This window comes from Candidatus Paceibacterota bacterium, assembly GCA_035452965.1.
GTDB lineage: Bacteria > Verrucomicrobiota > Verrucomicrobiia > Limisphaerales > UBA8199 > UBA8199.
This window is the reverse complement of the sequence record DAOTCE010000031.1, coordinates 1-55,807: the sequence shown is the minus strand read 5'-3', so window position 1 is coordinate 55,807 and position 55,807 is coordinate 1. Positions and strand designations below refer to the sequence as shown.

Annotated in this window: 55 protein-coding genes, 2 tRNA genes and 2 pseudogenes (1 of these 59 cut by a window edge); 35 read left to right on the top strand and 24 right to left on the bottom strand. The window is 59.7% G+C overall.

Features of this window, described 5'->3' with window-relative positions; genetic code table 11:
• Both P5205_18175 and P5205_18170 read right to left on the bottom strand, forming a co-directional pair.
• A protein-coding gene (locus P5205_18175) for a trypsin-like serine protease (GenBank protein ID HSA12289.1) crosses the window boundary here: on the bottom strand, positions 1-197 show its start. Its footprint begins 739 nt before the window's first position; only the first 197 of its 936 coding nucleotides appear in the window; the start codon lies at positions 195-197; the stop codon falls past the left edge of the window.
• 263 nt (positions 198-460) lie between these two features.
• Positions 461-1,726: a tagaturonate epimerase family protein gene (locus P5205_18170; protein HSA12288.1), complete on the bottom strand. Its 1,266-nt coding sequence runs from the start codon at positions 1,724-1,726 to the stop codon at positions 461-463.
• Between the two features lie 274 nt (positions 1,727-2,000).
• Here P5205_18170 and P5205_18165 point away from each other — a divergent pair.
• The 5 genes and pseudogenes from P5205_18165 to P5205_18145 all read left to right on the top strand — a co-directional run bounded on the left by P5205_18165 (position 2,001) and on the right by P5205_18145 (position 7,137).
• Positions 2,001-2,876 (top strand): annotated as a pseudogene (locus P5205_18165) (neutral zinc metallopeptidase).
• 100 nt (positions 2,877-2,976) lie between these two features.
• Positions 2,977-3,819: a sugar phosphate isomerase/epimerase family protein gene (locus tag P5205_18160; GenBank protein ID HSA12287.1), complete on the top strand. Its 843-nt coding sequence runs from the start codon at positions 2,977-2,979 to the stop codon at positions 3,817-3,819.
• 137 nt (positions 3,820-3,956) lie between these two features.
• The gene (locus tag P5205_18155) at positions 3,957-4,733 is read left to right on the top strand and encodes a sugar phosphate isomerase/epimerase (protein HSA12286.1); all 777 of its coding nucleotides are present in this window, start codon (positions 3,957-3,959) and stop codon (positions 4,731-4,733) included.
• 15 nt (positions 4,734-4,748) lie between these two features.
• A complete protein-coding gene (locus P5205_18150) occupies positions 4,749-6,041 on the top strand; it encodes a Gfo/Idh/MocA family oxidoreductase (GenBank protein HSA12285.1) in 1,293 nt (430 codons plus the stop codon).
• 34 nt (positions 6,042-6,075) lie between these two features.
• Positions 6,076-7,137: a Gfo/Idh/MocA family oxidoreductase gene (locus P5205_18145; GenBank protein ID HSA12284.1), complete on the top strand. Its 1,062-nt coding sequence runs from the start codon at positions 6,076-6,078 to the stop codon at positions 7,135-7,137.
• 141 nt (positions 7,138-7,278) lie between these two features.
• Here P5205_18145 and P5205_18140 read toward each other — a convergent pair.
• A tRNA-Leu gene (locus P5205_18140) sits at positions 7,279-7,365 on the bottom strand.
• A 52-nt stretch (positions 7,366-7,417) separates the two neighbouring features.
• Here P5205_18140 and zwf point away from each other — a divergent pair.
• The 3 genes from zwf to P5205_18125 all read left to right on the top strand — a co-directional run bounded on the left by zwf (position 7,418) and on the right by P5205_18125 (position 13,290).
• Positions 7,418-9,016 (top strand): glucose-6-phosphate dehydrogenase, encoded by a 1,599-nt coding sequence (zwf, locus tag P5205_18135; GenBank protein HSA12283.1) that lies wholly within the window; start codon positions 7,418-7,420, stop codon positions 9,014-9,016.
• A 920-nt stretch (positions 9,017-9,936) separates the two neighbouring features.
• On the top strand, positions 9,937-11,997 hold the full coding sequence (locus tag P5205_18130; GenBank protein HSA12282.1) for a DUF6345 domain-containing protein: 2,061 nt from the start codon (positions 9,937-9,939) through the stop codon (positions 11,995-11,997).
• A 294-nt stretch (positions 11,998-12,291) separates the two neighbouring features.
• Entirely contained in the window at positions 12,292-13,290 is a 999-nt protein-coding gene (locus P5205_18125; GenBank protein HSA12281.1) for a hypothetical protein, read from the top strand.
• Between the two features lie 41 nt (positions 13,291-13,331).
• Here the strand turns inward: P5205_18125 and P5205_18120 are convergent, their stop codons facing one another.
• On the bottom strand, positions 13,332-14,312 hold the full coding sequence (locus P5205_18120) for a site-specific DNA-methyltransferase (GenBank protein ID HSA12280.1): 981 nt from the start codon (positions 14,310-14,312) through the stop codon (positions 13,332-13,334).
• An 86-nt stretch (positions 14,313-14,398) separates the two neighbouring features.
• On the opposite strand from P5205_18120, the gene P5205_18115 reads away from it, so the two are divergent.
• Positions 14,399-15,091, top strand: coding sequence for a hypothetical protein (locus tag P5205_18115; protein HSA12279.1), 693 nt, complete (start codon positions 14,399-14,401; stop codon positions 15,089-15,091).
• A gap of 294 nt (positions 15,092-15,385) precedes the next feature.
• Here the strand turns inward: P5205_18115 and P5205_18110 are convergent, their stop codons facing one another.
• From P5205_18110 to P5205_18100, 3 genes are read right to left on the bottom strand one after another with little or no spacing between them, the layout of a single operon-like run.
• A complete protein-coding gene (locus P5205_18110; GenBank protein ID HSA12278.1) occupies positions 15,386-15,682 on the bottom strand; it encodes a hypothetical protein in 297 nt (98 codons plus the stop codon).
• 11 nt (positions 15,683-15,693) lie between these two features.
• Positions 15,694-15,879 (bottom strand): hypothetical protein, encoded by a 186-nt coding sequence (locus P5205_18105; protein ID HSA12277.1) that lies wholly within the window; start codon positions 15,877-15,879, stop codon positions 15,694-15,696.
• Positions 15,876-16,469 carry a recombinase family protein gene (locus tag P5205_18100; GenBank protein HSA12276.1) on the bottom strand — a complete coding sequence of 198 codons (594 nt, stop codon included), beginning with the start codon at positions 16,467-16,469 and terminating at the stop codon, positions 15,876-15,878. Before P5205_18100 ends, P5205_18105 begins: the two co-directional genes overlap by 4 nt.
• Before the next feature lie 1,102 nt (positions 16,470-17,571).
• Between P5205_18100 and P5205_18095 the strand changes: the two genes are divergently transcribed.
• The 7 genes from P5205_18095 to P5205_18065 all read left to right on the top strand — a co-directional run bounded on the left by P5205_18095 (position 17,572) and on the right by P5205_18065 (position 23,468).
• Positions 17,572-17,895 carry a hypothetical protein gene (locus P5205_18095; protein HSA12275.1) on the top strand — a complete coding sequence of 108 codons (324 nt, stop codon included), beginning with the start codon at positions 17,572-17,574 and terminating at the stop codon, positions 17,893-17,895.
• 26 nt (positions 17,896-17,921) lie between these two features.
• Positions 17,922-18,548 carry a hypothetical protein gene (locus P5205_18090; protein HSA12274.1) on the top strand — a complete coding sequence of 209 codons (627 nt, stop codon included), beginning with the start codon at positions 17,922-17,924 and terminating at the stop codon, positions 18,546-18,548.
• Positions 18,545-19,390, top strand: coding sequence for a hypothetical protein (locus P5205_18085; GenBank protein HSA12273.1), 846 nt, complete (start codon positions 18,545-18,547; stop codon positions 19,388-19,390). Before P5205_18090 ends, P5205_18085 begins: the two co-directional genes overlap by 4 nt.
• A gap of 91 nt (positions 19,391-19,481) precedes the next feature.
• On the top strand, positions 19,482-20,708 hold the full coding sequence (locus tag P5205_18080) for a site-specific DNA-methyltransferase (GenBank protein ID HSA12272.1): 1,227 nt from the start codon (positions 19,482-19,484) through the stop codon (positions 20,706-20,708).
• Positions 20,709-20,900: 192 nt separating this feature from the next.
• Positions 20,901-22,052: a hypothetical protein gene (locus tag P5205_18075; protein HSA12271.1), complete on the top strand. Its 1,152-nt coding sequence runs from the start codon at positions 20,901-20,903 to the stop codon at positions 22,050-22,052.
• A gap of 68 nt (positions 22,053-22,120) precedes the next feature.
• Positions 22,121-22,525 (top strand): hypothetical protein, encoded by a 405-nt coding sequence (locus tag P5205_18070; protein ID HSA12270.1) that lies wholly within the window; start codon positions 22,121-22,123, stop codon positions 22,523-22,525.
• A 175-nt stretch (positions 22,526-22,700) separates the two neighbouring features.
• Positions 22,701-23,468, top strand: a complete 768-nt coding sequence (locus P5205_18065; protein ID HSA12269.1) for a hypothetical protein — start codon at positions 22,701-22,703, stop codon at positions 23,466-23,468.
• Between the two features lie 35 nt (positions 23,469-23,503).
• On the opposite strand, the gene P5205_18060 is transcribed toward P5205_18065, so the two are convergent.
• Positions 23,504-24,640 (bottom strand): site-specific integrase, encoded by a 1,137-nt coding sequence (locus P5205_18060; protein HSA12268.1) that lies wholly within the window; start codon positions 24,638-24,640, stop codon positions 23,504-23,506.
• Positions 24,641-24,757: 117 nt separating this feature from the next.
• Between P5205_18060 and P5205_18055 the strand changes: the two genes are divergently transcribed.
• Both P5205_18055 and P5205_18050 read left to right on the top strand, forming a co-directional pair.
• A tRNA-Arg gene (locus tag P5205_18055) sits at positions 24,758-24,834 on the top strand.
• Positions 24,835-25,005: 171 nt separating this feature from the next.
• Positions 25,006-26,679, top strand: coding sequence for a hypothetical protein (locus P5205_18050; protein ID HSA12267.1), 1,674 nt, complete (start codon positions 25,006-25,008; stop codon positions 26,677-26,679).
• A gap of 1,035 nt (positions 26,680-27,714) precedes the next feature.
• Here the strand turns inward: P5205_18050 and P5205_18045 are convergent.
• The 11 genes from P5205_18045 to P5205_17995 form a co-directional block, all read right to left on the bottom strand.
• A complete protein-coding gene (locus tag P5205_18045) occupies positions 27,715-27,951 on the bottom strand; it encodes a hypothetical protein (protein ID HSA12266.1) in 237 nt (78 codons plus the stop codon).
• Positions 27,952-27,993: 42 nt separating this feature from the next.
• Complete coding sequence (locus P5205_18040; GenBank protein ID HSA12265.1) at positions 27,994-28,293, bottom strand: hypothetical protein; 300 nt, start codon at positions 28,291-28,293, stop codon at positions 27,994-27,996.
• Positions 28,294-28,298: 5 nt separating this feature from the next.
• Entirely contained in the window at positions 28,299-28,859 is a 561-nt protein-coding gene (locus tag P5205_18035; GenBank protein ID HSA12264.1) for a hypothetical protein, read from the bottom strand.
• Positions 28,860-28,881: 22 nt separating this feature from the next.
• Positions 28,882-29,166 (bottom strand): hypothetical protein, encoded by a 285-nt coding sequence (locus P5205_18030; protein HSA12263.1) that lies wholly within the window; start codon positions 29,164-29,166, stop codon positions 28,882-28,884.
• Positions 29,167-29,183: 17 nt separating this feature from the next.
• Positions 29,184-29,402 carry a DUF4177 domain-containing protein gene (locus P5205_18025; protein ID HSA12262.1) on the bottom strand — a complete coding sequence of 73 codons (219 nt, stop codon included), beginning with the start codon at positions 29,400-29,402 and terminating at the stop codon, positions 29,184-29,186.
• A gap of 121 nt (positions 29,403-29,523) precedes the next feature.
• The gene (locus P5205_18020; protein ID HSA12261.1) at positions 29,524-30,978 is read right to left on the bottom strand and encodes a hypothetical protein; all 1,455 of its coding nucleotides are present in this window, start codon (positions 30,976-30,978) and stop codon (positions 29,524-29,526) included.
• Between the two features lie 821 nt (positions 30,979-31,799).
• Complete coding sequence (locus P5205_18015; protein HSA12260.1) at positions 31,800-32,468, bottom strand: hypothetical protein; 669 nt, start codon at positions 32,466-32,468, stop codon at positions 31,800-31,802.
• A gap of 152 nt (positions 32,469-32,620) precedes the next feature.
• Positions 32,621-32,854 (bottom strand): hypothetical protein, encoded by a 234-nt coding sequence (locus P5205_18010; GenBank protein ID HSA12259.1) that lies wholly within the window; start codon positions 32,852-32,854, stop codon positions 32,621-32,623.
• A gap of 39 nt (positions 32,855-32,893) precedes the next feature.
• Positions 32,894-33,157, bottom strand: coding sequence for a hypothetical protein (locus tag P5205_18005; protein HSA12258.1), 264 nt, complete (start codon positions 33,155-33,157; stop codon positions 32,894-32,896).
• A 32-nt stretch (positions 33,158-33,189) separates the two neighbouring features.
• Positions 33,190-36,498, bottom strand: a complete 3,309-nt coding sequence (locus tag P5205_18000; protein ID HSA12257.1) for a sigma-70 family RNA polymerase sigma factor — start codon at positions 36,496-36,498, stop codon at positions 33,190-33,192.
• A 424-nt stretch (positions 36,499-36,922) separates the two neighbouring features.
• Positions 36,923-37,966 (bottom strand): hypothetical protein, encoded by a 1,044-nt coding sequence (locus tag P5205_17995; protein HSA12256.1) that lies wholly within the window; start codon positions 37,964-37,966, stop codon positions 36,923-36,925.
• 116 nt (positions 37,967-38,082) lie between these two features.
• On the opposite strand from P5205_17995, the gene P5205_17990 reads away from it, so the two are divergent.
• Positions 38,083-38,214, top strand: coding sequence for a hypothetical protein (locus tag P5205_17990; protein HSA12255.1), 132 nt, complete (start codon positions 38,083-38,085; stop codon positions 38,212-38,214).
• A 46-nt stretch (positions 38,215-38,260) separates the two neighbouring features.
• Here the strand turns inward: P5205_17990 and P5205_17985 are convergent, their stop codons facing one another.
• The 5 genes from P5205_17985 to P5205_17965 all read right to left on the bottom strand — a co-directional run bounded on the left by P5205_17985 (position 38,261) and on the right by P5205_17965 (position 42,287).
• Entirely contained in the window at positions 38,261-39,016 is a 756-nt protein-coding gene (locus P5205_17985; protein HSA12254.1) for a phage Gp37/Gp68 family protein, read from the bottom strand.
• Positions 39,017-39,030: 14 nt separating this feature from the next.
• Positions 39,031-39,972 carry a three-Cys-motif partner protein TcmP gene (tcmP, locus tag P5205_17980; GenBank protein HSA12253.1) on the bottom strand — a complete coding sequence of 314 codons (942 nt, stop codon included), beginning with the start codon at positions 39,970-39,972 and terminating at the stop codon, positions 39,031-39,033.
• 217 nt (positions 39,973-40,189) lie between these two features.
• Positions 40,190-41,071, bottom strand: a complete 882-nt coding sequence (locus tag P5205_17975; GenBank protein ID HSA12252.1) for a nucleotidyl transferase AbiEii/AbiGii toxin family protein — start codon at positions 41,069-41,071, stop codon at positions 40,190-40,192.
• Positions 41,058-41,858: a hypothetical protein gene (locus tag P5205_17970; protein HSA12251.1), complete on the bottom strand. Its 801-nt coding sequence runs from the start codon at positions 41,856-41,858 to the stop codon at positions 41,058-41,060. The genes P5205_17975 and P5205_17970 overlap by 14 nt, the downstream gene beginning before the upstream one ends.
• Positions 41,859-42,080: 222 nt before the next feature.
• Positions 42,081-42,287 (bottom strand): hypothetical protein, encoded by a 207-nt coding sequence (locus P5205_17965; GenBank protein ID HSA12250.1) that lies wholly within the window; start codon positions 42,285-42,287, stop codon positions 42,081-42,083.
• Positions 42,288-42,781: 494 nt separating this feature from the next.
• Between P5205_17965 and P5205_17960 the strand changes: the two genes are divergently transcribed.
• The 16 genes and pseudogenes from P5205_17960 to P5205_17885 all read left to right on the top strand — a co-directional run bounded on the left by P5205_17960 (position 42,782) and on the right by P5205_17885 (position 55,460).
• Positions 42,782-43,969, top strand: coding sequence for a hypothetical protein (locus P5205_17960; GenBank protein HSA12249.1), 1,188 nt, complete (start codon positions 42,782-42,784; stop codon positions 43,967-43,969).
• The gene (locus tag P5205_17955; GenBank protein HSA12248.1) at positions 43,941-45,170 is read left to right on the top strand and encodes a hypothetical protein; all 1,230 of its coding nucleotides are present in this window, start codon (positions 43,941-43,943) and stop codon (positions 45,168-45,170) included. Before P5205_17960 ends, P5205_17955 begins: the two co-directional genes overlap by 29 nt.
• 146 nt (positions 45,171-45,316) lie before the next feature.
• Positions 45,317-45,511: a helix-turn-helix transcriptional regulator gene (locus P5205_17950; protein ID HSA12247.1), complete on the top strand. Its 195-nt coding sequence runs from the start codon at positions 45,317-45,319 to the stop codon at positions 45,509-45,511.
• Positions 45,512-45,519: 8 nt separating this feature from the next.
• A complete protein-coding gene (locus tag P5205_17945; GenBank protein HSA12246.1) occupies positions 45,520-45,915 on the top strand; it encodes a helix-turn-helix domain-containing protein in 396 nt (131 codons plus the stop codon).
• Positions 45,912-46,214, top strand: coding sequence for a hypothetical protein (locus tag P5205_17940; GenBank protein HSA12245.1), 303 nt, complete (start codon positions 45,912-45,914; stop codon positions 46,212-46,214). Before P5205_17945 ends, P5205_17940 begins: the two co-directional genes overlap by 4 nt.
• The gene (locus P5205_17935; GenBank protein HSA12244.1) at positions 46,211-46,714 is read left to right on the top strand and encodes a hypothetical protein; all 504 of its coding nucleotides are present in this window, start codon (positions 46,211-46,213) and stop codon (positions 46,712-46,714) included. The genes P5205_17940 and P5205_17935 overlap by 4 nt, the downstream gene beginning before the upstream one ends.
• 53 nt (positions 46,715-46,767) lie before the next feature.
• Positions 46,768-47,469 carry a hypothetical protein gene (locus P5205_17930; GenBank protein HSA12243.1) on the top strand — a complete coding sequence of 234 codons (702 nt, stop codon included), beginning with the start codon at positions 46,768-46,770 and terminating at the stop codon, positions 47,467-47,469.
• Between the two features lie 228 nt (positions 47,470-47,697).
• The gene (locus tag P5205_17925) at positions 47,698-48,381 is read left to right on the top strand and encodes a ribonuclease H-like domain-containing protein (protein ID HSA12242.1); all 684 of its coding nucleotides are present in this window, start codon (positions 47,698-47,700) and stop codon (positions 48,379-48,381) included.
• 76 nt (positions 48,382-48,457) lie between these two features.
• A pseudogene (locus P5205_17920) lies at positions 48,458-48,673 on the top strand (LuxR C-terminal-related transcriptional regulator).
• Positions 48,674-48,679: 6 nt separating this feature from the next.
• Entirely contained in the window at positions 48,680-50,026 is a 1,347-nt protein-coding gene (locus P5205_17915; GenBank protein ID HSA12241.1) for a DEAD/DEAH box helicase, read from the top strand.
• Positions 50,027-50,041: 15 nt separating this feature from the next.
• Positions 50,042-50,398: a hypothetical protein gene (locus P5205_17910; GenBank protein ID HSA12240.1), complete on the top strand. Its 357-nt coding sequence runs from the start codon at positions 50,042-50,044 to the stop codon at positions 50,396-50,398.
• Positions 50,399-50,414: 16 nt separating this feature from the next.
• Positions 50,415-50,774, top strand: a complete 360-nt coding sequence (locus tag P5205_17905; GenBank protein ID HSA12239.1) for a hypothetical protein — start codon at positions 50,415-50,417, stop codon at positions 50,772-50,774.
• A 7-nt stretch (positions 50,775-50,781) separates the two neighbouring features.
• A complete protein-coding gene (locus P5205_17900) occupies positions 50,782-52,728 on the top strand; it encodes a bifunctional DNA primase/polymerase (protein ID HSA12238.1) in 1,947 nt (648 codons plus the stop codon).
• Positions 52,725-53,426 (top strand): hypothetical protein, encoded by a 702-nt coding sequence (locus P5205_17895; protein ID HSA12237.1) that lies wholly within the window; start codon positions 52,725-52,727, stop codon positions 53,424-53,426. Before P5205_17900 ends, P5205_17895 begins: the two co-directional genes overlap by 4 nt.
• Entirely contained in the window at positions 53,410-54,066 is a 657-nt protein-coding gene (locus P5205_17890; protein HSA12236.1) for a hypothetical protein, read from the top strand. The genes P5205_17895 and P5205_17890 overlap by 17 nt, the downstream gene beginning before the upstream one ends.
• Positions 54,063-55,460, top strand: coding sequence for a terminase family protein (locus P5205_17885; protein ID HSA12235.1), 1,398 nt, complete (start codon positions 54,063-54,065; stop codon positions 55,458-55,460). The genes P5205_17890 and P5205_17885 overlap by 4 nt, the downstream gene beginning before the upstream one ends.
• The last annotated feature ends 347 nt before the right edge of the window (positions 55,461-55,807 follow it).

Here is a 55,807-nt window from a genome sequence, read left to right as displayed (position 1 = left end):
GCAAGGTCCAGGTAGCTTTGGTCCGGTTGGTCATCCCGCCTGGTGACGCCCCAAGCCGAAGTTGCACCCGGGATGGCAAAGGCAGTGATCAGGCAGAATAACGCGGCGAGGCGCCAACGGATGACCAGGCTCGGCGTATGAACCGCCGCACGGACGAGAGAAGAGCGGCTTCCGGTGGAGGCTGGGGTTCTATTCATAGACTTGAGACCAGGTTGTTCCAATGATCGAAGGCAGCGGCACACTGGGGTCTTGGGCCGAATTCCCCAATCCAACCTTTCAAGCGGGCCGACGCCGTTCTGAACTATGCGCGTGTGACGAAGGATTGCAAGGCTCATCCCGACCGCGCCCAGGGATGAAAGCGCGTATGCATGAAGCTGCCGGAGGAGCGCGGACATCTTGCCCGCTTGTCGGATTGCGGGCCAGACAAGCGGGCAAGATGCTCGCGCGCCTGTCCTGCCCATCAATCGCTGTCCAGAAACAGCGGCTTCAGGTGCCGCGCATACAGGTTCTCCGTGACATTCCGCGAGACGTGCGCCTCGCACTCGCCGAGCGCCTCCAGGTAGCGCGCCCCCATTTGCGCCGCCATCTTGTAGCCCACGTGCAGCAGTTGACGCAGATGCGGATTGAACGCTGGATTCTTCGGTTCGTGCCGCAGCGCTCCGACAAACTGCTCCCCGCTCCACCCCGCCACCGCCCTCGCTGTCGGGAGCTTCGCCTCATCAATATCAATCACCGTTGCATACGGCGCGCACAGCTCCCGCACGTGCTCCAGCGCCCCGGTGTAAATCTCTTTCGCCAGCGCCAGACCTTTGCCCCCAGCCTCCGCCAGGCCGATCACCTCCTCCAGCCACGTCGTCCCCGCCGTCTTCACATGCACCCCCGCCTGGAACCGCCCCAGCACCCGCCGGATCGGCCCATACAGCGAGAACTTGTCGCTCCCCGAATGCACGCTCAGCTTCAGCGTCCCCGGCAACCCGTAACTGTTTGCCGCAAATGCCGCCACCGCCACGTCCTCCGCAAACTCCTGTTCGAACTGCCCGGCCTCGCCCACGTAATCCACTCCCTTGTTGAACCGCCCCGTGAACTTCGGTGCGATTGTTTGCACGGGTATCCCCTCGTCGGCCAGCGCCGCCAGAATCACCAGCAACTCCGCCGGCGTCTGGGCGCTGTCGGTTTCGTCCATTGACACCTCGGTGATGAACTTCCCCTCGCCCTTCAGCCCCACCACGTGCTGATACACCCGCCCCGCCTCCTGCGCCGCCAGCAAGTACTTCCCCGCCACTCGCTCCAGGTCTGCCGGCCCCAGCTCGAGTTGTCGCTCCAGGCCCGGAATCTCGACCCGTCCCGCCAGCTCCCCGTGCCGCCGCGCGAACGCTGCAATCGCCTCCTTCTCCGCTGGCTTCCCGATCCAGTTCGCGACGTCAATCGTGTAGAAGTCCGCATGCGGCACAAACCGGTCCACCGTCTTCAACCCGATGTGGTCAGCGTCCACATAGTAAGCCCCTTTCCACCCCAACGCCTTCACCGCCGCGTCCGCTGCCGACCGCGTGCTCCCCGGCTCGGACCCGATGATCAGGTGTTCCCGGTTCGACTTGTTCCACACCGGGATCACCTCGACCCCCTGCTGCGCCGCCTTCAGACAGGCCCGCAACTGCGCGGCCGCCTGCCGCGCAAACCGGTCGCCCACCCCCAGTGAGTACTTGCCGATTGTTAGCTCCTCGCTCATAGAGTCATCCCGTTCAGTTCGTCCCTTTAGACAAACATCATACCTGCCCCCTGTCATCCTCAAACCTCGGCACCCTATCCGGTCACACTTGCCGAGAGATGCGCGTTATCCAGCAAGAGCACGGTTGTTGGCGGATTTACGGGTGAGTCGGGTGGAGATTCGCCCTCGCGGGCTTTCGCGCACTTAACCACCTCAAGTTATCTTTGCGCTGCTGCCAGTATCTCCGGGGTGTCCGGGCTTGACACGGACGGGCGACTTGTCATAAGACGGCGCTATGCGTTGGAAAGGTCGAGAACAGAGTGCAAACGTTGAGGACCGTCGGAGCTCAGGCGGCGCGAAAGTGGCGGCGGGGGGCGGCGTCGGAGTCCTGCTGGTCGTAGGTCTGGTTTGGCTGCTGGGCGGCAATCCTACCGAAGTTCTCAATTCGCTTCAGTCCACTGGCGGCGTTGCACCTGCCGACTCCCGGGTGATCGAGGCGGAAGCGGAGTTGAAGCAGTTCGCCTCGGTAGTCTTGAAGGACACGGAAGACGTCTGGCAGGCTCTGTTTCGCCAGAGTGGCAAGACCTACCGGGAACCAAAGCTCGTGCTCTTCAGCGGTTCCGTTGATTCGGCCTGCGGCTACTCTTCGTCTGCGACCGGTCCGTTCTACTGTCCGGGAGATGACCGGGTCTATATTGACCTGTCTTTTCTCCAAGCGTTGCAGCAAAGGCTGGGAGCTGGCGGCGATTTTGCGATGGCATATATCATTGCCCATGAAGTGGGACACCATGTGCAGAATCAATGCGGCCTCTCAGCGCAATTGCAGAGCCTGCGCGGGAGGGTTAGTGAAGCCGAGTATAATCGCCACCTGGTGCAGCTGGAGCTGCAAGCGGACTTTCTCGCCGGCATCTGGGCCCACTATGCGCAGAAGACCAAGGGGATCCTGGAAGAAGGGGATGTGGAAGAGGCCGTGAACGCCGCCGCCGCTGTCGGCGATGACCGGATCTAGATGAAATCGCAGGGCTATGTGGTGCCCGACGCATTCACCCACGGCACCTCCGAACAGCGCAAGGGCTCGTTCCTCAGGGGATTCAGAACTGGCGATCTGGGCCAGGGAGGAATCACGCTCAGCATGGTTAAACCTCAAGTAAGCATGAACACGCAGCGCTGACACTAACCACAACGCTGAACGAATGGGGACTACGAGCAACATATCAACTACCATGAAGACGCGGCTGGTTTGCGGAACTGTATCCTACAGGCAACAATCATTGGAACGTGCGTTGGAGGGCATCGCCAAGTCGGGCTTCCGGACGATCGAAGTAGCCTGCATTTCGTGTTACTGCGACCACATTTTCCCCGAATACATGAGTGCGGGGGACATGAATCGGCTCGGCCAGCAAGCGGAGAGCTTTGGCCTCAAAATCGCCAGCATCGCCGGTCATGTGGATCTCGGCTGGCCTCTGATGGGCAAACGGGCCGACGTGGCGCAATTCCCGCAATTGGCCAAAGACGTTGATGTTGCCCATGAAGGCTTCGTCCGGTTGCGAAGCCGCATTGATCTGGCGAACTATCTCGGCGTTCCCATCGTCAACACGGGCATCGGCATAACCTCGGATTTGAAAGAAGTGGACAGGTTCTACAAGGAGTTCGACGCCCTTGTCGGTTACGCCGAAAGACTCAAGGTGCAGATCGGGCTGGAAAGCCATGCCGGCCTGACGGAAACCGCGGCCGCAACCCTGGCCTTGTGCAACAAGATCGGCCGCCCGAATCTCGGGCTCAATTACGATGCCGCCAACGTGCGCTTCTATACCGGTTTGGATCCAGTCGCCGATCTGGAATCCTGCGAAAAGGACCTGCGTGGCCGCATTGTCCACGTTCACATAAAGGACCATCGTGGCGGCAAGGGCAACTGGGACTTCCCGCCGCTGGGCGAGGGCGAGGTCAATTTCAAGAAGCTCGCTCAGGTTTTCAAACGCGTCGGTTATACCGGTCCGTATAGCCTGGAAATTCAATTCCTCGGGCCTGGCACGACCGATCCAACGCCGGAGTTTATTGACCAAGGCATTGCCGCGTCCTATCGCTTCATGGACAGCCTGGGATTGGAGAGCTAGTCATGCGCGCCAATGGTCTGAGACGGGCGCGTGCGTTTGCTGGTTTGGCCGCCCTCACCCTGGTTGCCCAAAGCGCCATTCATTGTTCATCGGCAGCCGAGGCCGCGCCGGAGGTTCTGCGAAACGCCTTTTTCGCCATGAACTTCGAGCACATTGATCCGAAGGTCTCCGGTTCGCGGGATGCCCAGGCCAAACTGCTCAAGGACCTCGGCTATCCAGGCTCGATGTACCTCGGCGGGCTCAGCGGAATGAAAGAGGCCTTTCGCGCCCTGCATTCGCAGGGCCTCGAGATGTTCGCCGCCGCAGTGCAGCCGTACGATATTTTTGTGGATCCGGGCGAGACTTACCCCGCCAGTCTCAAGGAAGCCATCAAGGAATTGAAGGGTCGCAACGCGCTGCTACTGATCCAGTTTCAGAGCAAAGCTCTGCCGCGGTCTTCCCCGGCCGGGGATGCGCGCGCGGTGGAACTGGCGCGTGAACTGGCTGGCGTCGCCCTGGAATACGGGGTCCGTGTTGCCATTTACCCCCATCGAAATATCTGGTGCGAGCGGATTGACCACGCGGTTAGAATCGCACGCGACGCGCGGTGCAGGAATTTAGGAGTCTGTTTTAACCTCGCTCATTGGCTCTGGACTGATCCCAAGGGCAATCTTGATGCCCTGGTGAAAGATGCCATGCCGCACCTGTTCCTGGTCACCATCAACGGAACCTCTCCCGAGGGCACGTATGAGAACCTGGGCAGCGGTTCTTATGATGTGGGGAATTTCCTAAGACCATTCATCGCCGCGGGCTACCGCGGCCCCATAGGACTGCAATGTGTGAGCATTCCCGGCGATGCGCGCGATAATCTCACGCGGTCTATGGCTGCCTGGAAAGGACTTTCAGCGCGCCTCGCCGCGCGGCAAACAAAGTAACCAATCACCAATTCCATGAAACGACGCGCCTTTCTTAAATCCGTCACTGCCGGGCTCGCGATGCCCTGCATTGTTCCCCGTTCGGTGTTTGGCGCGGCGGCGAAGCCCGCGCCCAACGATCGCATCGCGGTCGGGGTCATTGGCTGCGGTGGAAGAGTCAGCGCCTTGCTTTACGAGGCGCCACCCCAATTGCAGGTGGTGGCCCTGGCTGATTGCGATCTGCGGCAAATGAGCGCGGAGTCGGTTTTCGGCAAGGCGGTGAAGAGCATGCCTAAGTACTCCCAGCAGTTCGCAACCTGGAAGCGCTATCAGGATTACAGCGAGATGCTGGAAAAGGAGAAGTTGGACGCCGTGTTCGTAACTACCACGACGCATGCCCGCGCGCTCGCCTGCATCCACGCGGTCCAGGCAAAGAAGGACGTTTATGCGGAGAAGCCTCTCACGTTGACCATCGAAGAGGGGCAAGTCCTCGTCAAAGCCGTCCGCAAACACGGGCGCGTATTGCAGGTGGGCACCCAATGCCGCACCTTGCCCCTTTACGGCTGGGTCAACAACCTGGTCCGCACCGGCGGGCTCGGCAGGATTGAGAAGGTGATCGCTCACAATTTTGAGCCGCCGGTCCGGCGCGAATCAAAACCCGGCCAGCCAGTGCCAAAGGAGCTGAACTGGGACATGTGGTGCAACCAAACGCCACTGGTGCCGTACGATCCCACGGAGCTTCATCCGAGCTGCCCGCTCTGGGGCAAGTGGTGGGAGTACGACGGCGGCGGACTCCCGTGGGGCATGACCGGCTGGGGCACACATTCGCTGGACATGATCCAAGCCGCCCTCGGAACGGATTACACCGGGCCGGTTGAAGTTTGGCCGGACAAACCGGGCGATGCGCTTAGTCCCATCTTCATGCGCTACGCCGATGGGCGGCGGCTCGAAATGACCCTCCCGAAAGGACACGGCGATTTCTGGGGCGCTATTTACCACGGTGAAAAAGGAAGAATCGAGTTCTTCCTCAACAAGGTGCAAAGTGATCCGCCCGAGTTGGTTGCCGGCCACCCGGAAGGCACGGGTTATCCTGCGCTGGGCCACATGCACAACTGGATTGATTGCATGCGCACCCGCAAGCGGCCAAATGCCGATGTCGAAATAGCCCACCGGTCTTCCACGTTATGCCACCTCGCCAACATTGCGCGCGAATTGGGCCGGCGCTTGCGATGGAACCCGGACAAGGAGGAGTTCGTGGGCGACGCCGAGGCCAACGCTCTTAAGTCTCGTCCGCGCCGCAAAGGTTACGAATTGCCAAAGATAGCCTGATCACCACGCGACATCGCCGCCTCGGTAAAATGGTATGAGCGCGCGTCCTATAGGTCTTGGCGTCATCGGTATCAGCCCGCACAACATGGGCAGCACGATGACTCTGCTGGCCGATGTGCCCGGGCTCCGTTTCCGGCTCGTGGCCGCCTGCGACACGAAATGGGATGTGCTCGATCCGTATGCCAGGAAAATGGGGATTCCTTTCGCCACACCTGACTGCCGGGGATTGGTCTCCCGCCCGGAGGTGGAAGTGGTGGCTGTTTTCTCGCCCGATCCGCTCCACGCAGAGCACTGTATTGCCGCGCTCGATGCCGGCAAGCACGTGATTTGCACGAAACCCATGGTCACCAGCCTCGACCAGGCCCGTGCTGTGGTGGACGCCGTGCGCCGGAATAAACGTAAGTTCATGGTGGGGCAGACCATGCGGTTTGACCGGCAATTCACCACTCTGCGCAATCACTACGCAACGGGTGATCTGGGAGAGATTATGGCCGCCGAGGCCTTCTACATCCACGACATCCGGCCTGTATATGGCTTTACGCCCTGGCGGCTCATGATGCCGCAGGACTATATGTACGGAGGGGTCACGCATCCGGTTGATATTCTGCGAAGCTTCCTTGGCGATGTCGCCGAAGTGCATTGCTATGCGGCCAAGGGCAAACTCACGCCTGCCTACCCGCTCCGCAACCTGTTCTTTCTGAACCTGAAGTTCGCCAATGGCGTTATTGCCCAGGTCAAAGGCCTCTATGATGTCGTTGAGCCGCCGCTGCCAATGATGCAGGTGGCGCTCTACGGCACTCGGGGAACGGCGGTCGCCGAGTTCACGGACAACAAACCTGGAAGACTGCAGTTTGTTTCCGATACTGAGGGCGCAAAAGAGCCCGTCACCACCAGGTTCGAACCCGAGCAGGACACGAGCGCCTACGGGCATGGCGCAACGGTCATTCGCTACATGCGTCATTTCCAGGAATGCCTCGATCACGACTGCGAACCCAGCCCGGGCGTTCTGGACGGGGCCCGGGCCTGCGCCGTTGCTGCCGCCGCCTGGAAATCCGCTGATTCAGGAAAGGCCGAGGCCGTGTTCAACGATTTCTGACCTCCACGAGCGGCAATCCGGAGGGCCAGATCTTGGTTCATCACGGATTTCCGGGAAGTGCCAACGGTGGTTTTCACCAGCACAACCCGGAAAGCCGAGGCACAGGGAATACGAGGTCATCATTGCTCCCCGGATTCGAGGTGGTGCCGATGGAGGGGGTCGAACCCACACACTCTCACGAGTACCAGATTTTGAGTCTAGCGCGTCTGCCAATTCCGCCACATCGGCTGTCTAGTGCGGGGAGAATATAGAGCGATGCAGTTCCAAGTAAAGCAGAACTATGTTTGAAATGGGGCTGCGCTTCGGCGATGGTCTGCCTATGGACCAATCCGCGCAACTTGACGAGCTGCTGACCTGTCGGCTGGATGGCGGGCGCAAGGTGGTGGAACCATGCTCGATTGTCATCTTTGGCGCGAGCGGGGACCTGGCGGCGCGCAAGCTCGTTCCCGCTCTGTACCACCTTTGCAGGCAGAAGCAGATGCCGCCCGACTTCCGCGTCTTCGGCGTTGCCCGGCGGGATAAGACGGATGCCTCCTGGCGGGCGGAACTGCGATCGGCACTGGGCCAGTTTACCCGTACCCAACCGGTGGACGACCGCGTGTGGCAGGAGTTTTCGGAGCACCTATGTTACTGCCAGGGCGATCTTACCGCCGCGGCGACCTACGAGGCGCTGGAGCGACGGCTTGCTTCCTTTGGCGGTGGGCCGTTGCGGCACAACCTGCTCTTCTATCTGGCGGTCTCACCCAGCCAGTTCAGCGCGGTGGTCGAGCAGATCCATCATGCCGGACTTCTGCGCAAGGACGGCGCGGAGGGCTGGCAACGGGTGGTGGTGGAGAAGCCGTTTGGCCATGATTTGCACTCGGCGCGACAGTTGAACCGTGAGCTGACGCGTTTCACCCATGAGCAGCAGGTTTTCCGCATTGATCATTACCTGGGCAAGGAGACAGTGCAGAACATCATGATGTTCCGGTTCTCGAACGCCATTTTCGAACGGCTCTGGAACCGTGAATCCGTTGACCACTTCCAGATCACCGTCAGCGAAAAGCCCGGCGTGGGCGGGCGCGGCGGTTATTATGAGGAGGCGGGCGCATTGCGGGACATGGTGCAGAACCACTTGCTGCAAGTGCTGTCGCTGGTGGCGATGGAGCCGCCGGTATCCCTCCAGGCCGAGTCCATCCGCGACGAGAAAGTCAAGCTGCTCAAGTCTATCCGACCCATGAGTCCGGAGGCCGTGGCCCGGCAGGTGGTGCGGGGACAGTATGCCGCCGGCATGGTGGACGGGCAGGCTCGACCGGGGTATCGCCAGGAGCCCAAGGTCAACCCGGACTCGAACGTCGAGACCTATGTGGCGCTGAGGCTGCTGATAGACAACTGGCGCTGGTCGGGCGTGCCGTTTTACCTGCGCACCGGCAAGAACCTGCCCCTGAGCACTAGCGAGGTGCGAGTTCAGTTCCGGCCGACGCCCAACGTGTTGTTCGCGGCGCAGTGCGGGCCGAGGCTGGATCCCAACGCCCTGACTTTGCGGCTTCAGCCCAACGAGGGCATCTCGCTCCGGTTCAACGGCAAAGTGCCCGGCACCAGCACGGCGGTGCGACCGGTGCGGATGCATTTCAGCTACGATGCCGAGTTTGGTGCCTACACGCCCGAGGCATATGAACGATTGCTGCTCGAAGCGATGGCGGGCGACGCCACCCTCTTCATTCGCCGCGACGAGGTGGAGGCGGCGTGGGAGATTGTGGACGGCATTCGCCAAGGTTGGGAGGGGAAGCCGTTATCCGGCCGAGAGTTTTACGCGGCGGGCACGTGGGGGCCGGCGGCGGCGGAGGATTTGCTCGCGCAGAATGGTCATCTTTGGCGCGAGCCGCTGGTCGTGCCGTGAAGCAACGCGGCGGCGGGCTTTACGATAGGCCGCAGCACAAACCCGAGGGAGGACCGCCAGCATGCTGGCGCGAGCTTCCGGCTTTACCGCCGCGCCATTCGTGGGTAGGGTCCCGCATCATAGTACTGCGTCCGTAGCTCAATTGGATAGAGCTTCTGACTTCGGATAGTAGGGAGTAGGCACTTTTCCTTGGATTCTGATTTACGTATAGTTATCTGCACCACAGATACTTATACAAATTGATTTCCGCAAATCCTTGAGAATAAGAGCATTGTATTTAGGGCAGATTTCCGGGCCAAATGTAGGCAAAAAAGTAGGCAAACGGGTTTTTAGGTGGCGAGCGTCGATCAAGAAGTCAGAAGGATTCAGCACCACCGACGCTGCCGGTTGCCACAGGAAGGGGCGGGACCTTGCGAGGTAGTTCGACCCGTCTCTTCGATTCAGGACGCTCCTGCGGTCACCGGTGAGGTTGGACGGGATTTGTGAACGCCTCGGCACCATCCGAATGGACACAAGCGAAATCCCGAACAATAGACCTTTATAATGCGCATAGATGCATAGCGAAGATTCATCCCCTTCTGGAGAATCGCCCTGCTCGAAATTGACCTTCTTTGCCAGCCATCAGGCGGGAATTGGCGATAAGTGTTGCCACGCCGAGATTGGGGCTTCGTTCCTTACGTTCCAAATGTTCCGCCCATCTCGCCAAGGGTCGGCTAATGCGCTTCGCTCTCCTTACCCGGTTGAAATCATCGGACAAAGCTGATTGGCGTGTGAGCCATCCAAGACTGAAAAAATGCATACATGACCTTCGGCATAAAACATTTAGGCAGCCAATTTCCTTGCATTCTGACATCGAGAAGCAAAAGATCGCAATAGTGCTGGGCTCAGCGAAAGGCTCGGCACCCCAACAGAACCGAGTTATGAAAACGATGACACGAGGAATGCTCATTCTCGTGATTGTAGGAGCCCTGCAATCAGGATTTTCTCAAAATAACAGCCAGCCCGTCCTCAAGGTCGTTAAGGTCAGGGCAGACCAGCCTGCTGTTCTTGAGTGGACCAGCCGAACGAATGAAATCTACCGGGTGGATTACGCTCCCGATCTCGCAACCAACTTTACAACGGCAGCGGAGTACATTGCGAATCAAGGAACGAACACGCTCTGGGCCGATATAGGCACGGAGTCGGTATCATATCCCCGTACATCATCCGCAGATGAGAATGTGTCCTACCGCTTTTATCGCATCGCAGTTCAGGGCTACGCATCAAACTCTTTTCCAGCCACAATCACCATCAGCAACGCATTCAGCACCCTTTCGGGGTTGACAAACATCTTGGCGAGCGTCACCAGCCCTTCAAACGTCGTTTCAGGGAGTTTGCTGGTGGATGGCAACGAAGTTTCTTTGAGCCCCGGTAAGGACTACGCATTCCCTCTCGAAACCAGATTCTTTCCAAACGGCACGCATCGCTTGACAGTTTCGGTTCAGAACGACGGCGACACCGGAACAACTGGGGGCGATGATGCTGTGCCTGATCCGGCATTAGACGGAGAAGCCTCATTTGCGGCCCAAAATGCTACGGTCTCGTTCAACAATCCTCTTTCAGACGTACGCCTGAAGTATGCCGGGTATCGCCCAGATTTGGGGGAAACACAACAGGTTCATGCAGTTTGGACATCTCCCCGAAGTTGGCAGGTGGACATCACATACGCCGACGATACCAACACGATCTACCGCTCATTCACGGGCAACGGAACAACAGTGTCAGTGATCTGGGATGGGCTGGATTCCAGTGGTCAGGAGTTGAGTCCTCAACGCATTGCATACGTGATTTATGATTTAGGAGAATTTCAGCAAATGAGTGCATCCGCTGGAAGCGATTTCTCCACAATCTTCGACGCCATGGAATTGTGGGCAGTGCCAGCAGATGGGGCGGGAGCTATCGTTCCTCTTGCTATTTATCCTCCCGGAGCCGACACAAACGGTTTAGTGATCTTTGAAGCGTCCGCAAGCGAGATTTACCCGAAACGCACGCCCCCGACTACTCAAACCGCAAATAGCGTTGAGGTTGGCGGCATCTTCGGGCCGATGGACGCTGGCGGAACCTCTGAGCCCTTCATCGTTTACTCTACCTATAAAACTTTTGGTAGTTTCGGAATGTTGTATCAAGGGCATCATCCTTTATTCGGCAGCTATCCACGTCCGCCCCGTGGTGCCCCATTCGGGCAAGTGACATTTGCCACGGGTACTGGCTTTCCGTGGGGGAAACTCAAGGCACCAAAGAAAATTGCAACTTACCTGTCTCAAGCAGTTCGGGTCATGGGCTATTCTGTGCCCTTCATTTACGGTGATGATAATTTCGCAGCACCGGCCCTTCAAAAATCCTCACTTGGCGGTTCAAACATTTTCAACACTGTTAATCTGGGTCTGTTCGTTGGCCACAGTGCCGCAGGCAAAGAGAACATCGTGGCATTAGGACATCCTCAGACCTACATCCCGGTTTACCGCAAGACGAGTGATAGCTTCACTTGGATTGGAATGAACGACATGGACTTGGGAAGCAGCAATCTTAAATGGGCGGCGTTTTATAGCTGCAATTTGTTCCGAGATTCGTCTTACCGCTCGTTCGGGTGCTACACCCAAATGAAGAACAATGAACATCTGGCGATGAACACGGACCTTCACGTTATGCAAGCGTATGCCACAGAAGTATCGGTTCTTCCAGACATGGGCAAGTATTGGGTAGTCGCCTTAATCGGCGGCACTGGCGTATCCTCTGACAGTACGGTACTGGGGGCGTGGAAATACGTTTGCCGAAACACGCAACCGAAAGAGTCCTCCGCCAACGCAAATGTTAGTCGTTCCATCTATTGGCCTGAATGTGCCAACGATCACATTTACGGATACGGATCACAAACCGACCCTGACCCATTCTACATCCAAGCCGAACTGCTCGAAGATGACCAGACCGCACCAACCCTTTGACCATCTTCCAATGAGCAAGAGAACCAAACCGATGGTAAGCCGCCTGCTTATTCTGGCGTGCGGCACGCTGGGTCTGCTCATGTTTTACATCGCCACGATAGGACTTGTGCCTGCCTTGGCTCGCCATGCTCAAGACGGTAGTCTCCAGAGGTTGAAATCCATCCCTGCGGTGTTTAAGGTCATGCAAGCGTACGAGTGGCCAGCGTCCTTTCTTGCCAGAGTGCCAGTTGCTCGCTCGCTGTTTGAGCTATCGGCGGACTTTTGGTGTGCCGTCACCAGCGCCCCTGAGACGACATGAAGCACCGTCTCATAGCAGGGTTGCTCGCCTGCATCGTTTGCAACGTGGCTGTAAGCGGGCAGCCATGTCCTGTAAATGGCACTGAATTGAGGGCACTGATGGGCGATGAATTGCCGTATCCGATCAAGTCTGTGCTATGGAAAGCTGGTGAACCGCCTCAGACCAACCTGCTGATTTATTCACTGCAACCTCGTATCTATTCCCCAGATCGCTTCAAGTCCCTTGCTACATTTCTTGGTTTCCGTAGTGAACCGCAGAAGTTGCCCGCTACAATTCTCTATGCTCCGGGGTACTGGATCAAGGAGTCGAATCCAACGAACAAAGAAACTTGGAGGGCTCTGATTTTTTCTGAGCTTTCGGGAATGGTGAGATACGATAGCGGCGAAGATAATCACAAGTGGGATTTGAAAAGCAAAAGACCCGCAGCCCATGGGGTGCCCAATGAAGGCGAAGCACTGAATCGGACATTGGCACTGCTCCCAGTGTTAGGAATAACGACAAACGACCTAGAGCACTTGCCTAATGGTCAGTTGAGATACGCTTGGAATACTGACGGCACTTGGTACAACGACCGTTATGATAATTGGCAGCGGAAGCGATACATTCGGCAGGTCAACGTCGAGTTTTGGCAACGGATACAAGCCGGGGCTTCTGTGTTGTCCATCGGCGGGGGTGGTATGCTGCGAGCAGGTTACATCAGCGAAGGCAACCTTGCTGAAATAGAAATGACGTTCCGCAACTTCAACCCCTTGGGCACTGCTTTGCCAAAATCGAGTGCGGAATTGGTTCGGATGCTCCGGCGGGGAGAAGCCAGAAGTTTTCGGGCAAGCATTCCGGAGCGAATAACAGTGACGCAATGCTCGTTGGTTTATCCGCAGGCCAACTCATCATCCAAGCAAAATTTTCTTTGGCCTTGTTACTCACTTAAAGCCGATTTCCTTGACGCAGGCGAGACGAATTCTCTCTACATATACGTGCCACTTGTGATGAAGTGATTTCTCGTGAAAGCGGCACTTGCGAGTGCTGGCGTGAGAATCTACTGCTCGAAACGAAATCGGCTTCCTTTCAAGTAATCCTCCACGTTGTCGAAAGCAATCCATCTACGTTCCAGTCTTTCTGCAACTGCACCAGTCGTGTTAGATCCAGCGAAGGTGTCCATTACTAAGTCCCTCGGCTCAGTCAGCATCCTTATGAAGAACTCTGGCAGTGCGGCGGGAAACCGAGCGGGATGAATTTTGATGCCAGCCGCCTTACACTTTAGGGTGTACTTGTCGTTGGCGGCGTTGTTGCCTACACGGATGACACTTTCCGGAATTTCGTCCGGCGTTTCAATCAAGTTCTGCTCAAGGAAGTTCGAGGGAATTGCCCCCTTGGTTTTCATTTCTGCCCAAGACGAGTTGATTTTGTAGCCTCCGGGTCTCGTAGTCTCTCGTAATCCTCGCTTGTTGAGCCGATGCATGTCGGCACTGAATGATTGTTTTAAGACGGTCTGATTTGTGGCCTTAGGATGCGGGGTCTTTGATAGCCACCACAGGTATTCAACGGAGTCCTTAATGCGAATTTTTCGCACCGTCACCCATTCCGCTGGCATAGGCATTTTTGCGGGATTGTACCAGAAGCATTCTTGGGCAAGGTGGAATCCCACGTTTTCGACCAAAGCAATTAAGAGCTTGAAATGGTAAAGCGAGCGTGTTGGGGTGCCTTTGTTGTAGCTGCCGCCGATATTCAAGACGAAACTGCCATCGGGCTTTAGAACTCGGAACATCTCGACGGCGAACCGCAAGAACCATTTCACGTACTCGTCTTTGTCAACATTCCCGTAAGCTTTCTTGAAATGGAGTGCATATGGCGGCGACGTAAAAATCAGATTAACGCTTTCGGTTTTGGTTGCCCTGAGACCGTCAAGAGTATCCGTCAAGTAGGCGGCTCCGAGCGGAGTTGAGTAGAATGGGGCCAACCCTTCCACAGAAGGATTATCGCCGTTTTTACCTGACAAGTGTGCAGCTTCAGCCATCATAACGAACAGGTTGCGGCGGGACTGCCGGTCCGCATCCGCCCTGAAAGGCAACAGGATGCCATTGTCAATTGCATCCGGCAACGGAAATGGATTTTAAGCAGTACCTTGAAAGTTTGGCGGATTTTTCCCCCGAACAGAAGAAGCGGATTTTTGAGGCAATCCGTAAGGACATCACCATCCACCCGTATGAGAAGGAAATTGGGGCACCAGCCGAAGTCATTCTCGAAGCTATCAGCCGATCTCCAGACCTGACTCAACGGGGTGTGCGAGGCATCGTGGCCGAGGCGATTTTTTGCCTTGAGGTTCTTCCGACCGTTAGCGGCTGGAGCGGGAAGCCTGTTGCCAATGACTCCTTTGATGCCTTGCTTGAGAAGAACGAAAAATTGGTTCGAATCCAAGTGAAGACCCAACGAAGGAAAGACGGGGTGCCAATGCTGGCTAACCGAAAGTTCCCGGGTCATTTCGTTGTGGAGGTCCAAAGGACGAGGGGCGGGACCGACGATCAAGGGGCAGCCACAAGACCTTACCGCTTTGGAGAATTCGATTTGTTGGCAGTATGCATGTGGGCGAGCACTGGCAACTGGAGGAATTTCATGTTTGCTCCGGCACAATCGCTTATTCCGGACCCACGGGACAAAAACATCATCCTTAAAATGCAACCAATTCCGAAATCGCCGGCAGGGATCTGGACAGACAATCTTCAAGTTTGCTTGGATACGTATTTCGGGAGAGGGGCTAAACCCATTCCTGTGGGCGGTGCCGCTGATCTGCTCCTTTGAAAAGCGGGCGAGCAGACAATGCCACCGGGCTAGTGGCTTCCGTCGTGATGAATATCGAACGCTCATTCGTCACTTTTCGAAAGCAGCGATGTCCGAATGTCGCCGCTGCTACTGACCGCCCGACCAGAGCGGTCATGGGTTTTGCCAGTTGTAGAATTAAACCATCCACGGTTCGAACCCGAGGCGTCAGTGACCGTCTGCCTATACTCGTTCGAATCATCCGTAAATCCGATTGTCCTCCCGCTGGTGTCTTTGATTTGCTCTCTCATGATGCTTCCTGCCTTTTGTATGCTTTTACCAGAGTCCTTCGGACTTGAAAAACTCTTCGATTTCGTCCTCGGTCAGTCCATTGCCGAGGGTTTGCAACCGTACCCCAATGCTTTCCAAATCGGCGTGCTCTACCGGGAAACTGGACACGTTGACCGACTCGAATACCCGCTCGGGCACGTTCTCCGTGGCAATGGCAATTTGGTGGCTCCGGCTATCGTCGGGACTTTTTATAAAGAGCAGACTCAACCCCTCCCGTTCCGCAAGGATGATGGCCCAGACCAGACGGGTTGTGCCCGGGAGGCGGAATGGGACTTTTCGCACGATGCACGGTTTCACTTCGCCGCCTCCGACATACGCTTCAGCTGCCAGTGCTTCTTGGTTGCCTCTTCCAGAAGAGAATAGATGGCGATTTCAGCAAACAAATCCTTTGCGTCAATGGCGTCCGTGTGTGCCTTTCGCAACGCCATTTCAAATTCGCTGTACAGTTCAAACGCCCGCACCATGTTTTGGCTCTTCATGCTGCCTCCTTCATCAACTTGAACACGCTGGCCACGGGCATTCCAATTTCCCGAGCGATGCCACGCACCCCCAGCCCCTTTGCCTTCAATTCCAGAACCTCGTCCCGTCGTTTGTTCAACGTGCTTGGACGCCCGAGGCGAACGCCACGATTCCGGGCGGCAGAAAGACCCGCCAGCACCCTCTCTTTGATGATTGCCCGTTCAAATTCAGCCACGGCCATCAAAACCCCCAACTGGAATTTGCCGATTGGGCTGTCGCTGTCCGTGTTAATTCCTTGGCTCGTACAAACAAGGGGGATTTGAAGGTGAGTCATTTCGTCAATGACGAGGGCGAGATGGGTCAGCGAACGCCCGAGCCGGTCCAGTTTCCAGCACACCACCCGTGCCAACACACCCATCCGCATCGCCTTCATCATGCGGTCAAGTGCGGGACGGGATGCCTTTCCACCCGATACGTGGTCCTCGAATACCTCGGTTTCAGTCCATCCCCGCATTTCGCAGTATTTTTTAATCTCCTGCAATTGGGAGTCAGTCGTTTGACTGCCGTTATTAGTACTGATGCGAAGGTAAATTGCGGTTTTGGGGTTCATCGTGTTTACAAAAGAATTGTTTGTGCGACTGAAAAACGCCTCTCGATTTCCCTATGTTTTTGCCACTTTTGCCGACCGACTTTCGGGGGAGTATTCCTGAACGGGATTTTGCGCCTTTGGGAAGGTCACTGATTCGATTTTGGTGGTCATAGGCATCACTGATTTATTGTCGTACACTATATTGCATTTCTGGCCTGTTTCAAGTAATATTCGTCGTACAGTTAATTTTTTCTGCACCGATGCCAACTAAACGCAAACGGGGTAGGCCAGCCCTGCCGAAAGGGACAGCCCGGACGGCTCGGTTAATCTGTCGGATGCTCGAATCCGATATGCGGGAGTTGGAGACCGCCGCAGAAGCTGCCGACCAGTCCTTATCGGATTGGGTTCGGGAGACGCTACTGGCGGGTGCAAGGAAGAAGAACAAGGAGTAGGAAGGCAACCGCCGCCCTGGCGGCGGTTGAGACACATCCTTTCAGGACAGCCCCGGGTTGGTCAGGGGAGATTTTGACGGCGGCCCCGTGCCGCCCATGTCCCCTGCCAAAGAAAAGGTGGGGAGGGGAGGTTAAGCGGGAGTGCTTCTTTGGGGTGTAGCGGTCAAACTGACCAGTGCGGGGGTGAAGTGGCGTTCATTTTACCCGTATGGAAGGGTATTTCAGGGTGAATTGCGTTCGTCGTGCTAGGTTGAAGTCCGCCTTCGCCGTCTGCCCACAATACCTCGCTCTCGCAGATACTCCCTGAAATCTTCGCCTTGAAGGGGGCCGGAAGGAAGGGATACCGTTGGCTTCTTTGCCCGAACCGCCCTCAATTCCGCTTCCGCCTTCGCTTTCCACTTGGCTGCGAGCTGGGCCTTTCGGCCCTTTGAAATTTTCTTCTTAACAGCGTCCGACATTGGTGGCCGCTGCCTGAATTTCAATTCCCCATCTTCTGTCCAAACGCCGTATCTCTTGTCCTGACTCGGATGCTTCATACCGAGGAATGATGGAGAGTAGCACGGAAAAAATACAGTACTTGCTTTGGCGTCTCGGACTTCACCCCAGCACATGGAACAGTGGAGCAAGCAAAAGGCAAATTCCTGCCGATGCCAAAACAGAAAGAAAATAGAATGAAAAAGACAATGCTCAAAACCTCAAAGTTCAACACCCAAACCAACTGGGATCGACTGAAAAAGTTCATGCTCAAATTCGAAGGCGACATCGTGCTGAACGGGCAACACAGGATCGTGTGGCACGGATTAAGCGAAGAGCATGGACTCCTGCTCAACTTGGACCAGACCTCTTCCAATGCTGACGGTAAAGAGCAAATAACCATCTGCCCCGGCTGCATCAATACGGGGGTCATCCAAGGAAATTTAATCATGTTATCCGACCATTCCGGCCAAGAGAGCACCTTGGAATTTTATGAACTAGTCGAAGCCCCCATCGAATAGCAGCACGGTAAAAGCAAAGGAACAATATGACTGAAAAACCACTATTCAACTTGGGAGAAGTGATGCCCGACGGCATCCTTAATACAGAGCACGTCCCAGACCTCAGCGGAAAGACAAAGGTCGTTGGCCATACGAGCAAGCACACCTTGGTTGGACCGACCAAGGTCACCCAAGCACACAAAGTTGTGTTCTTGCTGGCAAAATGCGGTGCCTCTCTCCATCGAGAGGAAGTCGCCCATCGAGCGGAAATACCGATTGCTTCAATCGGGTACGTCCTAGCGAAGTTGACGCAAGAGCGGGTGCTCATTTGCCCCGAGTGGGGGTACTATGCTCTGTCCAAGGATTTCCTTCGGCAGTTTCAATATGCTTTTGGAACGCCGAAGACTGAAACACTGTTCAAGATGCTGGAAGAGGGCGGCGTTGACGTAGCAAGGTTTGAATTCCCTCTTAACGAGAAATCCTCTGCTACCGCCAAACCCTCGATGTTGGGTGCCATTAAAACCTACGTTGAAGGCCAACGGGAACGGATCGTCGCAATCGGATTGGAAATCCAGCGATTGACCGAGGAAAAGACTGCTGTCGAAGGCGAGTTGGCGAGCATCGGACAAATGACCGCCTCGAAACCCGAAAACCCAGTGCAGGAGGCAGCATGAGCAGTCCAAATGTAATAGACCAGATTCGACAGTATCACGGCGTCGTGCTCAACGCATACAAGACCATTGCCGACACCGGGCGGCAGCAAATCGAGGCAGCGTACAAATGCGGCCAACTGCTGGTTAAGGAAAAGGCACACGTCAGATCGGGGCACTGGGGACGATTCTGCGAAAGCTGCGGCATCAGCGAGGACACGGCGGGGCGGTACATTAAACTATGCAAATCCGCAGACCTGCGGGATTTAATACAGAACTACAGCACCCTGAACTCGGCCTACCAAGGCGAGGGGATTACGTCCCCACAGCGGCAGCGAATCAGGGTAATCACACCTGCCCCGGCCACTACGAATACGGCAGTTAGTTCTCCGGTTGCAGAGGTTAGGAACGGCAGGCGTACCAAGCAAACGATTAAGGCCGATTCGGCACCCGTCACTGGCAGTGGGGCCGATGGCATTAACTTGAAGACGAAAGTTAAAGGCATTGGAACCCTTGGCGATCTATTGGGAATTGTGCCTCCTGCCATGCGTGCCGACATTGAATCCCAGTTGCGCCTGGCCGCCAACGGCGGCACGGCGCAAAAATCCGATGAGAGCACCATCCCCCCTGTTGAGAACTCCCGCACCAAAACCGACCCTCGGCTAATTGACCCCTCTGAACTTGGCGTGGACGAAATCGCCGGGGCGTTCCGACCAACGCTGCTGATAGATGCGCTGCTCCTGCAATTAAAGCGGTGCGGAGAGACGGAGAACCCTGCCGAGATCGACGCCTGCCTGTCATCGTTAAGACCCGTCATCAACTGGTACGAAGAATACGCAACCAAGGCAGAAGCACTTGTGGCGTGAAAGGAAACTAAAGATGAAGCGAAACATAATACTACAAGGTGACGCTCTCTCGGCTCTTCGGACCCTGCCTGACGAAAGCGTGGACATGTGCATGACCTCGCCACCTTACTGGGCGTTGAGGGATTACGGGACGGCCCCGCTGATATGGGATGGAGACCCGCAGTGCCAGCACGAGTGGAAGGGTACCCATGCCAAGATGCACTGTGGGCGTGGGGACTGCCAGAAAGGAGCGTTTTACTCCGATCAACAGACAATTCCTGACCGGCGCATTGAGTATGCGTTGTGCGCCAACTGTGGGGCGTGGAAGGGGTCATTGGGTTTGGAACCGACACCGGAGTTGTACATCAAACACCTTTGCGACATTTTCGATCAGGTAAAACGAGTTCTGGTCCCTTATGGGAGTTGTTGGGTCAATCTGGGAGATTGCTATGGCGGTCACTTCGGCGAACCCAATGGCCCGAAACTGTCTCAAGGTCGCAATGCAGAATATGCGGCGGCGGCTCGTGTGAAGGAGCGGTTGTCCGCAAAATCTCTCGTGCAGATTCCTGCTCGCTTCCAAATCGAGATGGGGAACCGTGGCTGGATACTCCGAAACGAAATTATCTGGCACAAACCCAATTGCATGCCGTCCTCGGCCAAGGACCGCTTCACCATTGATTTTGAGAAGGTCTTCTTTTTTACCAAGTCACGACGATATTACTTCAACACCCAGTACGAACCGCTGGCCGAGGCGAGTTGGACTAGGAAGGAATACGGCGTCAGAAGCAATCGCTATCAATATCGAACCCAAGGCGGTCTTTACTTGGAAAGAATGGACGGACGTTTCTACAATGCAGAAAGGGGAAGAATAAAACGCTCCGTGTGGCGAGTGCCGCCACGCCCATTTTCGGAGGCCCATTTCGCTACCTACCCGGAGGAACTATGTGAGACCCCGATTGATGCGGGTTGCCCCAAAGATGTTTGCACCGAATGTGGCAAGGCACGGGAGATCATCTGGGCGAAGACCCTCGGCATCCAACAGTCCGACAGGGTTGCGTACAAAGAAACCAAGAAGGCGGGAAAGATTCTCGCCGAAGTGAACACCGCCCCGAGAGCAGACCAAATAGAGAAGTTTCGAGAAGCGGGATTCACGGACTGCGGATGTAACGCTGGCTTCCGTCCCGGTGTAGTGCTCGATCCGTTTTTTGGGGCTGGCACCACAGGGCTTGTTGCTTTGAAGCAGGACAAGGATTTTGTCGGCATAGAACTGAACCCCGAATACGTCGAAATGGCGGTGCGTCGTCTCGACCCGTTCATGCCGGTGCTACTTGTGGAATGAGGCGATGGGTATGCGAATCTCAATCCACAAATTCACTGTGCACGAACGTTTGCGCCGCTCATCCGATATGTATTCACCGGCGAGGTTTGTTAATACCCATTTCGGGATCGCCCCTCGGGAAGTCGGCCTCGCCCAGTCCGTCTCAAAAACAGATTTCCGAGGGGCATCCCATTATTTGAAAGGGCGAGGATTATGACGTTTTCTGAGCGTCAGATACAAATGCGTGGCTGGTTAAAGGTGGACTACTTTGCCGTCACGAACTCTCTGCGGGAGATTCTTGCGGAACAAGCATTGTCATCGGAAGACCGGGCACGTTTGGCCTTCATTCAAAACGAGGTCTTGAATAGTGCCGAAGACAACCAATGGGCACGCATCTATCGAGATCGCTGGACGGGCAGGTGCGGTGCGAACTACAGGCGGTACATGGACATGCTCGAAGATTGGGGCCAACTCGGTTCGATTCGGAACTACAAAGCAACCCATGATGCTGAGGCGTTTCCTATGCCGTACTGGATTCCTCAGCGTGCCTTGAGCAGCGGTCTTTGTGCTTTGGGATGCCACCGCAAGCGTCTCCATCCTCCCGTTCCCAAGAACACCCCCACGGATGACGCCTCTCGCTACGCCCTTAATTGTCTGTCCGCTTTACAACTTGCCACGGACACTGATTTTTGGGTGCCCGATGACCCTATACGCCGCTATCTGGTCAAAGACCATTGCGAGCATATTTTCTTCAAAGACTTTAACCTCCGATACGGAAAGGACTCCAAGCGACTGTATCATCGTGCCGTGATGATGCCGTCCGAAGGACGTCGGAACTTGAGGCATCCGTTTTTCCCACTAATTGAGTACGACTTGAAAACCTGCCACCCCTATCTGCTTCAAACACTTTTTACCGATGACTCGGAATTGGTACGATACCAAGACCTACTCACCGCCGACATCTACACCGAAATCGGCAGGGCGACGGGTGGTTATTTGCGGGAGCAGGTCAAGACAGACTTTCTGCGGGTTGTGAACCCGAAAGAGAAGAACCAAACTTGGTTGGGGCAGCATTATCTTTTTCGCTTCTTCAAGGAGCGGTTCCCCGCCTTTACAGAGTCCGTGCTGTCCGTCCGCACTGACTTGGCACTTGCCATGCAGAATTTTGAAGCGGACTTGATGGTACAGCGTTTGGGGGCGGTATGCCAAGGTCATGGACTCTTTTGGGTGCCCCAGCATGATGGCTGGATTTCCACCGTGAACGATGGCCCAACAATTGAAAATTACGCACAGGAAATCGTTTCTGGTGCAGTGGGTTTTCCAGCCCGATTTACTCGTGAACTCCTGATGGCCAATGGTACATGAAGCATTCCTGAGATTGTCTCTATTATGTGTACGATAAGGCACCTTTTTATAACCACATCTGCAAACCTATGAATACGTCCGAAAACCTTGACCGTAGGGTCAAAGCAACTAACCAGCAGCTTACAGTGAAAGAGAACACGCCACCGAAATTCTTAGCCCCTTATCCCAAGGGTGGTCTAAAGGGCTTGATTAAGAAGATCCTTCGGATTCACGGTGCGACGTGGCGGGGAGACGTTGGACTTCCTGCGAACCGTGATGAAGCAATCAAGTCGTCTCTGTTCACTGAGCAGATTGTTTTTTATTCGAAGGGGGAATTCACAGGGGGCACGCCCCGCTATCCTGAACAGAGTGTCAAAAATGCATTGGTGGAGATGGCGAAGGACGACGTTGTCGGTAAAATCGAGTTGAACAACGCCGAAGATTTTGATCGGGATTGCGACAAGCCTCGGTTCAAATGGTATTTGAAGGAATAGACAGCTGATACGGGCATGCGTGAATAAGTACTTTTTCCTTATAAAAAGTGCGGTTCCGTATCAAACGACCCAGAGACCATCAACTAGGGGGCGTTATAAAAACTACCAGACACACCCAGACCCCCGGGTGTATCGGGCCTTGCCACCGATACAGCGTGGGGGTAGAACCGGCTCGATGGATCGAAAGGCATACACAACTCGATTGCTCTGGCCGCTTCTAATTCTGCTGACGGGTGCCACGGGGTTGGGAGCCATCACGAACGAGTGGATTGCTGCCGATTATTCACCCTCCCTGAACGGCAGATCGTGGCCACGCTTCCCAGTAGTCGCCTACGTGGAACGGGCCTCCAACGTCTGGGTTCACCCATCCGAACCGCAGCGGTTCCCCACCGTTACCGAAACGCACGACCCAGACTCCGATTTCACAACCGTCGTGATTAAGCTGTCAGATGGGAGGCGATTCAAGACCTACAACGATTTTGTCCTCGGGCCGTACCTTTCAGCCGTTTACAGCGGCGACCTCAACAATGACGGGCAGCTTGATTTCGTGGCGGTCAAACCCGGCTCTGGGTGCGGCCTCGCCGCCGAGTACTGCACGGGGGTCTTCGCATTCTCCGATGATAACGACTACCGCTTCACCCGAATCAGCACGATGGGACTGGGGCCGCATCACTTGGTAATCGATCCCAAGACGAACACGTTTCGGCTGATACACGCTGCATTCAGGCAGGGCGAGAGCACCGACGGGAGAACCCACAGCTATTGGGTGCATCGTTTTTATAAATGGGACAACCTTCGGTTTGAGCGGGATGAGAATCTGCCGCCGATTTGGATTCAGTACCTCAATCGGCCCAACCATGAACCCACGAACCTGCTGACGCCACGGCGCAAAGCAAAAGCGTGGGCGGGAGATTCCGATGCCGACGCCAAAATTGATTGGTAGGTGGTTCTACCTTCTGACCGGCAATCAGATGGTCGTCACAGGTTCGTCACCTTCTCCGCTTGCTTCTGCTGAAACGCATTATCGAGATGCCCGTAGGTCTTTGCGATAAGCTTGCCGCCATCTGCGTGCCCCAACCAGCCGACAAGAGTGAACCGGTCAACCCCCGCCATCACGCACTGGCTTGCAAAGTAATGCCGTAGGTAGTGCTCGCTCAGGTACACACCCGCCTGCTCCCGGGCCTTTTCCAATGTGCGGCGGAAATTGGTAATGCGTCCGCCTTGCAAGTTGGGGCGTGGCGAGGGAAACAGCCACTCGTTTTCTTGTTTCCGTCTGGCCTGCATGTCCTTCAAATGGGCCGCAAGTTTCGGATTGAAGTCCAGCCACCGCTCTTTCCCAAACTTGGTATTCCGATGGAAGTGGACCTGTCGCTTCTCGAAATTGATGTCTCCCCATTGAAGCGACAACGCTTCGGTCTCCCTCGCACCCGTGTACATCAGCAACCGCAGATAATCTGCAAACTGCTTCCCGCTCTTTGGACATTGGTCAATCGCCGCCGTGACGCACTTTTCAATTTCCTCAACGGGCGGAACCTGCTTCTTCTCAGCCTCATGCTTCAGCTTCTTGATGCCTTCGAACGGCAAGCGGACTATTTTCCGCTCCTCCTTTGCCATGCGGAGCATGGAACGAAGTGCGTACACCCGGACGTTTAGGGAGTGATTGGAAAGCGGGCGGCCCGTTCGCTCGCTGATTCTGTTGGCCTCTCGCCGCAGAAACTGGCGGATGCTTGCCTCGGAGATTTTGTCCAACCGCATGTCGGACCCGAAGTAACCCTCCCACGCATTCAGAAAGCTGGTCTCGTTATCCATCGTGTGCTTGTCCTTCTGTGCGTGCGTGAGGTAATACTTCTTGTACTCCCCAAAGGTCGGCACACCCGTTCGCCCTCGCAATTCCCCCCGCCTCTCTTTGGCTCGCATCTCCGCCAGAGCCTGTAACGCCTGCGGGATTGTCGTAACCGTTTTCTCCAGTGCCAGCTTCTGGGGGCGGCGTTTGCCCGTGGTAGGATTCGTAACCCGGAGCTGGGCGTAGAAAACCTCGCCCCGTTGCCACAAGCCACGAATACGCTTGCCTCGTTTGTCTTTGACCTTTTCAAACTCGACTTTCGGGTGGCCCATACTTAAGCTGTCGTTGTTGCTAGAAGTATGCCATACATCTCGACCAATTGTAGGCAAAAAAGTAGATTAAGATACAGAAGTCTATTTTGCTTCTACGTAAATTGTTGATTTTCAAGTGCGTCCGTAGCTCAATTGGATAGAGCTTCTGACTTCGGATCAGAAAGTTGCAGGTTCAAGTCCTGCCGGACGCGCCATATTTCTGCGAGTTTATTGAGGTTTTAGCGCAACGGAGGGGTTTCCTGAAGGGGTTCCGTTGGGCACTTTGTTGGCTTTTTTTCTTGCACGGTGCAGGGTGTTTCGATAGTCTCCGGGAGGTTGCAGTAGTTGTAGCAAAGACCCGGAACTCTCACAGGAAGAAATATCTTATGCACCTGGAAATGCGATTCGAAGCCAACGGAGACCCGCGGCCAATCTGGTACGGCCGGTTCATGGCCCATGGAAAACGGCATTGCGTGAATCTCGGGATCAAGCTGTTCGGGGTCCCTCCCGCCTCGCGCCGGCTGCGTGACCAGGGTGACGCCGAGTTCGAGCGGTCGCGCGGCATGGCCGAGGTGAAGCTGGCAGAGGTGGCGGAGGAGGCTCGCAGCGCCCGGGACTCGGCCAGGCTGGTGGAGCGGCTCTACGCGATCAAGACGGGCGCCAAGGTGCGCACGGTGAAGCTGGCGGAGCTGGAGTCGGAATGGGCGAGCCTGCCGCGCAAGCGGGAGGTCGCCGGGCGCTATGCTGCGGAGGGCCAGAAAATCCTGGGGCGGTTCGTGGAGTTCGTGCGGTCGAAGAACCGGAAGGCGGAGGAGTTGGCCTACGTGAGCCCGGACGTGGCGGCGGCATTCATGCGCGAGGAGAAGGAGCGCGGGGTGAGCGGGCGGACCTGGAACGCGACTTTGAAGCTGCTGCGGTCGGCGTTCCGGCGACTGCTGCCAAGCGGGGGGCCGAATCCGTTCGACCGGTTGGTGTCGCGGGAGGAGGCGACTGTGTTTCGGCAGCCTTTCTCGGCGGCAGAGTTGCACGCAATCCTGGAGGCGGCAAAGTCGGACGGTTTCATCGCGCCCATTATTATCACGGGGATGTGCACTGCCATGCGCCGAGGCGATTGTTGCATGCTGCAATGGAAGGACGTGGACCTGCGGGGTGGGTTCGTGACGGTGAAGACGGCCAAGACGGGCGGGACGGTGAGTATTCCGATCTTCGGGCTGTTGCGCGATGAACTGATGAAGCAGGCCGAGCGCAGAAAGCGGGATGGTGACGGCGCGGCGTTTGTGTTCCCGAAGCAGGCGGCAATGTATGGGGTGAATCCCGACGGCATCACGCGGCGGGTGAAGAGGGTCCTCTGGGCAGCGCTCGCGGGGGATGCAGAAGGAGGAATGAAGAATGCAGATCCGAAATTGCCGGAGTTGCCGGCGGCGGAGGTGCGGGAGCGAGGCGAGGCATATTTGGCGAAGTTGGGGGCCGGGGAGCGTCGCGAGCGAATGGCGCGGGTGTTTCGGCTCTACCTGGACGGCAAGAGCGTCGGGGCGGTGGCCAGCGGCGCGGGCGTGAGCAAGGGGTCGGTGTCGGAGTATCTGAACGAGATCGAGACGGCGGTAAAGTGCAAGCTGCTGCGGTGGCGAGCCGGGGGCGGAGTGGCCAAAGCGGTGAAGGAGGATGACTCGGTATTGCGCGTGGAGCGGACGCACGGGGTCAGGCGGGCCAGCGTGCGGGACTTTCACAGCCTGCGGGTGACGTGGGTCACGCTGGCGCTGACGGCCGGGGTGCCGCTGGAGCTGGTGCAGCGCGTGACCGGGCACAAGACTACCGATGTGGTGTTGAAGCACTACTTCCGACCCGGGCAAGAAGATTTCCGCCTGGCGCTGGAGGGCGCTATGCCGAAGCTGCTCACCGTTGGCAGTGAAAAGCTGAAATCGGAAAAACTGAAAGCTGAAATCGAGATTGGCGGCCAGCCGGTGGGGCGAACGGCTAAAGAGGAGATGCGGGAGCTGATCGCGACGGTCAGGCCGGTAGCGCTGCGGGAGCGAATGTTCAAGGTTTGGGCGAAGCTGTAGGGGCGGACTGCCACAGAAGGGCGCAAAGATCGCGAAGGGCGGGACTCGGACACGTCTGGCCGGTGGGACGGAATGGGACTGATGGGGCTGATGGAAGAAATGACAGCAGGAGCCTTGCGCGGTGGGCCGGCCCGCAGGTGGTTGATGATGGTTAGTTGAAGGTTGAGAGCGGGGGCGGGAGCACCTCGCCCAACCTTCTCCGTCCGCGCCGGAGCGGCCTTCAAGCGGAGCGGGTGCGCTGCCCGCGCTGAGGGCTAGAGGCTTGCCGGCATTCGCAGCGGGGACGCGGAGAACGCGGGGGGATTTCGGCAGGCGCACCAACGGCAGGCGGGAGGGATTTTTACTCTCAAGGCAACTGGTTGCCTCGCGGGTGGGGTGACAGGGCTTTGGTTATGCGTCCGGCCAAGAACCCCGGCGGGCGGGGCGGGTCCTTGGGGCAAGGCCACTTGCGGGGTGGTCAGTCTCCAATGGGGCGAGTGCCCAGTGTGCTCGCTCCTAAGCGGATCGAGCCAGCGGACCGGAAACACGCGCCTAGCTAGCGCTCGGTACCAGGAGTGCCGCCATAGCCCAAGGTTCGACGACAGCCGCATCCATCTCAAGTGTAATGGTTCAGGCACATACTTGATGCCGAGGCGGCAGGCGTCGGTGGCGAATGGCAGGAGAATCAGGACCTCTTTCGTGGCGTGCCCGGTCAGATCGCCAACGTTGCAGGGGCTCTTCACCTCAACCCAGCGGTTTGTAATTCTGGCTTCGACCTTGACCCATTCCCGGGCGACAGTGAGCACCCAGGCGGAGCGATTGCTGAGGCTCAGAGTCACGAACCATGGCTCCGTTCCGTCATCGTCCATCGTGCCGCTGGGTGCCATGCCGGCCAACCTCAGATCAACTGGGCAGCGCAAGGGCCAGCCTACGGTTATCAGCAACCCAACGAGGCCAACAGCGGCGGCCCCAACCGCAATGAGCTTACGCGAGCGCATAACGCACAGGCCAACGAGGGGACGCAGCCGTCGCTGACGTCGCCAAGTTTAGAAGCCATCACTTGTGTCTCTTGAACAGAAGGACGACCTCGATAGAATCAGGGGCTCTGGAGATCGCCGACATCGAAACGAACTTCCAGCCTTCCTGACCGAGGCGGGTGACCTGGGCTCCCACGTCGTTTGGATATGCTGTAGCCGATTTGTATTCCCAAACGGCAGGACCGGAACGCGACGTTGCGCAACCAGACGCAAGTATGGCCGCGCTGCATAGAACGACCAGCAGTGTCTTTTTCATAAGAGTGTCTTAAACCAGGGTCTTACAGTGTTGTTTTATCTTTCAAATGGCGACTGCAACGATAAGCGCAGCCAGAACGGATAAGAAGAACAGAAAACAGATTGTCCAGTAGCGGCGAAGGGAGTCGGCGCGCCGGGTCAAGGCGGCGTCACCCAACCCGAGGTACTGTCGTTTCCAGAGGTATCGCTGAAACGCCATGATACCGTCGCTGCTTTCGTCCAGGTGCTGCAACGCATTGGAGTGCTCAGTGGTGAGCCGGGAATAGAGCCTGTGCTGCAGAACCAGACCAACGGCGATGCCGGCAAGCAGGACAATAATCAAGATGACAAACAGAGGGTGCATAGAATTCAACGGCCAGGCTCGGCGACCGTTCCCGGCGATGGCTTCTGAGTCCACTCTGCCAGAATCGGCCTGATCTCGTCGAGGGTGAGGTCCTTGCGGTCGGCGATGCGGCTGTCTGGTCCGGTGTAGTCAACGCACAGCTTGCCAGGCGGTCGCCCTGTAAGCCTCTCGGTTTCGTAGCTGATGAGGATCCACTCATGGGCGGTGTGGCCGCTCTGGGTGAAGGTGTTCGGGCCGGGGTGAGTCTCCTGCTCCAGAATCCACTTGTAGCCAGTCGCCGTTTTGCGGAACCCGATGGTGCGATGAACGCCAGCGTTAAGCGCCGGGGTGTCGAAAACGTTGAGCATCGCGTCGTAGCCGGCAACCGGGCGATTAACCAAGAGTGCTACCGCATTGGTGGGGATGGGAGTGAAGCCGAGCGCGGCTCTGTCAACCGCTGCAATCGCCTGGAGCATCGGGGCAAGCCGTGGGTCAGAAAGGGAAAGCTTCGGTGTTCGGGCATCGCAGCCTGAGAGGAGTCCGACGGTGAAGCTGCCGAGGAGAATGAATAGCCGTGATTTATTCATAGTTGTTTCAGGTGCCCGAGGGTCATCGGACGGGGGTGTTTCGCGGGTCCGGCTGATTTAGCGGCGCTGGCCCTTTGCTGGCGATGAATGTCCCGCCGGAGTGGGGATAGGTGTAGAACGTGCGGGTCAATCGCGAGGTTTGGATGGCAGGCCGCCCCGCAACTGCCGCTGGCGTTGGGGGAGCGTGAGTCTGCTCGGTGGCGAGCCAGGCCCGCCGCTCCTGTTGGATGCCGTCATGATGCCCAAGGTAGTAACCAAGCCACAGTGCGAGCCCGACCACTGCAGCGGCTGCTGCGGTCTTCTTCATATTCAGGTGCCAACCAGTCATTTCACCCGCCGCTTGAAGTAGAAGACTCTTCCGTCACTCTGGCTGACCAGCACCCAGCCTTCTTTGCCGTAGCGGTTCAGAAACTGCTGCGTGCCCTCCGGGTAGCGTAATTCCAGGCCGCCTGGGCTCGCCACTTTATATTCCCACTTGCCGGCACGTGGGGTGGTGCAACAGCCGGCCAGCAACAGGGTGCTGGCCGCGAATATGACTGCCATACATTTTCTCATAATAGTTCATCCGAGGTTTAGCTGCCCGTCCATCGTTCCGCCTGAGCTCCGCGTCCACAAGCGGCTGCTAAGACAGAAGGCGCAACCCGCGCCGGCGCGAGGCGGCTGTTCAGCGAGGCCATTCGTCGCTCGTTGTAGTCTTGGGAGCGACACCCGCGGAGGCGCGCGTGTCACTGATTGTGGTTAGGCCAGGGAGTTTCGGGATAAAGGAAATCCTGGGGAAACCCTTGCGCCACTCGGTCAGGGTGAGCCGGTAACGGGTGTAAGGCCGCAGCTCGGGTTTGCCCGGGAGCGCCGGACGGTAGGTGTCCAACTGCGCGGAGGACGGCACTTGGATGCCGTCGAACTCGCGGGTTCCGGTAACGCGGAAGACGATGTTGGTAAAGCCGGCGTTAAACGGAGTCTCTCTTTTGGCATTCTGGAAAGGGGGCGCCGTTTTCGTCTCACCGCCATCGCGGCAGGTTACCTCAAGCGGCAGGAACGGGAATGCCTGCTGTAGTGTCCAGCGGGCGGGGATGGTGAAGGGTCGCGGGAAATAGTCATCGTTCTCGAAGAGGCCGAGGGTGAGCGGGGGCTGGATCAGCCCGTTGGTGACGCTCCGGAGGTAATGGCCGGAGGCGAGCATCAGCCAGATCGGGCCCATTTGGTGGGCAAAGAGGCTGTAAACCACTTGCTGGTGGCCGTATATCCACGCCGTGGCTACATTCGGCTTGCCGCGGAGGCGGGGGTCGTTCTGTAGATCTGCGGTGTTCATGTGGCTGAGGAAGTAAAGCGTGTGCCCGTCGAAGGCGGCCTCATGATAATGGATGGGGTCTGGTTTTGTGGGCGTGAGACGAAGGTCGTAACAGGAGTTGCTGACCGCGATAGTGAAAAACATCGTGTTGCTGCCCTGTGACTTGAAGCCGAACTCTTTCGCAGCAGCAGTGATCTCTGGGTCCTTGGCCCAGAGGTTCTCGAACTGTACAGTGCCCGAGCCCGTGAAAGTGATGGAGCCTGGTTTCTCGCCGGCCGGGGGTGGCGCCGGCGCTCGATGCGCCTTAATCAGGTTGCTGTCGAGCGCGATGGCGAGCTGTTCAAGTTTGGCGATTGGCACGTTTACACCTTCGACATCTACGAGGTAATTGTCTCTGCGGAAGGCGATGTTCTCATGCATTCCGTCCCTTTTATAGTAGCGTACTTCGTCGCCTACCTTCGGCAGCGGGTCCAGTGTGGTTTTGGTGGCGGGGTCTTTTCCCCAGTCGTCTCCTATGGATTGTGGGTCCTTGCATCGGTTCATCCACACAAGGACGCTCCGGGATTGATAGGTGTAGCGAAGCACCATGTAGGCGTCACGACCTCTCTTCCCGACGACATTGTGTGCTGCCTTGAGCCAGCCTTCACCCTCCGTGCAAATGGTGTTGGTGGGGTCCCGTTGATCCAGGAGGACCACGACGCTGGGAGATGTCCAGCCCTCCCCAAGTTGCGCCAGCGTGGGCGCGACGTGGTCAAGTGTAGCAGGGTGGGCATGTGCAAGCTGTATGCAAGCGGTGATTGCCGGCAGTGCGAGGGCGAAGATGTTCTTCATGGCTAACGGTTAGCTCACCGATGGCGGCCCCTCCACGACTCCCGAATTGCCCGACAGCGACGCGGGGCCGCCATTCAGGTGCAGCGCCGGGTTGGACGACATTCCTGACCTCCGCAGCCTCAATCTCATAGTCCTTGTCTGGCTCGGCTGCCTTCCGTCCGCTGGACCGCTTGACTGGGGTTGGGCGTCCATGAACTGCTGCATAACTCCTCACGCATGCCAGTCAACCATCCCCTTGAATACAACCATTTCCATATCCCTCCCGGTGAGATTTGCCGCGGCGTGAACCTCCCCACCGAGCGGCTGGCAAGCCGGGGAAGTCGCCCCGCATCAGAACGGACCCGAGTGTAGATCCGCACTTTACGGTAGTCTGCAGGTATGCCAAAACGCACCTCGCCTACCTCCCCTGGCCTGAGGGAAGCTCCTTTTCCTTCCCAGGACTTTCCCGCGTCGATGACGACCAAGCCAGTCCGATCCTCGTACTGCACGTAGGGGTTCCAACCGAGGGAGACGTCACGGATCGAGGTATTTGTGACGAAGGCTGTAAACAATGCATACTCCTGACTCGTGCCGCGAGAAACCAGAACCAGTGCTACTGTTCCTACCGGAGCCGGACGCTTCCAGAGAGCCAGAATGCACGCTAGGCTGATCAGTGCGGTCAGCAAGCAAATGGCGCACGTTCGATATTTGGGACTCATAGTAGCCAAGCGGTCGTCCAACGATGAGGATGAGCTGTGACGAGCAGCGCGCCACCGACGCCCGCTTGTGACACCGACATGCTCGCGCTGCTCGTCATCGGCTCAATCCGTTTGTTCGGTGGGCTACCTGGGGGCGTTGTTTTCCAGGTCCTCCACCAACTTCAGCATCTTGCGGATATTCGAGGAATAGTCGCGCAGAATGAGTTGGCCGCGACTGTCGATCGGCAGGACGGCGCCGGGCGTTTTGCAGAACGGCATGAGTACGGGGACGAGCTCGGAGGGCCGCAGTTTCTTCAACTGTACGGTCCGCATCATGAACGAGCCGGAATCGGGAAGCGACCGCCAGGGCAGAGAAATCTCGGGCGGCGATTCCGCGGTGGCTTGGGCCACCGGCACGGCTTTGACAGCGGTGTCCCCGGCGAGGACCATCGCAATGCCGTTCGCAGCCAAAACGGTATCCATTAGCTGTAAAGCCTCCACCCGGGTGAGGGGAGTCTGGTTGCGAAGGGAGATGGTGGGCGCCGGCAGAGTGGTGGGGCGAATCACCGTGCGTTTGGAGATCTCCTGGTAAATCGCCAGCACCTGAGTCAGCTCCGCATTCTGGAAATCCAGAGTACCAGCCAGGACTTCCGTTTGGGCCGCGCTACCACTGGGCAAATCAAAGCTCGAAAAGGTCTGCGGGTGAGAGCTACCCGAGTGCGTGATCGAATGCGTCGCGCAGCCCACTATTCCCAAGCAGAGCAGTGCGACGAGATAGACGGGTAGATCAGTCTTCGTTATGTGTGGCTTCATACAGATAGGATTAGAAGTCTTCGCTAATTATAAGGATGCGGCCACCTGTTGCGAACGCTGCACGTCAGCCACCCCGCGCCACTGGCACCGGATTTGAGACAGAAGGCTCATCGCGGGGTTGGCTGCAGGTGCCTTGTTGGGCGCGGCGCTCTTCATTTCTTAGGCCGCTGCAACAGGTAGGTCGTCCGCGGCATGGGTGTTGTGGACTCGTCTGTAGTGAAGCCGACAACGCGCCAGCCCTGCTCGCCCAGTTCGTTGAGCTGCGAATCGGACAAATTCACTGCCTTTCGGTACTCCCAACGGGTTACGTGGTGAGTAGTGCCACATCCGACCAGCAAAGCACTTGTGGCACCGACAAGGAACAGCAGGTAGAGTGTCTTTTTCATATGAGTGTATCGGGACTAACTACTATTGGTTAGCGGCCTCTACTTTGCGCTTTGTCGCTTCTCCAGGACTTCGATGCGCCGCCTCACGTTCTGAACCACTGGGGACGATTCTGTGTGTGTCAGTAGCAGTTCTTGAAGTTGCGCCCGCAGCTCTTTGAGGTTTTTCGCGTCCGGTGAATCTGACGGCTCGACCCGTGCCACATTGACTGTTTTGCAGGCGTGAATACCGGTGTACATCGCTGCCCCGTAGCCGACTGCCAGCCCGACGGAGAGGCCAATAACGAATCGTGCTCCTATTTTCATATTCTGTCTTCGATTGTTCGCAATTCCATAATCTATTTCCGGGTGAGATCGCCAGGCGCCTTCAGCTCCAACAAGCCAAGATCGAGGGCATGGTTGTCTTGCCCCGGGGAGACCTCGGGAACAACGATCTCCCTGGCGAGCAAGACGGTCGGTACTTCTTGACTGGGGCCAGCGGAATTCCTGGTCGTTCCGGCCATTTCAATTCTCAGGTCGTAGGCGCCGGGCGGGATGTCCGGGAGGGAGAATGACGCGTCTTCGCCACAAAAGCCCGAGTAGGTCCGTTCCGAGCGTTCCAGCTCTCGGCCTTGTTCCGATACCCAAAAGAGTCTCTCTGCCTCGGCGGCAGCTCTCCATGCCTGCAGGTAGGCGTCGGTGGTAGGGTAGTCACCGCGGGCTGGGCGGCTGCCGGGCGCACCGGGCAGCTTGAGCCGGAGCTGGAGCGTCACGGTTTGCCATTCCGAGGTTAGGGATGCGGGGGAAAATGAAAGCTTGCCGATAACCGGCCTGCCTGTTCCGCCGAGTTCGACACGGGTTGCCGTTCCGGCGGACACGGTGACAGGAAGTCCGTGCGTGTCGTAGATCCGGCCTCCCTGGCTGCCCGGCCTAACCAGGAGGTGGGTGATCTTGTGCTCACCGGGCGGCACTTTCTCGAAGGCAAAAGTTCCCTGGGCGTCGGTCGTGGCCTCCAGGCGCAGGCCCAACGGCGGGTAGCGCCGGCCGTTGTCGCCGTAGCGGTACAGGGTGTTGCCGAGGCAAATGGTTTCGTTCGTCCCTGGGCGACCGGCGACGGTCAGCTTGCCCTCGACTCGTCCCCACGGCGGAAGCACGATGGTTCCGGCGAAGTCCTTCAGCGGGACTTCAGCATACCCCTGGTCGTGGATGGCAATCAGGCCCCGTGCCTGCAAGTGCGGCACGAAGGAGAACCTGCCGGTGGCGTCGGTCTGCACGCGCGTGGTGGAGGTGGTGTCTTTCCGAAACTCGCCTGGTTTTGCCATCCAAACGCGGTCGGTGGCCTCGTACAGGAATACGGTGGCATTGGTGGCGGTCTCGCCGCCGGGCAGGACCACGATTCCGGCGGGCCCGGAGCCTTTGCTCATTTTCAGATCCAGGCTTTGGTTCCCGGCCTTCAACAGCAGGTTGGTGGAGGCAATTGGCAGGTATCTGTCTTTCTGGATCTGCACCTGGTAAGCCTCGAAAAAGAAGGGTGGGCGGAGCGAGAAGCTGAATTGCCCGTTCTTGCCGTCGGCCACGAATCGGACGATGGGCTCCGATAGCGAGACACGAATTTCGCCGAGAAGCACTTTGAACTCGTCCAGGGGCAGGCCCGTCTGGTCGTCGGTGACACTGCCAGTGATGCGAACGACCGCAGGCGCCGCGTTGGTTTCTGTCCGGGTCAATCTTATCTCGTGGTCGGAGCCGTCCGCGTTCAACAGGCCGGCGGGCGGCGACGTGAAGCCGTCGGCATCGAACCAGTAGTGCAGCGGCTCGGCGGGAGCTGAGTCCCACTCGAACCTGCCCTCGCTGTCCGTCCTGGCGGACCACTCTATTTTTCGCAATTCCGCGCTAGTCCAACATGTCTGGGCGAGAGCGTTCGGAACGGGTGTTCCCCGGTCATCAACGACGTGTCCCTTGAGCACGCGCCCGGGCTGCAGCACGAAGTTCAGTTCCGTCGGGCTCGCCGACAGCTTGGTTTCCAGAACTGCGGGGGCCAGGCCGTCGGCCTGAACCGCCAGCATGATGTCGCCCGCGGGGAGGTTCCTGAATTCGAATCTGCCGGAGGTGTCCGTCGTGGAAGACAGCGCTCGGTCTTGACGGTCGTGTAATTCGCGAACGGCTGCCCCCGCAACGGGCCGTCCGGCGGTATCGGCGACGAGGCCGGTGACGGTAAGGCCGCGCCGAATCTGCAACACCAGGGGTTTGGCCTGCGAGTTGGTAACCGGTATGTCGGTGGGGGTTGCCACAAACTGGGGGTGTTCCAGAAGCGCATGGATGGTTTCGCGGCTCTGCGGGATCATACTGCACGACCAGCGCCCATCGGCGTCGGTCCTCAGCACGGTGTCGGGGCCGAATTGAATATTCTCTTTCTGAGCCGTGTCAATTCCCGGCCCAATGAATGTGATGGTAGCTTGTGGAACCGGCTGCTGAGACTCGTCCACAACAACGCCGCTGACAGTGGACCCAGCCTCCAGCTTCATGGCGTATTCTTTGGGGAATCCATCAGAATTCCACGAGACCACTTTGGGGACGTGGCGGTCAGCCGTAACGAACAGGTTTACGCTGGTGTAAGGCTCCTGCGGGATTTCGATAGTGGCTTGGCCTTGAGCGTCGGTGTTGAGCTTGGCTGTCTTGGACTTGCCGCGCTGCGCGAAATAGACTAGGCGCAGTTTTGCCGCCGGGATGGGAGCGCCCGTTTCGGCGTCCAGGAGGTCAAACCGCATTTGGTTTTCTGCCAGGGCTGGGACTTTGACCGGTGCTGGCGCTGGAGGAGGCGGTTGCTCGGAGCCAGTCGGGTCCGTGCCGGGCTCGACGGGGGGTGAGGCCACCTGCGCTGGTTGCTGGGGTGCGTTTTGCGAAGGCGTTCTGTGGTAGATGGCCACCGTGAGCATGATCACCAGCGCCACTCCTGGTATAGACAGAATGCGCCAGTTTGCCCGGGCCGCGTGAAGCAGGACGTAGAGCAGGCCGGCGCCGCTGCCCGCCGCGCTCAGGGAGGCGGTGGCGATGGCCGACGCGAGGCCCGCGGGGGCGGCGGTGACGGCTTCGGCAGTGAGGGTGGTGCCCAGGGCGGCCGCAGAGAGCGTGACGCCGCGGCGGCCCAGGACGAGGCGCAGCTTTTCCAGGGCGCGGGCCACGCGCTTGCGGGCGGCGTCCTCACTGGTGCGCAGCGCGTCGCCCACGGAGCGGAAGTCCTGGCGCTCGAAGAATCGGAGGAGGATCGCGTTGCGGTCCTCGGCATCCAGTTGGCCGATGGCTTCGTCGAGCACCGGGGCGATTTGGGCCAGGTTGCCCTGGTTGTGGTCTTCGAGGGCGTTCATTTCCGCGGCCTGCCTTTCCCGCGATCGACGACGGCGTTCGCTGCGCATGAACTTGCCCGCCGCGAAGCGGGTCTGAAGGTGAAGCCAGCCACCCAGCATCACGTTCTCCGGCAGCGTGCGCGCCTGGTTTGCCAGGGCCACGAATACGGTCTGGGCAACGTCTTTCGCTGATTCGGCATCCCCGTCCACCAGCCGGTAGGCGGTCGAATAAACCAGGTCGATGTAGCGGCTGACGAGCTCCCGGAACGCGGATTCCGAGCCGGTCCGTGCATACTGTGAAAGCAGTGTGCGGCTATCCGTCACCATGTGTTTGCAACTATAGACCCGCAGAAGGCCGAAACCGGACAAAAATCTTTGGGGGACGTACGGGCGGGTGGAGGCGGGGAAGGATGAAGGATGAAAGGGGATGGGTGATGCGTGATGCGTGAAAGGGGAGTGAATGGGACGGCTGGGCCGAAATGGGACGAATGGCCGATGGCCGATGGCAAATGGCACAGGAGGAACCGCTAAGGGACGCTGACTGACGCTAATGATGGGGTGCCAGAGGGGGCGGGCTGGCCGATGGGCACCACTTTGCCGCCAATCCACAAGGCTTGTGGCCCCGGCCCTGTGGGGGGCGTGACAGCCGCCAGCACAGCCCAAGGAAGCCTAGCAGGACAAGCCCAACCAGCAGGTTCCTGCGATGATGTTTCACTGGCGCTCTGCTTGAAAACCCTGGGGAGGCTGGCACCTAATTCTCTGGCCGCAGCGGGCCTGCCTCCAAGAGGAAACAGGCCGGCCTGCCACCCCTGTTGCCGGCGGCCAGCCGATAGTCGCTGACGTAGGTCAAGCCTGGCAACTTCCGTTCCAAGGGCTCATCGGCCGAGAGCCGCCTCACGCTGGTGACCACGGCGACGTCGGTCGTAATGGCTATTGGTGCTCCGTCTCGTGATAGCTTCGTACCATAGCGAGTTAGCGTAATCCTGGAAGGCAGCGTCAGGCCGCTAATGTTGGTGGTGCCCTCTACCACGTAACGTGCCTCCATTGCCAGCGGCTGGGGCACGTAGGGAGTCTCAATGCGGGCTACGGTGCCATCGAGGAGAAACTCCTTGCCCAGCCAACTATACACGGCGCTCGAAACCAGCCCGGGCGGCTCGTGGAACGTCTTCCAGGTGGCGTGCCTGAAGCAGGCAGTACGGTTATGGCTGTCGTCCCATACTTGCAGCAGCATCTGGTTGGTTGCATCACGCTCCACGCTGGGCGGGCTGAAGGCGAACCAGAGGAAGGCGGCGTAGGACGGCTCCGCCGGGGGATATTTACCTCGCAGCACCGTTGCGATCGCCACGTTGGGCACGGTTTCCTGGGCCGCTTGGCCTGACGGTGGTTTAAGTCCGGGCAGGAGTTCAGGTGCAGAGTGCGAAGGGTTGGTGAAGTAGACGTCGTCCTTCTTTGAGTTCTTCAGCTCAGTTCGGAGGTGCTGAAACGGCGATTCGGAGGGTCGCCACGCCGCTGCGAAACCGGTCAAGAACCAGATGCAGTTGTTCGTATCGTTGAATCCCGCCAGGAAGGCGATGCCATTCTTGCATTCAATGACGGGTTCCGTGTAGACACTCCACGTTCTGCCAATCTTCACGTCGAACATAATGACCCTCTTGACGCGAGGCACGGTCCCAGAGTCGAGTGCCGTATAGGTGAGATACCCGATTGCCTCGTAAGCCTCTGTAGCGAGTAACGTGGTGTTTCCGGCGCCAAAGAAGAAGGCGGCGGCGGCCGAGATGATGCGGTGTGTCTTCATGTTATCCGTCCCGATTCGTTTGCAACTATAGACCCGCAGAAAGGCAAAACCGGACAAAAATCTTTGCGGAACTTCTTGTGGCGCGCAAGGGGACAGGCCGAGGCAGCCGCGGACACATGAAGGGTATAGCCGGTCTGGTCAGGATACGCGGCGTGGTGCTCTATACCGGCACGGAGATTATTCCCTTTGCCGGCAGTCTTCATGGCCTGGCTCTGGTCCTGCTTTGGACCGGGCGCAGCCGCGGGTAGTCGCTGTCTTCGCGGGACTGGGCGCCTGGGCGGAGAGGATTGGTGACTAGGCTGGGACCAGGTCGAGCTGGGCGGGGCGGGCGGCGGGGGCGGGGGCGTCGGGCATGTCGTTCCAGAAGCGGCCTTCGAGCTTGCGGCCGTTGCGCTTTTTGAAGACGCCGCCCCACTGTTTGAAGTGGAAGGCGACGCCGGCTTTCAGGCACTGATCGCGAATGTCCGTGACCCACTCAGGCAGCATCGGGCGTGCGCCCGGGCCGGACTCGCCGCCGACGATGACCCAGTTGATGCCGCGGAGCTTTAGCCGCGGCATCGGTGCGAGCAGGGGCTCCAGGGAGAGGAATTTGATGTGGGCGCCGGTTTGGCGCAGGAGGTCAATCCGGTGGGCGTAGGCGGGATGCTCGACGGTGACGCCCTGCCAGATATGAGGCCCCCAGGGGAGCTTGTCGCGCAGCTCGGCCAGGCGCTCGGCGCGTTTGGTGAGGATCTGATAGCGGTGCCAATTCGCCTGGTGCATCACGTCGAAGACCTTCCTGATAAAGGTGAGTGGCACGTCGCGGTGGAAGAGGTCGCTCATCGAATTGACAAAGATGGCGCGGGACTGCTTCCAGCGGAGGGGGAGTTCGAGGGCGTCTTCGTGCAGGGCGACTTTGAAGCCGTTGCGGTAGTGAGGATGGCCAGTGGCCTGCAGGCGGCGGGCCATGCGCTCGGCGTAGCAATGGCGGCAGCCGATGCTGATCTTGGAGCACCCGGTGACCGGGTTCCAAGTGGCTTCGGTCCACTCGATTGACGATTGCAGGGCCATAGGTCGGGCGGACTCTACAGGAGCTGTTTCTGGTTGTCTGGCGAATACGTGCAGGCCTTCTGCCAAAACTCCAGGCCTTTGGGGTTACGCGACGCGAAGAGCAGGTAGTAATAGTGCTTCACGGGGCACACGTTGGTGTACTGGTAACCTTCACCCCTCAGCTTCTGATCGTAGGTGTCGGCGAATTTGCGGCGGAGGTCGTCGTGGTCCTTGCGTTTGGCCAGCTCGATGACCTCGGGCTGAGAGCAGAATCCAGGCGTCCCAAGGAAGCTCTCGTATTTTGCGCGGGCGGCCTGGTGGTTGCGAAGGGTTATGGCGCGGACCAGGTTGCGGTTCACGTCGGTTCCCAGGGCCACATTGATCAGCAGGTCGGCGTTCTGGAGGTGGGCGACGATCCGCTGGATGGTGGTGAATGGAGCGTCGCAGTTGGTGGGGTCGATGAAAACGAGATTGAGGCAGCTATCGGGGAGCCGGTCCAGAATGCGGCAGATGCCGGGCGCATTGCCGTAGTCACCGACCACTGCGTCCGCGACGTGGGTGGCGCCCAGGGCTTGGATACGCTGATTGAGGATGTCCACGACGCGCGGGCTGGCGTCTATGAAGATGGCCTTCTTCAGCTCCTTGAAGTGCGGGCTCTGGATTACGGCCAGGGCGGTGCCGTCCAATTCCGTATGATCGCCGCGGGTGATGCATCGGCCGGGCCCGCTGCAGATTTCGACGTAGTTCAATCTGCCGCCCCACCGGTTCTTCATCCCGTTGGCAAAGATGCCAAAGTACTGCACGAGGCGGTAAATCTTGTCATAGGCCCAATCACCGACACAGCGCACGGGAAGGCCATCGAGTTTCGACGCCGTGCGCTTGCATAGGCCATCGCCATCCAGGTGATCGCGGTCCGGGCAGTTGGTTCCCAGGCAATCCGGATGGTTGATTTCGCGCAGCGGAATTCGGTGGCTCATGTTATGCGGCTGTTAAGCGGCGGCGAATTGGCCGGCGGCGCTTTGCTGCCAGACGTGCAGGTAAACGCGGCGGGCGACGGCTTCCTTTTTCTGGTCGGAAAACGGCGGGGTGGGCAGTGACTGGAAGAGGTGGCGAGCCAAGGGCCTTCTCGAGGTGATCGGCGAAGGTCCTTTGGACTAGCCGGTTCTCGCTGTTGATGTCGGTGAAGGCCATAAATCAGCGGAGTCTGCCGGCCATGGCGGATACGAGTTGGAAGGCGCGGTCGAGGTCGAAGGCGGCGAAGTCTTTGGGTCGGAGGACTGGCTGGAGCTGAGGCGCAAGCTGGAGGCGCAGTTGGGCCAGGCGGGCTTCCGACATGTCAACAGGTTCGTTGCCGGGCACAGCCAACTTGCTGCGTACGAGAGCGGCCAGATCGGGGTTCGCGGGTTGGAGGCCGAGTTGGCGGACGGCATAGTCCAGGTCGAAGAAATCGCGCACGGCGACTTCCCGACGGGAGAGAGCGGCGCGGAACTTTTCGGCGAAGGCCTCAAGCTTAGCGATGCTGCGGATGGGCACCGGCGGCAGTTGCGGCTGGTCGGAAGTTGGATTGAGGAGGAGGGTGTTGGCCTGGGCATCGGATGCCGGGAGGAGCAGAGGTTCGCGCAGCCCGGCTTCGATCTTGATCGTGTCCGAGCCACCGCCGGTCAGGGGGGTGTAGGTGATGACGGCGTTGTACTGGGTGGAGTTGTTGCTCCCTGTGAGCGGGGCGGCGATCTGGAAGAGCGGTAGGCGCTGCGGAAGGGCCTCCATGGCATCCTTCAGGGGCTGGGCGTGCTTGCTGCGTTGGGCGCGCGGGGTTGCAGTGGCCAATGGAATTGTGAAGTCGAGGTCCTCGCTGAGGCGGTAGAAGCCGGCGTGGATTTTAGCGAGGCAGGTTCCGCCTTTGAAAACCAGTTCGGGGCAGGCTGCCGCCAGGTATTGGAGCAAGGCGGTGCAGAGGCAATCCTTTTCGATGAGGCGCGGGGCGAACCCGGTCGCCCGGGCGGTAAACTGCACGGCGGCCAGGAAGTAGTCCCGATCGTCGTGAAGGCGAAGGATTTCCGAATCAGGATTGCTCATTGAACACAACGCCCCAGCGGCGGTTGAAAGTTCCGCGGTTCGGCCGGGTGGGAATCCAGGGGATGAAGCTGCTGGTGGGGCGGAGAGCCCGCTCCAGTTTCCTCAAGGATTGTCCGCCGACGCCGAGGCGCTCCAGCAGCAGGCCCATGCGCCGGATGGTCCCGGTATCGCCGTAGCGGAGGGTGCAGCGGACGAGGGCAGAGGCGGTCACGCGGGCGGCTTCGAGTTCTGCGCGGATCCACTGGTAGGCGCGCGGGATGCCGTTGAAACGGGACCAGTCGTATACCGCATCCACCAACGAGCGGACGCGCGAGGAATAGAGCGCCTCACCATCGGGCAAGGGCACCGTCTCGGTGTCGCCAAGGCGGTCGTCGGCGACCTTGATGAGTGTGAGCTCGACGGCGCCAATCTTCCGCCGGCCGGAAATCCGATTATTGTAGGCGTAGAGCAGATTGGGGACCTGCTCGTCGAAGCCGTAGCGGTTGAAGCTATTGGGTCCGCAAATTTGGTAGCGGCCTTTTGCGTCTGCCATCAAGGCGTTGAGAGCGGCTGCCTCGCCGGGAGTCCATGCGCCCCCGAGGGGGAGGGTCGGCGGCACCAAGAAGAGGCCGGGACGGACGCGGGCAATCAGCCCTCCCCGCGACAGTCGGCTGAGAAGCTTGCGCTCCTGGACGGGCTGCAGGCGGAGGACTGAACCGACCAGATCTCCGGTTTTGACCGTGCGGAGCTTGCGCATCTGCACGTAGGCGAAGAACTGCGTCTCGAGCCGGCCTAGCTTCCGTTTCATGGCCTCATTGTATTTTTAGTAAATCCCCTGACAAGGGATTTATGTAAAATATTGTAGTAATGGACAGTGCGAGGCGGGCGGGTGCGCTGAGAAAGTGCGGGCCGGCCGGTGGCGGGAAATCCGAGACACGGATTCCACGAATTGGCACGGATGGACCGGGCCGGCCGAGGGGCGGTCCGGGCGATGGCAGATGGCAGAGGGCAAAGGGCAGAGGGGCTCGGGTTAGGGTTCTGACCTGCGGCCGAGGAGGGCTTCGGCGTCCTTTTTGCCGAGGCCAGCGAGGTAGGCGGGGCGCCAGGCGCGGGGCAGCGAGCGGTATTCGGCACGCATGTGTTGGAGGCGGTGATCCGCGTAGTCAGGGTCCGTCCGCTCGAACTGGCTGCCGGAGGTCATGTGTTCAGCGGGGTAAGAACGGCGAGATTTTGACATCTTCATGGTGCCGGCATAACAGAGGGGGTAGGACAAATACGGTCCAAGTGAACAACTTTGAATAACTTTTTTTGTGGGGGTCTTCGGTGGGCAAGGCAGAATTTGGAAGGAGGGGAAACGGCGGGTTGGGGGGACCAGCAATTGCCTAGTGGCGCGGAGCAGGGAAAAGCTAGAAACTGGAGCTCCGATGGTCGGTGGTCCGTACTTGTACCGTTGGACCGCGTTTGTCCTGGGGTGATTGCTATGGTGGCGGGTAAAAGAGGGAAGGCAGAAGGCAGAATGGAGAATGAAGAACCGGGGAAGGACGAGGGAATGCGGAGTGCGGAATGCGGAATGCAGTATGGGGGCGGCGGCGGGTGTGAGTAAGTTGTCGGATGTTTGAATAACTTCGTGTTGCCTGGCACGGAGCGTAGCAGGAAAATGCAGGCAGTGATCGCGGACCGGGTCGCGATGGTCGCGGGCGGGCGCGTGGAGTCGGAAGGCGTAGTGGCAGCATGAACACAGTCAATTTGCGTCGGTATTCGGAAGCGGACACATTGCGGGAGCTTTCCCCGCGGACCCTGGTGGCACTGATGGATGACCACCGGGAATTTCTGGCCGGAAAGGGGGTAAACCTGCCGCCGGTGGGCGAGGAGGCGGAACTGGAGTACGAGTCGCTGGCGACGATCTTTCTGTCGCCGGACGACATCCCGCGGGACCTGGTCGAGAGGTTTCACATGGTGAAACAGATGTCCGGGCCGGGGGCGATGGACAAGATCCTCGACACGGTGAAGGCCCGGCAGATGGAGTTCAAGTTTCCGGCTGACAGCTCGCCGGAGGACGTGGCGGCACACCTGCTGCTGGTCAACCGGCCGTTGTTCCAGGAAATCTACGCGGAAAAGGCGGTGGCGCGGTACCGCGCGTTCGTTTATTACGTGGCGCGGCGCAAGAAAGCGGATTTCCGGCCGCCGGCAAGTCTGGTCGCGTTAGAGAAGACGCTTAACAGTTGGTACGAGGCGCACCAGCGCGGGCGCAGCGCTAAGGTGTTCTGGCGCGAGCACGATCATGAGTACTGGTTCTACGTGCGGCACGCCGAGCCGATCAAGCGGGACGGGTGCGTTGACCTGAAGGATTTGCAGTCGGGCAGCATGATCTATCGGCCCGAGCGGCATGACGTGGTGATTTACGACGCGGAGGCCGGCGAGATGCGGGTTCACGCCGACTGCGAGCAGGAGCCGGAGCTGTTCCGGCTGGCCTTCGGGATGCACCTCTTCGGCGACGCCAATTACTTCCCGGCGAGCAAGGGGAAGTACACGCTGGAACCGTTGAAGAGCGGGCGGGGGGTGCTGGTCTGCGCCGGGATTGACGGTTTACTGGACATCACGCTGAAGGAGCTGGAGTTTCGGGGGCATGGCGAGCTTGGACTGCGGGAGCGGGTGTCGGCGGCGGACGTGTTCAGCATCTTTGAATCGCGCCGGTTCCAGATCCCGGCGGCGGCGGACATCCGGCTGGCGCGATTCTCGGTGACGTTCCGGGATGCGAAGAAGCCGCGGTCATTCACCATCCGGCCGTCCAACTTCGCGACCTTCAGCCGGGATGACGATGCTGTGCCGCTGCATGCCTGGTTGCAGCGGCAGAAGTTCGTGCTCCCGAACCAACAGGAGGCCTCACCCAATGAGCCGTGGAATCTGGAGTACTCTTGATCGCCTAGCGACGGGCCAGCGGCCGGCGGCAGTGCTGGCCGAATGGCGGGCGCTGGCCGACGGCGAATTGCCGATGCTGGATGGCTTCCTGCACGTGACGCAGCGCCTGGCTGGTGACTACCCTTGTCTGAGCGAGCGGGACTGTGGATGCCGGCACGAGCTGGACCAGTGCGATGACGCGCGCTGGGTGGCCAGGTGCCAATGCGGCGTCGGGGACTGCGCGCCGGCATGGCTGACACCCAGCGACCTGATTATCCACGAGCTGGATGCGCCGGGCTTCGGCGGTGCCGTGGCGCGGGTCCTGGGATTCGGGCCGGCGGAGAATGCGGCGGTGCTGTACGCCGCGCCGAAGATGTGGCATGTAGGGACCTACGCGGCGACGCGGTCGCCGGTTTACCTGGGCATCTTCCCGAGCGAGGCGGAGTTGTTCGCCAACGTCGAGGGCCTGGTGAGTTCGCGGCCCGAGCCGTTCATCCTGCTTTCGCCGACGGCCAGCTTGCGTTCGGCGGCGGTGGATTCGTTCCTGGCGCGGGTGCATTGCGGGTTCGTGCCGTTGTCGCCGTGTGTCGGGGCTGGCGAGGGCGGCAAGCTCCGGATGGTGTGCCCGATTGAGCCGGTGTTGAAGCGTTTTGTGGCGGGATTGGCTCAAGGGGACGGGCTAGTCAAGACGGTGGAGCGAATTGACCGGAACATGGAGGCGGTGGCCAGGAGAGATTACGAACTGTGCAAGGAGAATGAAGAGCTGCGACAGTTGAACAAGGACGGGTATTTCAATTTTGCGGTCCGGGTGAAGGGCGAGGATTTTCTGGCGTTTGCCGTGATTATGGCGCTGGGCAACCGCAAGGCGGCGGCGGACCATTTGAAGGTTCCGCATCGGACCCTATACAACCGTGTGGAGCAGTGGGCGGCGCGCGGGAGAGAATACCAGCTCATGCTCCGGTACATGGAGTGGCGCAAGCGCAGTGCGCGCCACCTCAAGGTGGAGCTGAATCCGTCGCTGCAGTCGGGGGACGCGGGCGACCGGCCGGAGAATCCGGAGACGATGGCGGATGTGCTGACGGAGATTGCGGCGGCCGATAACAAGGATTACCCGGCGATGTTCGCGGAGGTGCTGCAGGCCCTTGAACGGCAGAATAGCGGCAATTGGATGAAAGTTCGCCAGGAGCTGGTGGAGATGATCCAAGAGGACGTTATGCAATAATTTTGGCAACTCGGTAGAATCGTTGCAAGTCATTGTCCCGCAGGGGTTAGCGCCGTCGCTAACCCCCTTTTTTTGCCCTGATTTGGCCACTTTCCGGACCCCTGCCGGGGCGAATAGTTCGCCACGGTTAGCGACAGGAACCGGAAATGGCAGCGAACAATCGAATGAAGGCGGCGCGGGTGCTGAAAGGGCTGACGCAAATGCAGCTCGCGGAACTGGTCGGGACGCGTGAGATCGAGATTTCACGGATTGAGACCGGGCGGGTCAGGCCGGATGCCGGCATCAAGGAGCGGATCGCCAACGTGCTCCAGAAACCCACCTTCGAGCTGTTCGACTGCTGAGGAGGCGCATGAGAAACCCGAGGTCCGAAATCCGAAAGCCGAATGGGAATGGCAATGAGCGGCTGTTGCGGTTTCTGAGCGCGACGGCGGAGCAGCAGGCGGCGATTGACCGAATTCTGGAGGGCCGAATGGAGCCGGCACCGGAGCCGCCCAGGGGGCCGCTGCTGATCCGGGCCAGCGACGCGGCGGTGTTGCTCGGCGTGCACCGCACGACGATCTGGCGGCTGGTGAAAGCCGGAAGGTTGGGGACGGTCGAGTTGCTGGGGGCGGTGCGCATTCGGCGGGCTGATGTCGAGGGCTTAGCAGCCGGCGACCAAGCCGCTGGAAGGGGGGCACCCGCTGGCGCGGGAAGTCCGAAGTCCGAAGTCCGAGGTCCGAGAGGAAACAGAGAGGTAGCGCGATGAAGCCTACGAAGACTGAGGTGCGTTTGGCGCGGTGCGCGGAGCGGTTGGCCGAGTGGCACAGGAGCCAGCAAGGGGAAACCGGCGGGGCCGGCGAGCATGCGCGGGCAGTGGTTACCCGGCAGGGGTTGGCTGACGTGTTGCTGGTTTCGGTTCGGACCGTGGACGAGATGGTCGCCAAGGGGGAGATCACGCCGATGCGGCCTGGTGGTGTGCTGGTGCGGTTCTATTTGCCGGATGTGCTCCGGCAGTTGACCGCGGCTGCGGTGGCCCGTCTGGAAAAGATGAAAGGGGGCCTATGAACTCGCGGCGAAAGGGAAAGGTTGGCGAGCGGGAGTTTGCGGCGCTGTTGCGGGTGCATGGGTTCGACGCCCGGCGCGGGCAGCAATTCGCCGGCGGCGGCGACAGCCCTGATGTCGTGAGCGAGGTGCTGGGCTGGCTGCACATCGAGGTGAAGCGCGTCCAGAACCTGAACCTCGCCCAGGCCTGCGCCCAGGCGCGGCGCGACTGCGGCGGCAAACCGTGGATCGTGGCCCACCGGCAGAATCGGGGGCCGTGGTTGGTCACGATGGACTCTGACGCCCTCTATGACCTGCTGCACAAGGCCCTGACCTATTTCGACCTGTGGCCGTTCGCCGGGCCGCGGCCCGTCACGATGGATGCGGAGCTGTTCTTTCAGTTCCTGCGGGTGGCTTGCGCGAAGCGCGGCGCCAGCAGCGGAGATGGGACGGATGGGGCCAATGGGGCAGATGGCCAATCTCAGATTTCAGAATTTCGGATTTCAGAAGCGGCGCGCTCATGAGAGTCGGCCGTGACTGGATAGGAGCAACCAAAGCAACACAGAGCATTAGAAATATGCGTATCAAAACCAACAGCGGGAACTTCCAGCCCTGCCCGGAATATACCGGGTCGGCGGTCTGCGTGGACGTTACCCCTCTCAAGACGGTGCAGACACAGTACGGGCCGAAAGAGAAGTTTCGGTTCGTGTTCGAAACCGGCCAGACCAAGGACGACGGCACGCCCTGGTGCGTGTGGTCCGCGCCGTTCACGCCGTCGTATCACGAGAACTCGGCCCTGCGGCCGTTTCTGCGGAAGTGGATGGGGCGGGAGTTGACGCCGGAGGAGACCAAGACCTTTGACACCGAAGACATGCTCGGCCGCACCGCGCACATCACGGTGATCCACGAGCACAGCGAGGGCGAGGTTTACGCGAACATCGCGTTGATCCAGCCGGACAAGTCGCCGGAGCCGTTGAAGCCCTCGGGCAAGTTCGTGCGGATGAAGGACCGGCCGCCGAAGGACGGCAACGGGTATCGGCGCGCCGAACCGGCGGGCGCCGGCAACGGCGACCTGGGCGCGACGAAGATTCACGTCGGCAAGTGCAAGGGCCTGGAGGTCCGGGACCTGTCGCCTGAACAGGTCGGCGCGCTGGTCGAGCATTGGCTGCCGACGGCGAAAGCGAACGCCAAGCCGAGCGCCGATGATCGGCGGTTGGTTGCCGCGCTGGAGGCGTGGCAGGCCGCGCGGGAGAAGGAAGACGACAACGTGCTCTACTGAGGCAACCACGGATGAACACCGATCCACACGGATGCCCCTCACCCCGGCCCTCTCCCCATCCGATGGGGAGAGGGAGGGGTTTTTTTGGGGTGGCCAAACCCAGGGTAGGTCCGCGGACGGACCAACCCTGGGCTGATATGTGGAACCCCGTTGGGGTTCTCAGACGGGGATGAAAGCGAACGAATTGAACCGGCGCGCACGGAGTGACGCGCCCTACCTGAAGAAATTATGCAGACCATTGTTTTTGACGTGGAAACCGGGCCATTGGCGGAGAGCGAGCTATCAGCGCTACTGCCACCGTTCGACCCGGCGGAAGTGAAGACGGGCAACATGAAGGACCCGGAGAAAGTGGCCGCCAAGATCGCCGAGGCGGAAGCGAATCACCGCCGGGACTTTTTCGATAAGGCGGCGCTGGACCCGCTGAGCGGGCGCGTGGTCGCGATCGGGATGCTCGTGTTTGACGAGCTGAGCGAGGCGGGGCCCGAGGGCGGCCGGTGCGTCATCATCGGCCACGATGATGAGGCGCAGACGCTGCGGGAGTTCTGGCAGCACACGCAGGCGGAGATGGGGCGGATGAATCCCATGATCGGATTCAACATCTTCGGCTTCGACCTGCCCTTCCTGTTCCGGCGGTCGTGGAAGCGGCGGGTGCCGATTCCGTTCGGCCTGCGGCGCGGGCGCTACTGGGGCGACCAGCTCATTGACCTGCGCGACGTGTGGCAGCTCGGCGATCGGCAGGCGCGGGGTTCGCTGGACAGCATCGCGAAGCACCTGGGCGTGGGCGCGAAGAATGGAGACGGCAAGGCCTTCGCGGCGCTGTGGCAGAGCGACCGGAAGCAGGCGGAAGCGTATTTGCGCAACGACCTGGAGCTCACGGCGAAGATTGCGCATGCGCTCGGGATCTGTGCGTAAACGGCGCCGGGTGTGGGTTGACCCGGTGTTGTATCCGGCCTTGGCGAGACTGGTGGCTCGCCTCGGCCGGCGCGGTGAGGTGTTGGCGGGCATGTGGGACGGCAAGGGGATGAAAGAGATTGCCGCCGACTTGGGCATCAGCCCCAAGACGGCGGAGTTCCACCGGGCGCAGTTGTATCGGCTCTTCGGGGTCGGTGACCCGGTGAGTTTGTGCAGGCGGGCGATTGTCCTGGGCTTGATCAGGCCGGATGCGCCGGCCTGGGCCGAAGGGCCCCAGCACGTGCGGGATTGAAGATTTATGCAGACGAATTTGTGTTTCGAGGTTGGTGAGGCGAATGGGAGCGGCAAGTTCCCGTTCACGGATGCGGATTATGAGGCGGTCGCTGACAGCGTGTTGACGCCGGAGAACCGGTTCCACGCCGCCGCCCTGGCTGGCCGCAACTGCTTTTTGACCGGCGCGGGGGGCACGGGGAAGAGCACGCAACTGCGAGCGTTCATCGCGGAGTGTCCGCGCCGGGTCAGCGTCACCGCGCCTACCGGCGTGGCCGCGCTCAACGTGGGCGGGATGACCATACACCGGTTCTGCGGGATGCTGATCGGGCCGGCGGCGGGGCAGTCGAGCGAAGACTACTTCGCCCAGCTCCAGCGCGATCCGCGCCGGTCAATTCTGGCGGGGTTCAACCGGGTCCGGCGGTGCGAGGTGCTCGTCATTGACGAGGTCAGCATGCTGCCGGGGCGGCAACTGGAATTCGTCGAGTTCCTGTTCCGGCGCCTGCGCGGCCGGGATGAGCCGTTCGGCGGGTGTCAGGTGATCGCATCGGGCGACTTTCTCCAACTGCCACCGGTCCGCACCGGTGACACCGAGCCTTACGACTGGGGCTTTCAGTCGCCGGCCTGGGCGGCGGCGGAGTTCCGGACGTTCCTGCTGGAGAAGGTGCGGCGACAGGATGAGGCCGCCTTCGTCCGCGCGTTGGCGGACTTCCGCGTTGGCCGGGTCTGGGGCGACAGCGCCCGAATTCTGCAGTCGCGGGTGCGGAGCAACCCGCCGTCAACGATGCCGCGGCTGTTCACGCACAACGTTCAGGTGGACAAGTGGAACGTGTTTCAGCTTTCCGAGCTACCGGGCGAGGAAACCGTGTTGCACGCGGAGCAGAGCGGGCCGGACCTGCAACGGGCGTTTCTCACTCGCAACCTGCTGACGCCCGCAGCGCTTCATCTGAAGCCCGGCGCCCTGGTCATGTTCACGGTCAACAAGAACGAGCCGAACCGGGCCGAGCCGCTGTTTGTGAACGGTCAGATCGGGACGGTGACGGATGTCGAGCCGGGGGCGGTGGTGGTGGAGAGCAAGACCGGTGGGGTGATCCGCGTGGAGCGGTTCACCTGGCGGTATGCGCAGGATGATCCGGAGTCGGCGACCTTCAGCCAGTTCCCGCTGCGGCTGGCTTGGGCGATGACCATCCACAAGGCCCAGGGGCTGACGCTGGACTCGGCTTATCTGGACATCCGGGCCGCCCGTGAGCCGGGGCAGGCTTACGTGGCGGTGTCCCGGGTGCGGTCGCTGGCGGGGCTGAATTTCAAGGAGTGGTTCAAGGGCGTGCATGTGTCGCCCGAGGCCATTGAGTTCTATCGGCAGATCGAAAACTGAGACGCGAAAGGAGTTATGAAGGCACGACTGATTAGCAGGCACGAGGGATCGCTGGACTTCTTTTTGACGCCCGTGCGGTGCGCGGACGGGGGCCAGGGGTTTATGGAGGTGGTATTTGGGGGGAACGGCGCGATGTGGGTTGACCCGCGCGTCGTTGGGGTTGGACCGGAGCACGCCGGGCAACTGGAAGCTTTTGGCGGGCCTTACCTGCTGGTGAACCCGGCAGAGCAGCGGGTTCTGATCAACGCTCGGGCCGTCGTGCTGGCGAAGAATGATCCGGAGTGGTGCCGGCGCTGGCTGGTGTTCGTTGAGAAGATGGTCAAGGAGCACGAGGCGGTTCGGGAGGGTTTCGATACCGCTCGGAACAACTGAGATACGAATTTCGCGAATGAAAACACGAATTGGTGACAAGGCGGGGCTGAACACGGCCATCGGCGGCAATGAATTGTGCGCCTGGCAGCCGGTGCGCGGGGTGGTGTGGGTGCAGACGCGCAACCCGGTGCACGGGCGCCGTCTGGCCAAGCGGAGTGATGGGCGCCTGGTGGTGCGAGGGGTGGCCGGGGGCTACCTGAGGACCTTCGAGTTCCGGGGGTCGCTGGCCTGGGCGGCGGGACTGATGAAAAGATACTTAACCGACGAAACGACCGCTAATGAGGGGTTGGGACGCGCCGCTTGCCCCAGGACGAGCCGGGCGATCCGGGCAGGTAGAGGACAGCGGACGGATGTGCCGGCCTGCTGCGAAGCCTGAAACGACTATGGCGACTCCTTTGGAAGAGGTGACCGGGTTGTTCGGCGACGGTGCGTTCCTCGTCCCGTGCATCCGCGGGACGAAGGTGCCGGCGGTGACCTACACGCAGCGGCCCTTCGAGGCGACGCAGACCCCAGCGTATCGGTATGCGCTGGCGTCGGGCGAGTTCAACATTGCAGTCTATCTTGGGCAGATGTCCGGCGGGCTTTGCGCACTGGATTTCGACCAAGATGAGGACCTGGCAGCGTTTCTGGCCGCAAACCCGCCATTGGCGGCGACAACGCGCTCGCGCGGAAGTCGCGGCGGCATGATTTGGCTGCGGCTGGAGGGTGAGTTTCCGGCGAGCTGCAACACGCCACGCTTTGAGTGGCGCGGCAACGGGCGGCTTTCGACCATCTACGGCCAGCATCCCAAGGGGATGGAGTATGCCGTCCTGGTGGCCGCGCCGCCGGTGATGGTGAAATTTGCGGACATCCGGTGGCCGGATGGGTGGGAGCTGCCCTGGGTGGGGGCGCCGGAGCGCGAGGCCGCGGCGGCGCTGGCGAAGGAATACGGCCAGCCGTTCTACACCAACAAGGAGGGGCGGGTCACCGGCATCAACGAGCGGTATTGGGCCGCGCTGTATGCGCGCGAGAACCGGGTGATTTACGATCCGGATGAGAAGACGTTCTACCGCTACGAGCCGGAAACCGGCCTTTGGGGACCGGTGACGGCTGAGAGCATCCGGGAAGTGATCTCCGGCCGGATTCTGGAAGCGAGCCGGGAGTCGCGGCAGTTCACGCTCGAAATACAGATCACGCAGACGAAGCTTAAGGCGGTGGTGAGCGCCCTCATGGGGATCGTGGAGAAGCGGGGGGCATTTCGCGCGAAGTCGCGGTTTATCCACGTAGCCAACGGGGTCCTGCGACTGGGCGAGGACGGGGATGTGACTTTTGGTGGGTATTCGCCTGAGGATTACTCGCGCAACAAGTCGCCGTTTGCTTTCGACGGCGAGGCGGAGTGCCCGCGATTCCTGAATGAGCTGATCTACCCGGCGGTTAGCGCCGGTGACGCCGATTTGCTGCAACGATGGGCGGGGCTGGCGTTGTTCGGTTACAACCTGCCGCAGCGGTTCCTGATCCTCGACGGCACGGCTAACGGCGGCAAGGGGACGCTGGTACGGGTGATCCAGGCCCTCGTGGGCCTGGAGAACACGTACCAACTGCGCACGGAGTGCCTGAATGAGCGATTCGAGACGTATCGCTACCGGAACAAGACGCTGCTGATCGGGCCGGATGTGTCGGGGGATTTTCTGATGCAGAAAGGGGCCAGCATGTTGAAGGTGCTGGTCGGCGGGGACCCCATTTCGGGCGAAGGCAAGGGGTTGAACGGGGATTTCCCGATGTTCGGCACCTTCAACATCGTGATGACGTGCAACTCGCGGCTGTGCATCCGGCTCGAGGATGACGCCGGAGCGTGGCGGCGGCGGCTGCTAATCGTGCGGTATGAGAACCCGCCGCCGGTCAAGCGTATCCTGGACTTCCATGTCCCGCTGCTGCGCGAGGAGGGGAGCGGCATCCTGCGGTGGGCGCTGGCCGGGTTTGTGCGCTTGCAGGCTGAATTCGCCGAGATCGGCGATTTCAGGCTGACCGACGTGCAGCGGGGGCGGATTGATTCGTTGCTGGCGGAAAGCGACAGCCTGCGACTGTTCGTGAAGCAGCGGATGGCGCGGCACGAGTATGGCGACGTGACGACCAGCGAGATCAGCCAGGCGTATGCGGAGTTCTGCGCGGATAACGGCTGGAATGTGCTGCCGACGGCGGTCGTCGAGCGGACGCTGCCGGACATCATGCTGGACGTGTTCCACGTGACGAAGTCGCACTCGATCGAGCGCGATGGGAAGAAGTCGAACCGGGGTTGGCGCAAGGTGCGGTTGCTGGAGGCGACCGACCTGCCGGCGGAGGCGGGTGAATGAGTCTGGACGCGGGCAAACTTGAGAAGGTGCGCGAGCTGGCGGGGGGCGTCGTGCAGGCCCGGTGTCCGGCCTGCGCGGAAGGCGGCGGCGACCGGAAGGGTGAACACCTGCGGGTTTACCCTGACGGGCGATACGGGTGCTGCGTCCATCCGAAGGATGGGCAGCACCGGAAGCGGATTTTCGCCCTGGCGGGGGACAAGAAGCCGGGGACCTTCAGCCTGCGACTGAAGACGCCGCCGGCCTTGCCCGTGGCAAGGTCGGTGAGGGCGGCCCTGACCAGTTTTGGGTCTGGGACGGCTGGGACGCTTGGGACGCCTAAAACCGAGTCGGAAAATGCCGTCCCAGGCGTCCCAAGTTCCCCGGCTGATGATTTTGGGACGCTTGGGACGCCTATTTCCAACCCTCGCGCGCGTGAGTTGGAAAGTTGCCATAGTACTATAGGTGCGCACACGCATACGTGTAAGGGGTTGGAAAGTGCCGTCCCAAGCGTCCCAAGCGTCCCGGAGGCGGGGGTGGCTGAGCCGCCGGCTGCCGCTGAGGAGCGGCTACCATTCCTGACGCCGGAGGGGACGCTGAGGATCCCGTTCGACTCGCCGGAGCGATACCACTACTGGAAACCGCCGCATGATCAGCGGTTACGGGTGAAACAGACCCTCGCCGAGGTCAAAGAAAGGATGAAACGTGCCGTTACCGTTTGAAAAGCAGCCGCGTGAGAGTGATAAGGCGTTTGCCGCGTTCAGTTTGTATCTGAGCCAGGGGCCGGAGCGGTCCACGGCTGCGGTGGCAACAAAGTTAGCAAAGAGTGAACAGCTTGTGCGCCGGTGGTCGGCGAAGTTCGGATGGACTGAGCGCGTGGCTGCTTATGGCGCACACCTGGCCATCGTCGAGCGCGAAGCGATCGAGGCCGCGGCGCGAAGTAAGGCCGCGGAGTGGTCGGCCCGCGAGCACCAACTCCGTGAAACGGAGTGGGTGATGCACGAGCGGGCCATCGCCGCCGCGAAGCGGGGACTGGACGCCTACATGGCTCGGGAGAAGGTGTATGCCAACCTGGCCGACATCGCCCGGATGCTGGAGATCGCCAGCAAGCTGGGGCGGCTGGCGACGGGGTTGGGCACCGATGGCGAGCGGCGCAAGGGCGACGAACTGCCGGCGGTGCGGGTCGAGGTGAAGGTGGCACTCGAGAAAATCTATGGGGAACCACTTCCAGGGGAAGTGGTGGATATCGAAGTCGTGGGAGGGCAGCCGGAGGCGCAAAACAAGGTTTTGGCGGCGCAAACAGGGAATCCGGGATCGCAAACGTGGGAATTGAAGGCGCAAACACGGGAGGTCGAGACATGACACCCTGGGAACGCTATTTTGTCGTTGGGCGGCGGGCTGGGTGCCCGATGGACCAGATGGACCGGTTCCAGGCGGCCGACGTCATCCTGCAGAGCCGCCAGCTCGCCGCCTCGGCGGCGGCAAGGCTTTGCGACCGGGCCGACGGGCCGACGGCAGTCGGCTACGGCGGGGCCCGGGGCGGCGGCAAAAGCCACTGGCTTTTGGCGCAGATGGGCGTTGACGACTGTCAACGCGTGCCGGGGTTGAAGTGCCTGCTGCTGCGGAAGGTGGGCAAAGCCAACCTGGAGCACTTTGAGGATCTGCGGCGGAAGCTGTTCACGAACCTGGGTCACGAGTTCTCGGCGTTCCGGGGCATTCTGACGTTCAGGAATGGCTCGCGGATCATCGCGGGCCATTTCCAGAACGAGAAGGACATCGATGCTTACCTGGGGCTGGAATACGACGTGATCGGGATCGAGGAGGCGACCACGCTGACGGCGCGGAAGTACCAGGACATCACGACGTGCTGCCGGACGTCGAAGCCGGATTGGCGCCCGCGCATCTATTCGACGACGAATCCCGGCGGTGTCGGGCATGGGTGGTATCGCAAGCGGTTCATCGAGCCGTGGCAGCGGCACGCGGAGACCGAGACACGATTCATTGCGGCCCTGGTGACCGACAACCGGTGGAACAACCCGGAATACGTGCGGGTGCTGGAGGGGTTGACAGGATGGCAGCGCCGGGCCTGGCTGGATGGGGATTGGGATATTGCGGCCGGACAGTTCTTCACGACTTTGCGTCGGGAGGTGCATATCGTGTCCGACTTCGACGAGACCAGGGCGCGGGAGTGGTTTTGCGCCTTGGATTATGGATTCACCCACTACACCGTCGTCCTGCTCGGGTGCACGGATGGTGACGGCAACCTGTTTGTGGTGGATGAGCACGCGGAGCGGCTCTGGCTGCCGCAGCGCCACGCGCCGGCGATCACGGCGATGCTGGCGCGGCATTCAATCTCCAATCGCAGATTGGAGATTACTGATCTGAAAAGGTTTGTTGCGGGCGCCGATGTATTCAGCCGGCAGAGCGACGGGTCAACCGTCGCGTCGCAGTATGCGAAGCTGGGAGTTGCTTTGAAGCCGGCGAACATGGAGCGGGTGAGCGGGTGGGCGGAGATCCTGCATCGGTTCGGTGATCCGGCGAACGGAGTGAAGGCGAGGCTGTTTATCCACGAGCGGTGTGCCCGGCTCGTGGAATGCCTGCCGGCGTTGCAGCATGATCCGAGTCGGCCTGAGGACGTGCTGAAGGTGGATTGTGACGAGGATGGGGTCGGCGGTGACGATGCCGCCGACTGCCTGCGGTATCTGGTGGCGACGAAGGCCCGCTCAATTTCCCAGAGGAAATTGAGGGGGCTGTAGGCGCAGCCCCCCTGGGGGACGGCAGGGGGGCGAGCATTGGGGGTCGGGTGGGGGAGCGAACGGAGCAGCAGGCCGAATGACGGCGCTGGCCTTGGCACCTGCAAGGCCTGTGACGGCGTGAGGCTTGCGGCGAGAGTGAGCGGTTTGGGGTTGGTTCTGTTCGCGAGCAGAAAAAAATCCCTGACCGAAGCCAGGGATGTGTGACCTATGCGGCCACCGGCTGGGGCTCAGGCGCCGGGGTGGTTTCGGGCTGGGCGGCGGGGCGGGGCTTGGTGACGCCGGCAATGAAGCGCTCGGCCAGCTTGGTGGCACTCTCCAGGGAGCGGCAGGGATAGGAGCGGACATCC

What these genes read in the sequence shown, in the direction of transcription:
- P5205_18170 (HSA12288.1), bottom strand. Translation starts at nt 1,726, where the DNA reads ATGAGCGAGGAGCTAACAATCGGCAAGTACTCACTGGGGGTGGGCGAC.
- P5205_18155 (HSA12286.1), top strand. Translation starts at nt 3,957, where the DNA reads ATGAACTTCGAGCACATTGATCCGAAGGTCTCCGGTTCGCGGGATGCC.
- P5205_18150 (HSA12285.1), top strand. Translation starts at nt 4,749, where the DNA reads ATGAAACGACGCGCCTTTCTTAAATCCGTCACTGCCGGGCTCGCGATG.
- P5205_18145 (HSA12284.1), top strand. Translation starts at nt 6,076, where the DNA reads ATGAGCGCGCGTCCTATAGGTCTTGGCGTCATCGGTATCAGCCCGCAC.
- zwf (HSA12283.1), top strand. Translation starts at nt 7,418, where the DNA reads ATGTTTGAAATGGGGCTGCGCTTCGGCGATGGTCTGCCTATGGACCAA.
- P5205_18130 (HSA12282.1), top strand. Translation starts at nt 9,937, where the DNA reads ATGAAAACGATGACACGAGGAATGCTCATTCTCGTGATTGTAGGAGCC.
- P5205_18125 (HSA12281.1), top strand. Translation starts at nt 12,292, where the DNA reads ATGAAGCACCGTCTCATAGCAGGGTTGCTCGCCTGCATCGTTTGCAAC.
- P5205_18120 (HSA12280.1), bottom strand. Translation starts at nt 14,312, where the DNA reads ATGATGGCTGAAGCTGCACACTTGTCAGGTAAAAACGGCGATAATCCT.
- P5205_18115 (HSA12279.1), top strand. Translation starts at nt 14,399, where the DNA reads ATGGATTTTAAGCAGTACCTTGAAAGTTTGGCGGATTTTTCCCCCGAA.
- P5205_18105 (HSA12277.1), bottom strand. Translation starts at nt 15,879, where the DNA reads ATGAAGAGCCAAAACATGGTGCGGGCGTTTGAACTGTACAGCGAATTT.
- P5205_18100 (HSA12276.1), bottom strand. Translation starts at nt 16,469, where the DNA reads ATGAACCCCAAAACCGCAATTTACCTTCGCATCAGTACTAATAACGGC.
- P5205_18095 (HSA12275.1), top strand. Translation starts at nt 17,572, where the DNA reads ATGAAAAAGACAATGCTCAAAACCTCAAAGTTCAACACCCAAACCAAC.
- P5205_18090 (HSA12274.1), top strand. Translation starts at nt 17,922, where the DNA reads ATGACTGAAAAACCACTATTCAACTTGGGAGAAGTGATGCCCGACGGC.
- P5205_18085 (HSA12273.1), top strand. Translation starts at nt 18,545, where the DNA reads ATGAGCAGTCCAAATGTAATAGACCAGATTCGACAGTATCACGGCGTC.
- P5205_18080 (HSA12272.1), top strand. Translation starts at nt 19,482, where the DNA reads ATGACCTCGCCACCTTACTGGGCGTTGAGGGATTACGGGACGGCCCCG.
- P5205_18075 (HSA12271.1), top strand. Translation starts at nt 20,901, where the DNA reads ATGACGTTTTCTGAGCGTCAGATACAAATGCGTGGCTGGTTAAAGGTG.
- P5205_18070 (HSA12270.1), top strand. Translation starts at nt 22,121, where the DNA reads ATGAATACGTCCGAAAACCTTGACCGTAGGGTCAAAGCAACTAACCAG.
- P5205_18065 (HSA12269.1), top strand. Translation starts at nt 22,701, where the DNA reads ATGGATCGAAAGGCATACACAACTCGATTGCTCTGGCCGCTTCTAATT.
- P5205_18060 (HSA12268.1), bottom strand. Translation starts at nt 24,640, where the DNA reads ATGGGCCACCCGAAAGTCGAGTTTGAAAAGGTCAAAGACAAACGAGGC.
- P5205_18050 (HSA12267.1), top strand. Translation starts at nt 25,006, where the DNA reads ATGCACCTGGAAATGCGATTCGAAGCCAACGGAGACCCGCGGCCAATC.
- P5205_18045 (HSA12266.1), bottom strand. Translation starts at nt 27,951, where the DNA reads ATGAAAAAGACACTGCTGGTCGTTCTATGCAGCGCGGCCATACTTGCG.
- P5205_18040 (HSA12265.1), bottom strand. Translation starts at nt 28,293, where the DNA reads ATGCACCCTCTGTTTGTCATCTTGATTATTGTCCTGCTTGCCGGCATC.
- P5205_18035 (HSA12264.1), bottom strand. Translation starts at nt 28,859, where the DNA reads ATGAATAAATCACGGCTATTCATTCTCCTCGGCAGCTTCACCGTCGGA.
- P5205_18030 (HSA12263.1), bottom strand. Translation starts at nt 29,166, where the DNA reads ATGAAGAAGACCGCAGCAGCCGCTGCAGTGGTCGGGCTCGCACTGTGG.
- P5205_18025 (HSA12262.1), bottom strand. Translation starts at nt 29,402, where the DNA reads ATGGCAGTCATATTCGCGGCCAGCACCCTGTTGCTGGCCGGCTGTTGC.
- P5205_18020 (HSA12261.1), bottom strand. Translation starts at nt 30,978, where the DNA reads ATGAAGAACATCTTCGCCCTCGCACTGCCGGCAATCACCGCTTGCATA.
- P5205_18015 (HSA12260.1), bottom strand. Translation starts at nt 32,468, where the DNA reads ATGAAGCCACACATAACGAAGACTGATCTACCCGTCTATCTCGTCGCA.
- P5205_18010 (HSA12259.1), bottom strand. Translation starts at nt 32,854, where the DNA reads ATGAAAAAGACACTCTACCTGCTGTTCCTTGTCGGTGCCACAAGTGCT.
- P5205_18005 (HSA12258.1), bottom strand. Translation starts at nt 33,157, where the DNA reads ATGAAAATAGGAGCACGATTCGTTATTGGCCTCTCCGTCGGGCTGGCA.
- P5205_18000 (HSA12257.1), bottom strand. Translation starts at nt 36,498, where the DNA reads ATGGTGACGGATAGCCGCACACTGCTTTCACAGTATGCACGGACCGGC.
- P5205_17995 (HSA12256.1), bottom strand. Translation starts at nt 37,966, where the DNA reads ATGAAGACACACCGCATCATCTCGGCCGCCGCCGCCTTCTTCTTTGGC.
- P5205_17990 (HSA12255.1), top strand. Translation starts at nt 38,083, where the DNA reads ATGAAGGGTATAGCCGGTCTGGTCAGGATACGCGGCGTGGTGCTCTAT.
- P5205_17985 (HSA12254.1), bottom strand. Translation starts at nt 39,016, where the DNA reads ATGGCCCTGCAATCGTCAATCGAGTGGACCGAAGCCACTTGGAACCCG.
- tcmP (HSA12253.1), bottom strand. Translation starts at nt 39,972, where the DNA reads ATGAGCCACCGAATTCCGCTGCGCGAAATCAACCATCCGGATTGCCTG.
- P5205_17975 (HSA12252.1), bottom strand. Translation starts at nt 41,071, where the DNA reads ATGAGCAATCCTGATTCGGAAATCCTTCGCCTTCACGACGATCGGGAC.
- P5205_17970 (HSA12251.1), bottom strand. Translation starts at nt 41,858, where the DNA reads ATGAAACGGAAGCTAGGCCGGCTCGAGACGCAGTTCTTCGCCTACGTG.
- P5205_17965 (HSA12250.1), bottom strand. Translation starts at nt 42,287, where the DNA reads ATGTCAAAATCTCGCCGTTCTTACCCCGCTGAACACATGACCTCCGGC.
- P5205_17960 (HSA12249.1), top strand. Translation starts at nt 42,782, where the DNA reads ATGAACACAGTCAATTTGCGTCGGTATTCGGAAGCGGACACATTGCGG.
- P5205_17955 (HSA12248.1), top strand. Translation starts at nt 43,941, where the DNA reads ATGAGCCGTGGAATCTGGAGTACTCTTGATCGCCTAGCGACGGGCCAG.
- P5205_17950 (HSA12247.1), top strand. Translation starts at nt 45,317, where the DNA reads ATGGCAGCGAACAATCGAATGAAGGCGGCGCGGGTGCTGAAAGGGCTG.
- P5205_17945 (HSA12246.1), top strand. Translation starts at nt 45,520, where the DNA reads ATGAGAAACCCGAGGTCCGAAATCCGAAAGCCGAATGGGAATGGCAAT.
- P5205_17940 (HSA12245.1), top strand. Translation starts at nt 45,912, where the DNA reads ATGAAGCCTACGAAGACTGAGGTGCGTTTGGCGCGGTGCGCGGAGCGG.
- P5205_17935 (HSA12244.1), top strand. Translation starts at nt 46,211, where the DNA reads ATGAACTCGCGGCGAAAGGGAAAGGTTGGCGAGCGGGAGTTTGCGGCG.
- P5205_17930 (HSA12243.1), top strand. Translation starts at nt 46,768, where the DNA reads ATGCGTATCAAAACCAACAGCGGGAACTTCCAGCCCTGCCCGGAATAT.
- P5205_17925 (HSA12242.1), top strand. Translation starts at nt 47,698, where the DNA reads ATGCAGACCATTGTTTTTGACGTGGAAACCGGGCCATTGGCGGAGAGC.
- P5205_17915 (HSA12241.1), top strand. Translation starts at nt 48,680, where the DNA reads ATGCAGACGAATTTGTGTTTCGAGGTTGGTGAGGCGAATGGGAGCGGC.
- P5205_17910 (HSA12240.1), top strand. Translation starts at nt 50,042, where the DNA reads ATGAAGGCACGACTGATTAGCAGGCACGAGGGATCGCTGGACTTCTTT.
- P5205_17905 (HSA12239.1), top strand. Translation starts at nt 50,415, where the DNA reads ATGAAAACACGAATTGGTGACAAGGCGGGGCTGAACACGGCCATCGGC.
- P5205_17900 (HSA12238.1), top strand. Translation starts at nt 50,782, where the DNA reads ATGGCGACTCCTTTGGAAGAGGTGACCGGGTTGTTCGGCGACGGTGCG.
- P5205_17895 (HSA12237.1), top strand. Translation starts at nt 52,725, where the DNA reads ATGAGTCTGGACGCGGGCAAACTTGAGAAGGTGCGCGAGCTGGCGGGG.
- P5205_17885 (HSA12235.1), top strand. Translation starts at nt 54,063, where the DNA reads ATGACACCCTGGGAACGCTATTTTGTCGTTGGGCGGCGGGCTGGGTGC.